This window comes from Neobacillus citreus (genome assembly GCF_018343545.2).
GTDB classification, from domain to species: Bacteria; Bacillota; Bacilli; order Bacillales; family Cytobacillaceae; genus Neobacillus; species Neobacillus citreus.
The window spans coordinates 1-57,671 of sequence record NZ_JAGYPE020000032.1 but is presented as its reverse complement, the minus strand read 5'-3'; the positions used below and the strand labels follow the sequence as shown (position 1 = coordinate 57,671).

Sequence of the window (57,671 nt, the reverse complement as noted above, 5' to 3'; positions counted from 1 at the left end):
CTTCACGCCAGTAAATGTTCAACTCCTCGGTTTAAATGATTTACACGGCCAGCTTGATACAGATACAAAACTAACAAGAAACGGCCAAAGTGTTTTAGCGGGAAGTATGGAGTACACTGCTGCAGCGCTCCGTCAGCGCGAGGCCACAAATACAAATACCTTGCTCGTAAATTCTGGAGATATGATTGGTGGCAGCCCGCTCATTTCTGCCCTTTTTCAAGATGAACCAACTGTTGAAGTATTGGAGTCATTGGGCATGGATGTTGGAGCTCTTGGAAACCATGAATTTGACGAAGGTATTGCCGAGCTGCGCCGGATGATAAATGGCGGCGAGCATCCTGGAGGTAAAGGAACTCCGGGTTATGATGGCATGAATTTTCCTGTAGTAGCAGCAAATGCTTATGACAAATCAACAGGTCAATTAATCACCTCCCCTTATACAGTTAAAGAAGTGAGCGGGATAAAAATTGGTTTTATCGGAGTCATTACACAGGAAACTCCGGATATGATCGTGACCAAAGGAAATGAAAATCTGCAAATTACCGATGAAGCTGAAGCCATAAACAAATACACAGCGGAATTAAAAGCACAAGGCATTGAAGCTATCGTGGTGCTTGCCCATAATCCTGCCATTCAAAACGGCTATACCGATGCATTCGATGCTTCAAGAATTGCCGAAAACGTTGACGATGAAGTGGATGTTATCTTTGCAGCCCATAATCATGTTTATAATGACAAAGTAGTAGATAACAAGCTAATTGTCCAAGCTTATTCATATGGCTCTGCCTTCTCAGATGTGGATCTTGTGATTAATCCTGAAACAGGTGATATTGTAAAAAAAGAGGCGGAAATTGTAACGGTTTATCAATCTGATTACACTCCTGATCCTGAAGTTTCAGCGATTATGAAAAAGTATGAAGATCAAATTGCCCCAATTAAGGCCGAAGTAGTAGGGAATTCTGCAACGACCTTAATAAAAGCTTACCCGTCTGTATCGACAGAATTTGGCGACAATGGACTGGGCAACTTAATTGCCGATGGTATGAAAGTTGCTATGAACAGTGACTTTGCTTTAATGAATGGCGGCGGAGTTCGTGCTAATTTAGATGCTGGCGAGGTTACCTTTGGTGACTTATTCTCCATTCAGCCATTTGGCAATGTGTTAAATAAAATCAACCTTAGCGGTGCCGATTTGCGAGAAGTATTGAACAAGCAAATTACTACAAAAGGTCTTGACTTCCATATTGCAGGATTCAAGTATACCTACACTTATGACAGCACCGCTGGAACTGGACAGGTTGTCGACATCTTCTTGCCGGATGGCAGCAAAATAGATCCAGCGAAAGAGTATTCCGTTGTTGTCAATAACTATATGTATGGCAACGCTAGCTATGGTATTGGAGCACTTTCAACAGGTTTAGAAGTAGGCCCTGAGGATTTACAAGCAACAGTCGACTTTGTCAAATCCCTGCCAAAATCATTTGAATTTAAGGGCGAGGGACGAATCCAGAGAGTGACACAATAATTGTTTTAGATATGTAAAGCAGTCTGACTTGGGGTCCCCCCTGGTTAGACTGCTTTTTTGTGCCTCACTACATAATTTTTGAATCTCACGACGAAATCCGTTATCCTCACGACATTCCTTAGAACTTTTTTGGTAACAACAAGGTTTTTTAGACAAAAAATAGCCCTTTGTCATACCTTAAAATGACAAAGGGCCTTACAAAATAGAACTAATCTGTTAAATCGATTGAATACTTCGCAAACCCGCCACTCGATGGTCCGATGTATTGAATATTTTTAAATAGCTTCGTATAATCCTGCGCTCTTGGCGAGGATTCAAATACAGGAACCACTGTGCCTTGGAATCTCGCAATTGACCAGTTCTGATCCGCAGACGGATTAATCGTTTTGTTTTCACGAATATAGTTCGTGATGATTTGACGGTTTTCATCCGGCGACTGAAGAATGACTTCACCCTGGCTAACCCCCGGGAAGGTTTTGCTAGATGCCCGGTAGTTGTTTGTCGCAACAATAAACTTCTGGTCAGCTGTAACCGGTTTGCCCTGACAAGTTAAGTTCACGATTCGACTGGAGTTCGGATTAATCAGTTTCCCGTTATAATCATATTTCGCAGGCTTGGTCACATCCACCTGGTACTGAACACCGTCTATGATATCAAAATTATAGGACCGGAAATCTGGATTAATCAGCTGCTGCTCGCCTCCCGCTGCCGGATTCAACTGGTTGAATTGCCCCGCGCTCATTTCGAGCCAATCCTTTAGCTGAGCACCATTCACTAACACAGCGTTAAGTGTATTCGGATACAAATACAAGTCAGCGACATTTTTGATAGCCAAGGTTCCTTCAGGGATATCAGTGTAATAGCTTGACCCGCCGCGTCCGCCGGCTTTAAATGGCGCTGCCGCAGAAAGGACTGGAATACCTGCAAATTTGCTGTAGGTTGGATCCTTTAATTTTTCAACCAAATACTCCGTTTGCGCATTGTTGACAATTTGCACGGACGGGTCATCCTGAACAAGGGAAAAATAACTAAAAATCGGTGCGGTAGTCTCGCCAATCGGCTGGTTGACGTAATCAATCGTACCGATATGCTCCGGTAAGATTTCTTTCATTAACGCTTCATCAGTTGCCACAAGAGAATTGCCTTTTTCATCGGCAATCGGTCTGAAGGTGCTCGTGCCGCCAGCCACCGCCCATTTTCCACGAATTTTTTGCAACTTAAGGTCAATGACACCCAAATGGCTTCCGAACGAACCCGCCATCACGACTGGTTTACCGTAGATAGTTCCTTTTTCAAGATTGGTATTTGGCAGATTCGCATAAAGCGGACCGGGGAAAAAGTTATGCGAATGCCCGGTAAATACGGCGTCGATGCCTCTGATTTGTGTTAAGTAGTAGGCTGCATTTTCCATGTCAGGTGAATAGGGTTCAGCACTGATTCCCGTGTGGGCAAGCGCCACAATCACGTCTGCTCCCTTCTTTTTCATTTCCGGGACAAATTTTTTCGCAGACTCTACAATCGACTTGGTGGTAACCTTACCCTCTAAATTAGCTTTATCCCATTCCATGATTTGGGGCGGTACAAAGCCAATCACCCCTACTTTAATGACATGATTTTGACCTTCATCATCAATCACTTTTTTATTAAAAATAACATAGGGTTCAAAATAATGTTTGCCAGTAACGGCGTCGTACACATTGGCGTTGACTATCGGCATTTTCGCCCCTTCAAAGGCACGGGTTAGAAAGTCCAGCCCATAATTAAACTCATGATTACCGACAGTAACCGCATCGTACCCGAGCATATTAAAGGCTCTTGTAACCGGGTGGACATCACCGTCTTTTAGCCCTCTTACCTTTGCGACATAATCACCCAAGGGATTCCCTTGAATATTATCTCCGTTGTCAAAAAGCAATGAGTTTTTTACCTCGCTACGGGCTTGTTTTATCAAGGTGGACGTTTTTACCAGCCCCACCTTGTTATCTTCTTTTGTCTGGTAATAATCATAGTTTGCTAAAAACACATGCAAATCGGTGGTTTCAAGCAGGCGTAATTGAACCGCAGGATCCTCCCTTACTGCGTTGGCTAATTTCGGAAAAATATGACCTGTGAGCTGCCCGGCTATCAAGAGCAACAAGACAGCCACAAACGTTATCCTCTTCATTAAAGAAAAATCCTCCCCTTACCTGTCAAAAAATCATACAAACAAAAATAGTATTTGTAGAATGATTTAGAATATGAATTAAAATGGAGAAATTTAAGGGAAACCAGGGCCATCAGCAAGTCTAAGCGAGTATAAAATAAATTCCTGAAGACCAAAATGGGGGCTAGAGGAGGCACTTTTATGAGGGTTTTACTAATCCTACTTTGTGCGGGAGCCATTTTTGTTTCTACGTGTACATATAGCTTTGATCAATTCATACGGTTTGGGGAGATTCGGTTTGAGTGGGACCTTCATCCAGACCTATCCGTGTTCCTAGAGCCATTGCCATCCCACCTTAGCGGTGATTTTCTGCTTCAAAAAGCGGGGCATTTCACTGCATTCTTCATCCTGGCACTGCTGCTCCAATCACGGTTTCAAGCGAAAGGGGTGGCGCTGATTCTGGCCATTTCCTACGGGGTATTCACGGAGATTCTACAATTATACTTTACCCGCGATGGCAGACTGTTTGATATTGGGTTTGATTCCGCCGGCGTTTTTATCGCGCTTTTTGTTAGCGGCTTTATACCTAGACAGCAATCTAGAGATATTCATTTTAAATAAAAAGTTGGCCATCCCACTAGGGTTTGACCAGCTTTTTTATTCTTGTTTAAATTGACTCAGCCTATTTCTATTTGACTAATTCATAGAGATTTAATCCTAGCTCTTCTAGATCGTCCTTTACAAGCAATACATCACAGTACCCTCGTGGCAGCTCTTTATAGCCATAAGCTAAACCCGCTAATCCGCCTGCGATGGCGGCGACTGTGTCCGTGTCATACCCTTCGTTGGCCGCACCAATCACAACGTCCAAGAAGGATTCGCAGTTGAGAAGCCAGTATAAAACCCAATACATGGTGTTTACAACGAAACCATCCGGCGGGGGTGTGGGCCTTTGTCCATTTAAGGCAGGTTCATAGATGGTTCCCTTGATTTCGGCTTGAATAGCCTCCTTCAGCCCTGCTCCATGAAGGACGTGATAGGCGACTCGGTTATAGATGACACAAGCTTCATCGGCTAAGGAGTCGTAATGTGTCATTTTAGATTGTTCCCTTGTCACCTCTTCAACTTTTTCGAGGTCCCGGTAGGCTAATGCGACAGGCAGGCAGCGCATTAACGTGCCATTGCCTGCAGATTTACCGCCAAGATAATGGTAGTGTGCTTTTTCGGCAGCGGTTGCCCAGCTGCCCCCGCTGTATGTACTTAAAACCGCACGAATGATGTTGCCAATATCTTTAGGATTTGTAGCATACCATTTTAAAAATTCTTCCCCTATTGATTCGATTGGGGTTTCTGGGTCTTTTAGGATTCCTTTTGCAACAGCCACTGTCATGGCCGTATCATCAGTCGTTTCTCCCTTTTCAAGGTTCCAGACCCCGCCGCCGATAATCTCCGTCACCTTTCCATATTTTCTGCGAATTTCTTCGCTTGTTAAAAATTCGGTCGTGCCGCCCAGAGCGTCGCCAATGGCCAGACCGAAAAGGGCGCCTTTAATTTTATCTAACATAACTTCACCTCTTCGTTCATTAAAAGATATGGTGCATGAGTGGGGCGCTTACGCCACGGAAATGATGCATAAGAACCGTCCCCATGCATCATCCAAACTTGTTAATAATGCTAGCAACTAACGGGCTTGTATTTTCTGGGAGATTTCCGATGTCAAAAAATCCAGCATCTAGTGTTTCATGGCCGTCAATTTTGATATTTGCGTTTTTAATATCTTTTGATTTGTATGCAATCGTGACGGGATAGAATTGGTCGCCATTTGGTAGCTCGACAAAATACTGCTTTCCCGAGAAGACCCCGGCCAGCTCGAGTTCGCCAATCTCGACTCCCGTTTCTTCGAATACTTCGCGTCTTGCCGCTTCTTCCGCTGACTCACCTAGTTCCAGCAAACCACCAGGCAGCCCCCACATTCGGTTGGATCTTTTTTGGAGAAGAAGCCTTCCCTGGTTATCGAGTGCCCCCACACAGGCACCGACCAATATCAGCGGCCGTGTTCCAACAATTTGCCGTAAATCTTCTATATACCCCATTCAAACCTCCAGTTTATTGATTATATTTATTGTTCTTAATTCGGGAAACATCTATTACATTCCTCCATACTAAAGGACAAACTAAAAAGCAATACAGGCACAGCCGGGAAAACTGTCCGCCTGAGGCGGACAATGTCTACTAGCGGTGCCTGAAACTAGAAACTACTGCCCGTTGTAATCCCATAGTATCTTCCACTCTTCTTTTTCTTTAACAATGAATACCTCTTGTTTGAGATCAAAGTTTCCGTATTTTCCTTTATAGGTTTGTGTGACGAGGATTTTGTATATATTTTTGAAGGTTGGGCCCGTTTTGGACATTTTCCATTTATCAAGTTTCTCAGAGCTATCTAGAGTGTAGGTAAATGTTTCAACCCCGAAATGATTCATAAATACATGGGCCCGATCCTGAATATAGGCGCCTTTGCCAAATCTTTTCTTCATCTCGGAATGGAACAGCGCCCAGGAACTGGCGAAATCACCCTGCTGCTCATATTGATAAAACTCATTCACCACAGCTACTGCCTGGTCCGATGAAACAAAAACACATCTCACCAGCATCAAAACCGCAGCTATCAACAAAATCCCCATAAACAGTCCTTTTACTGGTACATTTCTTCTCCTCATGATGCACTCCTTTACGATGGAAAAGCCTTTATACCAAAGAATATGTCTTAACACGTCCAAATAGTAGCACTTTAGACCAGGCGCCGCCGGGACAAGTGTCCACCCTGAGCGTACATTTGTCCACGGACGGTTACTGACACCTTTGTTGACAGCCTTATAATAATCATTTAAATGTATGGGAAATATAAAATTACCTATTGCAAGTTTATTTAAATGCGAATAATATTATAAAGTATTTATTATATTGTTCGTGTTTTGGAGGAACTAAGATGTTTAGACTTACAGAAAATGGTACAAACATAAGAACAGAAGTGCTTGCAGGGATCACTACATTCTTCACGATGGTGTATATCGTCGTGGTAAACCCGGTTATTCTTGCTGATGCAGGCGTGCCGTTTGATCAGGTTTTCACTGCCACTATTTTAGCTACTGTTGTGGGCTGTCTTTGGATGGCGCTGTTCGCCAATTATCCAATCGCCATCGCGCCAGGAATGGGGCTGAACGCCTACTTTGCCTATTCCGTTGTCGGCGGTCAGCACATCAGTTACACTACCGCCTTTGCGGCTGTTTTTGTGGCCGGTATTATTTTTGTTATCTTGTCATTAACTCCCCTTAGGGAAAAATTAATTGAAGCCATTCCGGAGAATCTGAAGCATGGAATTACCGCCGGGATTGGTCTGTTTATCGCTTTTATCGGCCTGCGGCTAACCAAAATCATCGTAGCAGATCCAGTCAATCTAGTCCGTCTCGGCAATCTTCATTCTGCATCTGCTCTGTTAACGACTTTAGGACTTGCCGTTACTCTGATACTTATGGTTTTAAGAGTGAACGGGGCTTTATTTTTCGGGATGATTATCACCGGAATTCTTGCCTTTTTCACCGGACAGCTTTCTTTTGATAAAGGTTTCCTATCCTTCCCTTCACTTCCAGAAGGGTTGATGGTCGCCAATCCCATTACAGCGCTTGGCGATGTCGTTCATCACAGCCTTTATGCGGTCGTTTTTTCTTTCATTTTAGTAACGATTTTTGACACAACCGGAACGATGGTCGGGGTTGCAAACCAGGCGGGATTAATGAAGGGTGACAAGCTGCCGCGGGCACGTCACGCTTTGCTGTCTGACTCCGTGGCTACTGCAATTGGGGCAATGTTTGGGACGAGCCCAACCACGGCCTATATTGAGTCAACATCCGGGGTTGCCGCCGGCGGCCGGACTGGCTTGACCACTCTTACGGTTGCCGTACTGTTTATCTTGTCCGCTTTCTTTGGGCCGCTAGTCGGGGCTGTATCCGGGATTTCGGCGATTACATCTCCGGCGTTGATTATTGTCGGAAGCCTGATGATGGGGAACATTGCAAAAATCCGCTGGGGCGAGCTTGAGGAAGCGTTCCCTGCTTTCTTGACGATTTTGGCCATGCCGCTCACTTCGAGCATTTCAACTGGTATCGCCCTTGGTTTTATCAGCTATCCGCTGTTAAAATTGGTCAAAGGAAAAGGGCGTGACGTACACCCGCTTGTCTATGTTTTTGCGGTGCTGTTCTTCATCCAGCTTGCCTTTTTACAGCATTAAAAAACGCCAATATGCAAAAAAGTCCAATCCGCTGATGAATCGATGCGAATTGGACTTTTTTAATTTGATGCGTTCTATTCAAAATGAGGCAAAAGAACCGTCCCCATGCATCAGTATCGCTGCTCCTGGTGCCAGTTCCAGGCGTCGGCGATGATGCGTTCTAGGTTGCGTTCTGCTTTCCAGCCGAGTTCGTTGAATATCTTATCGGAAGATGCAACTAGTCTTGCTGGGTCGCCGGCGCGGCGGTCAGCCATTTCGACGTTGGCCTTCACGCCTGTTACTCGTTCGCACGTTTCAATTACTTCTTTAACTGAGTATCCGAGCCCGTTGCCGAGATTGTAAATCTCCGCAGTTTTCTCTTCAGATAACAGCGCTTCAAGTGCAAGAATATGAGCAGAAGCCAAATCGGTAACATGAATATAATCACGGATACATGTGCCGTCCTCGGTATCGTAATCGGAACCGAAAACAGAAATCTTTTCCCGCTGACCCAGCAGCTGCTGCAGAATAATCGGAATCAAGTGTGTTTCCGGATCATGGCTTTCCCCAATTACAGCTGATTCATGTGCTCCTGCAGCATTAAAATAGCGCAGCACAACATAATGTAAATCATAGGCTTTTGAAAAATCAGCCAAAATCTGCTCAATCATCAACTTTGAATGGCCATACGGATTGATTGGTGCCGTCGGCGTTGATTCATCGATGATGTCCACATTCGGAATCCCGTATGTAGCCGCTGTGGATGAAAAAATAAAGTTTGTTACATTGTGTTTCATCATAACCTTTAATAAAGTTAAAGTAGAAGCAAAGTTGTTCTGATAATATTTCATTGGGTCGACGACTGACTCGCCAACGAGGCTGTTTGCCGCAAAATGCATCACGGCCTGTATCGGATAACTATGAAAAATCATGTCCAAATCTTCTTCATTGCCAAGGTCGCCTTTTACAAAAATCGCCTGGCTGTCAACGGCATCGCGATGGCCGGTAGACAGGTTGTCCAATACGACTACCTCGTCTTTTTCAACTAGTTCTTTCACAAGATGGCTGCCAATATAACCTGCGCCGCCTACAACAAGGATCATCATTCATTTCCCCTTATATAAGATTCACGTGACTTATGTATTATACCATTATTAAAAAAATGATGCCCCATTTTCGGTTTCTTAGCCTTTTTCCAAAAAACTTTACAAAAAGTACTCCTTGCCCAGAAAATCGGGAACACAGGCACAATGTACTAGGCCCGAACCAATTCAAACTCTTGCCATAGGATATATATGATAATAAGTGAAATGGAGGAGATGAAATGAAGATTTATTTAGACCCGGGGCATGGCGGAAACGACCCTGGCGCTCAAGGAAACGGTCTAAATGAGAAGGATGTCACCTTGGATATTGCATTGAAGCTGCGCTCCATTTTAGTCAATCAGTTTGAAAATGTATCGGTCAAAATGAGTCGTGAAAGTGATATTACCAAAAGCCTGGGTGCCCGGACAAGCGAGGCGAATGCTTGGGGCGCAGACTTTTACCTGTCAATTCATATCAATTCAGCGGGCGCTTCCGCCCAAGGTTATGAGGACTATATTTATAACGGCCTTTCTAGGTCCTCACGAACAGCCCAGATCCAAGGTATCATTCATGCAGAGGTAATGAAGGTAAACGAGTTAATTGACCGCGGCACGAGGCAGGCCAATTACCATGTGCTGCGTGAGTCCAATATGGAAGCCGTCTTAACGGAAAATGGCTTTATCTCTAACGCTCATGATTCAGCCCTAATGAAGCAAGATGCGTGGCGGCAGAAGGTCGCTCAAGGTCATGCGAACGGTCTTGCAGCAGCCTTTAATCTTGTTCGAAAAAACAAACCTGCACCAGCGCCGCAGCCCGCCCCAACACCTGCTCCTGCCGCTCAGCCAGCGCCGGCGCCGTCAACTCCCGTGTCCGGAACCCTCTTCAAGGTCTATTCCGGTTCCTTCAAATCAAGAGAAAATGCAGACGATCGCGTCGCCAAACTTCGGTCCATGGGATTTGATGCCTTTGTGGATATTACAAACATTTCAGGTGGGACCTGGTACCGCGTCCAAATAGGTGCTTTCGCGAACCGGGAAAACGCCGAACAGCGCTTGAAAGTTGTGCAAATTGCCGGATTTAATGATTCCTTCATTATCATCGAAGGAGGCGGCGTAACTGCCACAAGCCCGACAGGAGGAACAAGCAGGACACCGGATAATTCCGGGGCGTCTGACAGCAATTCTTCGGGTAATGCTCCTAGTCCAGAAGTCGGTTCTAGTACTGGCAGTGTCACAAATGAAGGGAGTGAAGCGGCCCCATCCGGCACCGCTGACCCGAATAACGGTACTGCATTAGGCGGCGATTCTGAAACAAGCAGCGGCTCTGAAACAGTCATTGAAGCCCCGAGCGCCCCTGTCCAAGATTCAACTATTAACTCTATTTTCGGACCAACCTTCCTTTCTCCAGAGCATATGAACCGATTTGTAAAAACAGTCAATCCAAGCGCCCCCGATTTGGGAAGTCTTTATCTAAAATATGGCGAATATTACGGAATTCGCGGAGACGTCGCATTTGCACAGGCCGTTCACGAGACAAACTTCTTCCGATTCACTGGCGTCGTCAAGCCGGGGCAGGACAACTTCGCCGGCATCGGAGCAACCGGTCCTGACAATCCAGGTGCCAGCTTCCAAACACCTGAAGAAGGGGTAATCGCTCACCTGCAGCACTTGTTCGCCTATGCGACCACGAATCCACTGCCAAACCAATACCCATTAGTGGACCCTCGATTCCACCTTGTCAATAGGGGTTCAGGTCCGACATGGACGTCCTTAAATGGCAAGTGGGCCGTACCGGGAACCACGTATGGTCAGTCGGTTTTAAACCTGTATAAACGGATGGTGAATTTCTCGATTCAAAATTTGGATAGTATCCAAAAGGATATTCCATATTAAGGAATTTACCGCTAATTAAACGTTTGGGGAAAAAGAGCAGTAGTTTCCCCTATTTTCATAGTCTGCATTATCTAATTGGAAGCCATAAGAGTTGATTGATTTACTGATTTTTTCAAAGCTGAAAGCATATTTCCTCTTCAAACGTTTGATTAGATTGTTTTGAGCCCTTTTTATAAAAGGGTTTTTCTTTTTTACAATGGATGCTTATAAAATAATTTTTTCCACAGCCTGCCCTTTTGGGGGCTTTTTTTATAAATAAAAGATGGAGAGGGTAAACAGCTGGCAGACACCGGCCCGAACCTTGTCCAACTTTTTTTCATAAGATATAGGTGAAGTTCAGAATGGAGGTAAAGAAGTGAAAATTTATCTTGATCCAGGCCACGGAGGCACCGACCCTGGCGCCCAGGGCAATGGCTTGAATGAGAAGGATGTGACGCTCGATATCTCGCTTAGACTGCGCAGCATTTTAATCAATCAATTTGAAAATGTTGAAGTAAAAATGAGCCGGGAAAGCGATATCTCGAAAGGCTTGAAGGCAAGGACGAACGAGGCAAATGCCTGGGGAGCCGATTATTATTTGTCGATTCACATTAATTCCGCTTCAAGCGCTGCCCAAGGATACGAGGATTATATTTATAACGGCCTGTCAGATTCCTCGCAAACGGCAAAGTCCCGCGAAATTATCCATGGGGAAGTCGTTAAAATGAACCAACTGATTGACCGCGGAATGAAAAAGGCAAACTTCCATGTCCTCCGCGAATCGGCCATGCCGGCAATGCTGTCGGAAAACGGCTTTATTACGAATGCGCATGATGCTGCGCTAATGAAACAGTCATCGTGGCGCCAAGATGTCGCTCAAGGCCATGCAAACGGGCTTGCCAAGGCTTTTAATTTACAGGCAAAATCAGCCTCTGCCCCACCGCCCAACACCAGCACACTTTACAAAGTAATCGCCGGCTCGTTCCAGTCCCAAGAAAATGCGGACAAGCAGGTGGCATTGCTGCACTCGAAGGGTTTTGAGGCGTTCGTTGTTACCGTTGTGATCAGCGGAACAACTTGGTACCGGGCTCAGGCCGGGGCCTTCTCCAGCCGTGAAAATGCTGAAGAGCGGATGAACGCCATTAAAAATGCCGGATTTCCGGATGTGTTCATTTCAGTGGAATAAGCAAGTAATTTAATAAGAACAGGCAGCCCCCCTTATGGAGCGGGCTTTTTTTGTGCTAGCACAATATATTTGTTGTATAACAGTATTTGGGAGTGACTTTCATGCAGAGAAGGATTAAAATCATAGGTAGGATTTTTTAAGTTTAGCTAGTTTAGGAGGTACCCCCTTATGAAGCTTAATAGTGAAGAAATTGAAATTCTAAAAATCATTGAAGAGAACCACAAAATTTCAACGGCGACCATCGCGTCCATGGTCATGAGCAGCGAGGAGAAAGTCCGCGAAACGATCAAAAAGCTGGAAGAGCAAAAAGTCATCATGAGTTACCCAACTTTGATCAACTGGAGCAAGGTTGAGGGGCAGGAACATACTATTGCCATGATTGACGTAAAGGTCACACCAAAGCGCGGGGTAGGATTTGACGAAGTGGCTCAAAGAATCGCCCGTTTTCCTGAGGTATCTTCCTTGTATCTGATGTCAGGTGCCTACGATTTATCCATTACTGTCGAAGGAAGAACAATGCACGAAGTCGCTTCCTTTGTTTCGGCAAAATTATCGCCAATTGAAAGTGTTGTTTCTACGACCACTCATTTCATGTTGAAAAAATACAAGCATGATGGCGTTCGTTTTGACAGCGGCGACGAAAAAGACCGCAGAATGGTGGTTACACCATGAGCAATGACATTTCGAACTATCTTTCACATACAGCTAGAGAACTTAAGCCATCAGCAATACGGAAATTTTTCGATTTGGCCGCCGGTATGGAGGGCGTTATTTCGCTAGGTGTCGGGGAACCGGACTTCATTACACCTTGGAACGTGCGTGAAGCAACGATATTATCCATCGAACAAGGCTTCACCTCCTATACGGCAAACGCCGGCTTGCTGGAGCTGCGTGAGGAAATTGCAGCCTATCTACAGAGAGGCTTTAACGTGGAATACAATCCCGTTAACCAAATCATCGTCACTGTTGGGGCAAGCGAGGCAATCGACATTGCCTTTCGGGCGATTGTAAACCCTGGCGATGAAGTCCTTATCGTAGAACCGTCGTTCGTTTCTTACGCACCATTGGTGGCATTGGCGGGCGGGATACCAATCCCTGTATCCACCTCACCTGAAAACGGCTTTAAAATCACGGCCCAGCAAATTGAAGCGGCGATCACGGAAAAAACAAAAGCTATTTTAATCTGTTCGCCAAACAATCCAACTGGTACGGCTTTAACGCGTGAAGATCTGAAAGAAATCGCCGCGACGATCATAAAACATGACCTGATTGTCGTTTCCGACGAAATTTACGCCGAACTAACCTATGACGAGGAATTTACAAGCTTCGCTGCGATAGAAGGCATGTATGAGCGGACAATTTTAATTAACGGTTTTTCCAAAGGCTTTGCGATGACAGGCTGGAGGCTGGGATTCTTGGCAGCTCCTGCTGAGTTTGTCGGGCATATGCTAAAAATTCACCAATACACGACCATGTGTGCGCCGCATATGCTTCAGCACGGGGCCATTGAGGCACTGCGCAACACATACCATGAGGTTGAAGCGATGCGAAACAGCTATCGCCGCCGCCGTAATTATGTAGTGGACACGTTGAACAATATCGGGCTGGACTGCCATATTCCAGGCGGGGCCTTTTACGTGTTCCCATCAATTAAGGCGACCGGCCTAAGTTCCGAGCAGTTTGCTGAGGAGCTCCTGATAGAGGAAAAAGTCGCCGTTGTACCAGGCAATGCCTTCGGGGAAAGCGGTGAAGGGTATATCCGCTGCTCCTATGCAACTTCGATGGAACAGCTGCAAGAAGCTTTAAAGCGAATGCAGCGGTTTGTGGAGCGTAGAGTTGGGGCTATGGTGAAATAATTATAAAGGTTCGGGCAGGTTCATTGGGAACCTGCCCTTTCTAATTGTTGTCGAACTTTATTTGCCGGAATTAACCTGATATTCGCTGGGTTTCGGAGTTTATTCGCCAAATTGGTCAGGATATTCGCCGATTTTTAAAAGTTATTCGCCAAACGCCTTTAGAAGTGCCCAAAACAGGTATTATTTTTTCCAAAAAAAATGCCTGCTACCGCACAAAAAGCAGGTACCAGGCACTTTACTAAAATATTATCCAATATAAAACCCAATTTTGCCTAACTGCTCCGCCTTTTCCATCCGCTCGAAGGCCGAGCCAAACTCCTCTAATGAGTACATCCGGTCAACCACTGGCTTAATTTCATGCTTCGTTACAAACTCAAGCATTTCCTTGTATTCCTCGCCGCTGCCCAAAGTGGAGCCAAACAACTTGTACTGGCCATAGAAAAAGTCGCGCAGGTTGAATTCGACGACATCACCCGCCGAAGCTCCAAAAGTCACAATCGTTCCGCCCGGTCGGAGCTGCTTCAATGACTTATTAAAGGTTGCTGCACCGACGCATTCGATGACAAGATCCATTTTTTCGCCGCCAAGCGCCTGCTCCCATTCTTCATTGCTGTCAAACGCCTGATCCGCACCAAGCTCTAAAGCCTTCTGACATTTTTCTAACGAACGGGAAGTCACATACACAACCGCTCCTGCCGCTTTGGCAAACTGCAGTAATAGAGTCGCAACTCCGCTGCCGATGCCGGGGATCAATACCTTCATCCCTTCGCGCACCTGGCCCTGTGTAAATAAAGCTCGGTAGGCTGTCAGCGCCGCTAATGATAGCACACCTGCCTCCTCCCAGCTTAAATAGCCAGGTTTCAAAGCAACGTTATCGGCTGGAACGACTACCTGCTCAGCAAAGGTTCCATGGAACGGGAGGCCAAGAATTTCAAACCCTGCCGGGGGTGCATCGCTCTTTTCCTTCCAGCCAAGGCTAGGATTGACCAGCACCTCATCGCCGACCTTGACATCAACAACTCCCTCACCGACCGCATCAACCACACCGGCGCCGTCCGATCCGATGATGAGCGGCGGGTCCGTCGGTTTATGGCGCACAAGCACGAACAAATCGCGATGATTGAGGCCTGCCGTTTTTAACTTAACCCGTACCTCACCAAATCCCGGCTTCAACTCTTCCATTTCACGAACAGCCAGTCCCTCAAAACCAGCCCTATCCGCATGCACAACTGCCTTCATTTTCCTCACTCCATTCCAAATTTTTTTATAAAAATATGTACTAAATCCATAATACTCTGAAAATGATTTTTTTAAAATATTAAGAAAAGGAGGATCTTTAAAACAGCGACCCTCCTTTTTTAAAATTAATTCCCGACAACGTTCGCTTTTCCCACATTCCCATTTAACACATGAATTAAATTGTCAGCCGCCATATGTGCCATTCCCAGGCGTGTCTTGACGCTGGCGCTGCCGATGTGCGGGAGCGCTACTACGTTTGGCAGGGTTAACAAAGGGTTATCCAGCGAAACCGGCTCCTGCTCAAAAACATCAATGCCGGCGCCCCATATGACGCCATTTTTCAAGGCATCGGACAAGGCATCCTCGTCGACAATCCCACCACGAGCAGTGTTAATGAGAATCGCGTTCTTTTTCATCAAGGCTAATTCTTCCTTGCCAATGAGATGATGCACTTCGGCGCTGTATGGTAGCATGAGACAGACAAAATCAGATTGCTGAAGCAAACTCTTGAGATCAGCATACTCGATACCCAGCTCTTCCTCTTTTTCCGGCTTTCGCGACCGACTGTTGTAAAGAACCTTCATATCAAAGCCCTTTGCCCGTTTCACAAGGGCTTCGCCAATCCGTCCCAAACCAATAATGCCCATGGTCGCGCCGTATATGTCCTGGCCGGTCATCTGCATGAGTGACCAGGACCCCCACTTGCCGTTATGTAATATGTCCGAAGCCTCCACAACCCTTCGCGCAGTGGCCATCAATAAGGCAAACGTCAAATCGGCAGTCGTTTCCGTAAGAACGCCGGGTGTATAACCCACCTTGACACCTTTTTCAGCTGCAGCCTGGACATCAATGTGGTTATAGCCAACCGAGCAGGTGCTGACCATCTTAAGCTTTTTTGCCCGCTCGAAAACCTCTCTGTCTATTGTGTCAGTGATAAAACAATAAAGGCCATCAACTTCTGCTACTTCCTTCAATAAGATTTCCCTTGGGACAGGGGTTTCTTCTTCTCCCCACATTCTTACCTCAAACTGAATTGAAAGCCTCCTATAGAGTTCTTCCGGCAGTTTCTTCGTCACATAAACCGTTTGCTTCAACCTTCCACGCCACCTTTCAATAGAATCGTATTTACTCCATTCTACTTCAAAATAAAATAATAGAACAAATTGAATCCTAAACCCTACCCTTTATTTTTATCCTTATCCTTACTAGTTGCTAACTAATTAGAAATCCCTTCGCAGTCGTGGGCCTTCAACCTAGGAATAAACAAGTTTTTCCTGAAAGGGTATTACAATGGAAAATAAAGGTCTACGAATTTCTAACAATATCTGCGATAATAGTAATAGATTTATGAGAGTTCATTCAAAACACCATCAAGGAAGGAAGCAGCAATGAAACAATCTATAAGTTCAAAATCCATCAGCCTGGCGCTCACTATATCCATTATTGCCATATCGTTTTCGGCTATCTTTGTGAAATGGTCCGACGCGCCGGCTTCTATTTTAAGTATGTACCGAATGTTGTTTGCCAGTTTGTTATTGGCACCGATGGTCTGGGTGAAACGCAAGGAGTTTAAAAAAGTGAGTCCAAAGAATGGCGCTATGCTCTTTTTCTCCGGAGTTTTTCTGGCCCTGCATTTTGTTCTTTGGTTCGGCTCGTTAAAGTTAACCACGGTTGCAAGCTCGACCATCATTCTCGCCCTGCAGCCGATTATTTCGCTGGTAGGCGGATTTTTTCTTTTTAAAGAAAGAACGACTGCTTCCGCACTGGCTACAATGGGGATTGCAATCATCGGAGCGATGATGATTGGCTGGGGAGACTTCGGTTTAAGCGCTGATGCCATCCGTGGCGATCTTCTCTCCTTTTTCAGCGTCATCGCGGTGGTCGGTTATTTATTTATCGGGCAAACCGTCGTGAAAAATGTATCCCACTGGATATACAGCTTTAGCGTGTTTCTTTGTGCGGGGATTGTGCTTGTTGTTTATAATCTTTGGGCCGGAGTGCCGTTTCTCGATTATCCGCCCAAGGAATGGGGGATTTTCCTGCTCTTGGCCATCGTTCCGAGCCTTAGCCATGTAATTAATAACTGGTTGCTAAACTATGTGAACGCCACGACCATTTCAATGAGTATTCTCGGCGAACCGGTCGGCAGCACAATTTTAGCTGTCATTTTACTCGGAGAGCGATTATCAGGCTGGCAAATCGCTGGCGGACTCCTCGTCCTGCTCGGCGTCTTCTTTTTCATGAGCAAAAAACAAAAAGCTGCCCCGCCAATGCAGAAAGCAGCTGTTTGATGCATGGGGACGGTTCCTGTGCCTCACAATAGTGAGGCATGAGAACCGTCCCCATGCTTTTTTTAAGAAAAATACATCCGAACCCCAATAAATATCAATAATACTGACAGCATTTGGATGATGACTTTGCCGGGGATTTTTTGAGAGAGCAGGACCCCGATTTGTGAACCGACGATCACACCGATGCCGCCAAAGATGACAGCTGGCCAATCAACATGGCCATAGAATAGCTGCGCCATCACACCGATCGTTGAATAAAGACATAGCGAAAAAATGGACGTGGCCGCCGCATTGTGTGTCGGTACTTTAAATACATAGATTAAGATGGGAACGAGAAGCCAACCGCCGCCAATTCCGAGATAACTGGATAAAATGCCGATCACTAACCCGAGCGGAATCAGCCATTTATTTAGCAAATGGCCATCTTGCTTGCCCCTCCTAACCACCGAAACCTCACTTTCACCGGAAGCACCGGCCGCTATGTATGCATACCCTTCAGAAGGCTGACGTCTTTTTAGTTTATTAGGAAGATTTTTTGTAAATAAAAAGATTCCCAATCCAACCAACAAGGTAGCAAATATCACATAAAAATAACTAGATGAATAGAGTTGGAGCAGCCAAACCCCAAGAAAGGAACCAGGTAGGGCACCAATCGCGAGCGTAAGCCCCGTTCGATATTGAATCTTCTCTTGCTTGGCGTAACCAACCACACCAGACAAAGAATTAATTAATACGATAATAAGTCCTGATCCTGCAGCAATCGCAGGTTCCATTTTAAATAGAAGCAGCAGTGCCGGTACGAAAATAAAACCGCCGCCGGCACCAACAATCGTTCCATAACCTCCAGCCAGGATCCCAATCAGTAAAAGCAAGAAGCCAGTTGTTAGATCCATTTTCATTCCCCCAATTAGGAAAGTTACACCATTTGAACATACTTTTCACAGCATTTTTTGAACTTCTTCCCGCTGCCGCATAAACAAAAATCATTTCGTTCAGGCTTTGGACGGCCTGCCTGAAGATGATTTCGAAGCCACTGTAGTTTGATATTTTCCGCTAATCTTTCCATTCGTTCATGTCCATACTTATAGACTTTCATATAGCTTCCACAGAAATAATCTGGATTCACCGTCTCATCTGCTTGGTTCCAGGCTCGATTTCTTGGACAGCCGCCGTGGCATAGCTTTAAGAACTCACAGCTTTTGCACTTATCAGGCAAAGTAGGCTTTAATCCAAGAAAATCATCATATTTTGGACTATTTAGGATATCTTCTAGTGAATCCAGGCCAACATTCCCAAGCTTATAATCTTCATTAATATAAAAATCGCACGGATAGGCATCGCCATTTTGCTCAAGAATCAAGGTTTTCGGGCACGTCTGACGGTGGATACATAATTCCGCCTCCTGATGCAAATAGGCACTCAATATGTTATCAAAGAAGCGGACGGACCTGTAGGGGTTGCCGTCGTTATACCAGATGTCGAATGCCTCACATAAAAACTGACCATATTGTTCTGGAGTAATCAAATATTGCCCCGGCTTATTCGGCTCCTGCGCGCGAAAATCCATGCATGGGATAAACTGCACATGGGAAAAGCCCTCTTGCTGATAGAACTCCATCAATTCTTTTGCCCGGCCCACATTGTCTTGATGAATCACCGTCAGGATATTAAAATCGACATGATTTTTCCGTAAGTAATCAATTCCACGCATCACCCGCTCAAAGCTTCCCTTCCCATGACCGGTTACCCTTCTTGCATCATTGATTTCTTTTGGGCCATCAAGACTGACACCGATGAGGAAATTATATTGTTTAAAAAAACGAGCCCAATCCTCGGTAATCAGCGTAGCATTCGTTTGCAGCGAGTTGCTGATGATTGTATTTTTCGGTGCATACTTGGCCTGCAAATAAACAACCTGTTTAAAAAAATCCAATCCGGCTAGAAGAGGCTCCCCTCCCTGCCAGGCAAAGGATGCCACCCCGTTAGTAAGTGCCATATATTCCTTGATAAATTTTTCTATAATGGCCTGATCGATTTTGTCAATTTTCCCTGGCTGGCCGCCGCAGCCGCTGTAATAGCAATAATCACAAGCGAGATTGCACGCTTCAGAAACGGTTTTCCACATGACACCGATATGCGAATGTTTTTGGGAAGTTAAACAGGCCTGTGCCATTTTGATTATCTCCTTCTCGTTGTAAAATTTAGTTCGTCTTTATGCATGTGAAATTCTAGGCATTGGCATCTGCTCTTTATGTAGCTCTGCCCATGCATATTTTAATAGAAGGTCTTTTTTCAATTCTTGATAGTCAGGATGGTCCCATAAATTGTTTAATTCCTTTGGGTCTTCTTGCAGGTCAAAAATTTCTCCATGGGTTTGCCGATAGTAAATAGTTATTTTATATCTCTCATCCACGTATGTTTTTTGATGGATAGTCGTTGGTTCATGACGGAATTCACACAGAATATGATCTCTCGCGTTTTCCTGGCAGCCCAGCCAGACATCCTTTTGGTTTTCGCCAGACATGATCGGCGGTATTGGAATGCCTGCAAACGATAAAAAGGTTGGAGCTAAATCCACTAGTGACTGTAGGGCGTCCGATTGTGCTTGTGCCGGAACCTTGCCCGGATAGCGGACAATAAATGGCAGCCGAATCAAATCCTCGTAATGGAAGCCGCCTTTATACTGCAAGCCATGCTGCCCGAAGAAATGGCCATGATCCGTTGTAAAAACAACAATCGTTTCATCGGCGATGCCCAATTCATCCAGCTTATCTAGAATCTTACCAATATACTTATCCATGAAACTAATCATACCATAGTAGTTGGCCACTAATTTTTTCCGGTCGTCTTCCGGCAGCAGATGGGAGTGATATCCGTGAATGCCAAAACCTGTTTCCGCCAGGTAGGAAAAATCAGGATTCTCCTCCTGCGTCTTTTGTAAGTGCGGCGGATTCTTCTCATGTTCGCCCGGGGACAGTTCCGGAATTGTCAGCTGATTAGGGTCATACATCGAGGCCCACGGTTCTGGCACTAAATATGGCGGATGCGGGTCGGGAAAGCTCGCCCATAGGAAGAAATTTTCGTCCTGCTGCTGATAGGTTTCGAGAAGCTCATTTGTTTGTTCCGCAATGAATGTATTATAGTGATATTCTTCCGGAATACCCCACTGATAAGTGATGGACGGATCCATGGTTCCAGTTGGCGGCATATAATACTGCTTCCAGTCATGATAGCCGTTCTCCTCCAGCCAAGCCACATAATGTTGGCCTACTAAATATTCGTTTGTGTGGTTGCGGAGGAGTTCAATTTTTTCAAAGCCATAGAATGGTTGATTGTAAGATTTCCAGAATTCAATATCCTGAAGAAGCGGCAGCGATTCCAACGACGGGTATTCATCCGTTGTGCGTGTCGGCTGGAAATGGGCTTTTCCAACGAGTGCGGTCCGATAGCCATTTTCAACAAAGACGTCACCTACGGTCAGGTGATCCTCGCTTAATTTCGTCCCCAACGTCCAGGCACCGTGCTGGCTTGGATAGGTACCGGTAATGATGGAAGACCTTGCCGGAGTACAGGTAGGATTCGGACAATAGGCGCGCTGAAAGGTCGTTCCTTCCCTAGCAAGCCGGTCGAGGTTGGGAGTTGAAATCTCCGGGTTAAAGGCACCGATGGTATCGTAGTGCTGCTGGTCGCTGGTGATCAGTAAAATGTTTGGCTTTTTCATGACGTGTGCTCCTCTATTGTTTTGAAAAACTACTATTCTATTAAGTGACAATATGGGCTACGGACAATTTCGGTGTTTTGAGGCGCTAGACTGTACTTAAGATGACGGGCTACGGACAATTTGAGATCTTTTTAAGGGCGTTTTGTCCGTAGTTCCACCATCTTCGGACAGATCTTCCTTTTTTTGCGGCTGTTCTGTCCGAACAACCACTAACTTCGGACAATTCCTCCTCTTTTCGCGGCTGTTTTGTCCGAAGCACCACGAACTTCGGACAGTTCCTCCTAATTTCCCGGCTGTTCTGTCCGAACAACCACTAACTTCGGACAATTTCTCCTCTTTTCGCGGCTGTTTTGTCCGAACAACCACTAACTTCGAACAGTTCGCCTAATTTCCCCGCCGTTTTGTCCGAACAACAAACATTACTCTTTAATCTTGAACTTAATTTCAAAGCTCTTCCCATTAGAATTCTTGGAGTCAATATGAATCAAAGCTTTTTTACTCGATACAGAGGCTTTCACACCCTTGCTGGCCTCTACAACTACCGGCCTCGATAGGTCAACTTCCAGCTTCATTTTTTCCAAGCTGAGCGTCGGGTCTGAAACGGCGACGGTTATAGTATCGCCATCCTTCTTTACAAGAATCGATGCTGGATTATAGGATGTTACATTACTAACCGTTCTCTTTTTATCACCAAAAAAGTTAAATCCTTTTAGCCCAAGCTTCGTCTGCTCAACAGCATGGACATACTCGGTGTTAGCTAAAATTTTCACACCAGGACTATTTGCATACTGTTCAGTTTTATTTTCATCAAAGTTCGGTAAAATCACATAAGCATATTTAGCATTTTGCGGATTTTCTCCGTGATCCATTCCTAATGTAAAGAAGTTTTTAGTAATCTTGGTGTCTGGATTGCCAGTACGGATTTTTCTTAGGCTTTCCGTTACCGTATTTGTTGAAACCTGGATATTTGAAGACTCAGGGAAATAATACCCTACCTTTGTTCCTTCTCCATTCGTATTGAAATGAATCCATTTTAGGTCGTATTGACCATTAGCTGGGTTCTCTAATTTTTGATTTTCATAGGTTCCCCCAGCAACCGAACTCGTTTCGCTTTTGTCGAACATACGGTTATCGATGGTAGAAATAACCTCTCTCCCCAGCTGATCCTGAATGCCAGAACCTAACAAGACGATTTCATCATCAAACATAAAAGCTGATTTATTGGCATTGGCATTTTTATAAACTACAAAGTCTTCCGGAAGCAGCCCTGCCTGTTTATCACGATAGCCAATCTCATCCCCAAGCTGGATACCAGAAACTCCATATTTCCCAAGCTTGACTCCTCCTGAATAATGATTTGTTCCTACAGGAAAATACACATAATCATTTTGCGACACTGAGGATGCATAGAAATTTAATGGATGATTTGTATTTTCATAGAAAAGCTTTCCATCATACAGCTCAGGAATGGTTTTTCTCTCCTCTACAGGCACAGTGGTCCCTGGGAGTTTATAAGGATCGATGGCTGCCAAATAATCGGCCCCAAATGACTTCGTCTGATCTCTTCCTGATAAATATAAGTAATACGCGCCATCACCTTGGAACCATGGCTTTAAGTTTTCGCCGCTCATATATTCATACTTGCTGATTCGGTCGGAGCTTCTTGAAAAAGCAAACGCATAGGAATCCCGCAAATGGACCGTTTTATCCATTAAATTAAACGCATAATGATTTTCTTCCGCAATCGCGTCTTTAGCCTCAATTTGGCTATCTGCCATGATGTTGTTAAAGATAATAATGACATTATAGGAGGTGAAGGAGTTTGGATTAATCCCTCCTTTGGACGTTTGCGCAATATATTTGATGTAGGATTTTAAACGCTTACTGTCTTCCTTATTTAATTTGTTCGATAAATCTAGCATTGCCTCCACGATGCTTGTTACATCCTGATACCCTGTCCCCGTTCTTGAAACTGCTCGACCTTTGACGATTTCCATCATATACCCTTCAAAGATAACGGGGGAGAACCCTTTATATAACCAATTCTGAACGGTTGGAACCAATATTTCTTCCGGATTGTAAGAACTGCCGTTTAAAATATTCATGGTTTGCATAATCCGATTTAAGAGAATTTTTCCATAAGAACCGGTATAAGCAACTCTGTGGTGCTGGATAAATGAGCCGTCCTCATAAAATCCATCCGTATTTCCATTCACAATATGATTAGGGTCGATCGTTTGAAAGACAGTCAGAATATTGGCTACTGCCTTTGAAACCCGCTGCCCATCTCCTGTAAGTGCCCCTTGGATGATTCGGTTGGTGGCGATATCAGCAAGGTTGGCGCCTGTGTGTTGACGGGCGGTTAAATCAATATCCCCGTCTTTTCCATTTCTTAAATAAAGGTCCATGGACTTAACATAGTTATCGATTAATTCCGGTTTAGAAGCTCTAATCTCATCCTCTAACAAAAGCAGGATTTTCGTAACATTGATCGGGGCGCCTATTTCCCATTCATACCAGTTCCCGTAGTAACCCTTTTCCTGGTCGGCAAAGTGATTGGCATACAGCCAATCCAACCCATCAATGACCTTATTGATCAATTCCTTATTTTCGTAAAAATTATACCCGGCTTGGCTAGGGTCTTTATAGGTCTTGGCAGCCAGCGCCATTTGGTATAAATATAAATAAGAGTTGCTTAAATTCTTAGGATCTTCGCCAAGAATGACGCCTTTGAACAGACCTTGTGCCCTTTCCTCTATTGGAAGGAAGTCCCCAAGTCTAGAATTGGCCGTATTGTGGACAGAATTGATTTTACTGGCTAGCGATGGGTTGGTATTCAAACTCTCATTGCCAACCAGATACTCTTTAAAGTTTACCTTTAATTGATTAAGGTCGTTTACAGTCTCTGATGGGTTTGTCTCGGTGACAGCAGTTGCCGACGGTTCAGAAGCTTGAACGGAGTTGTTGGAATCTATCGCCGGAACTGTTAAAAAGGTCGTTAATGTCACGGATGTCGCTAAAATTTTCTTTAGATTTTTTCCCATAAATACACCATCCTAAAAAGAAATTTTTTGAGACACGATTTTAATTACCCAAACGGACAAATTGAGTTTTATCTGGCCAGCCAGCCGCCGTCGACCGCCAAAACATGTCCATTCATATAATCTGAAGCTTTGCTGGCCAAAAAGACAACCGTGCCCATCAGGTCTGACGGATCGGCCCAGCGCGCTGCCGGAATGCGTGACAGGATTTCAGCATTTCGCTTTTCATCTGCACGAATTGGGGCAGTGTTGTCGGTCGCAATATAGCCTGGTGCAATCGCATTGATTTGAATATTATGTTCAGCCAATTCATTGGCAAATGCCTTAGTCAAACCGGCAACGGCATGTTTGCTGGCTGTATAAGGAGGGACAAACTTGCCGCCCTGGAACGAAAGCATGGAGGCAATATTGATGATTTTTCCGCTCTTCTGCTCCACCATTACCTTGGCTGCCTCCTGGCTTAACAAGTACAACGAATTCAAATTGACCTCGATGACCGTATCCCAATCTTCTTCTTTGTACTCGACTAACGGTGAACGAAGGATGGTTCCGGCATTGTTGACCAAAATATCTACCTTCCCATATGTCTTCAGACACTCAGGAACAACTTGCTTGACCGCTGCCCGGTCACTTAAATCTGCTTGAAAAAATTCAGCTCTGCGGCCCGTTTCTTCAATTAAGGCCCGAGTTTCTTCACAATCTCCGCTTCTTGCGACAACAAAAAGATCGGCACCGGCCTTGGCCAGCGCAACAGCATATGCCTGCCCTAATCCTTTATTGGCCCCTGTAACAATCGCTACTTTCCCAGCAAGACTAAAGTAATCCAATGAAAATGATGTAAGGGTCATTCTACTTACCTCCAAAATGATATTTTTCTAGAATTTAAAGCCTAAGCCCCGCAAAGCAATCGTGCTTGTCGGGGCTCATGATGCATCTTCTGAGTTTTAATTAGCGCAAATCTGCCATTTTTACATGGTCCATGTCGCTATATGTGATGTTTTCGCCGCACATGCCCCAAATAAAGGTATAATTGCTTGTTGCAGTACCGGTATGGATGGACCAGCTTGGTGAAATCGTTGCCTGTTCGTTTTTCATGACTATATGTCTTGTTTCATCTGGTTTCCCCATGAAATGGAAGACGCGGGTATCTGGTTCCATGTCAAAGTATAAATACACTTCCATCCGGCGCTCATGGGTATGGCATGGCATCGTGTTCCACACGCTTCCCGGTGCAAGCATCGTCAGGCCCATTTGCAGCTGGCAGCTCTGGCAAACGTTAGGGTGCACATATTGATAGATTTTTCGCTCATTTAATGTTTCTGGAGCCCCCATTTGAAGCGGATCAATTTTGTTGATATCGATTTTTACAGTCGGATACGTATGGTGAGCCGGTGCAGAATTGATATAAAACTTCGCCGGATTAGCGGCATCCTTGGATCGGAATAACACTTCCTTTGTTCCTTTGCCGACATAAAGACCGTCACGCTGCTGCATGTCATATTCTGTGCCATCAAGGACAACGGAGCCTTCGCCGCCGATATTAATGATTCCAAGCTCACGGCGTTCTAAGAAATACTCTACTCCCAATTCTTTGTCGAGCTTAATCGTTAATTCCTGATCAGCAGGCGTCACCCCGCCAAAAATCATCCGGTCCACATGGGTATAGGTTAAATGGACCTGACCTGGTTCAAATAATGTTTCCACAAGGAATTCTCTTCTTAATTCTTCGGTTGTGTACTTTTTCATATCCTCCGGATGGTGGGCATAACGTGTTTCCATAATTCATATCTCCTTTTTTTGTGATTTTTTAAGATGGTTACTTCGATTCGCTGATAGAATCTTGAAATTCGCCGATAGAATGCGAAATATCGCCGATAGAACACTGAAAATCGCCGATAGGACCTCAAAATTCGCCGATAGGGTGTAAAATTATATCTTCCAGATAAAAAATCTTACCGCTTAATTGCTCCTGATTCCGTAGCGGCAAACTGAAGCACTTCTTCCCAAGAAAACGGATTACAGTCCCCCTCAACAGTGTGCTTTAATGCAGAGGCAGCTGTTCCGAAAGAAATGATTTGCTGTGCAGGCAGTCCTTCCAAAATGCCCGCCAAAATTCCTGCTGCAAACGAATCACCCCCTCCAACACGGTCAATAATCGGCTCAATCCGATGCACTTTCGATTGAAACAGCTCCCCATTAACAAAGAGGTTTCCTTGCAATCGATTGCTCGATGCCGAAAGCACTGTGCGGGATGTAGAACTCAAATATTCAAGATTCGGATAAAGTTGTTTTATCCTCTGATAATAGACTTTCAGCCGTTCCTCCGGAGGTACCTCCGTATCAACTTGGGGAAGACCAAGCAAATGCACAGCGTCCAATTCGCCACAGAAACAAATGTCGATATACGGCATCAGCTGTTTAAATGCTTCAGCTGCCTCCTGCTGCGACCACAGCTTAGAACGATAATTAAAATCAAAACTGACTTTAATCCCCATTTCCTTTGCTTTTTGAATAATACTCAGGACAAGCTGGCGTAAAGAGGCGGACAGGGCGAGGGTAATTCCCGTAACATGGAGTAAGGAGGCTCCAGCCAGGATCCTCTCAATCTCTACCTCTTCGGTTTCAAGCCCCGAAAAACTCGAGTACTTACGGTCATAGGTCACCTGTGCACTTCGCTCGCCTGCCCCGGCTTCGATATAGTAGGTTCCCAGCCGTTCTCCGCCTTTGATGAGGTAATCGGTTTGGACTCCATGGGATTTCAGATGCCGTTCAACTGCTACGCCTAACGGGTTGGAAGGAATCTTGCTTACAAAATAGGCGTGATAACCAAAATGGGCCAAGGAAACAGCCACATTTGCCTCTGCTCCACCGTAATGGACGTTTAGTTGGTCTGCCTGCTTTAAAAGAACTCCCTCCCGTGTCGATAAACGAAGCATGATTTCTCCCAATGTAACAACCTTTTTCATCCTAATCCCCCGCGTGCTCGTTGGACTCTCTCTACATATTGACTGGCAATCTCCGTAATTTTTTCATAATCTCCCGTTTTTGCCGGTGCAATCAGATTCCCTCCTACACCAACAGCGGCACAGCCATTTTGAATCCATTGTTCTACATTATTGAGATTGACCCCGCCGGTCGGCATGATATTCACCTGTGGCAGCGGAGCTTTGACAGCTTTCACAAAGCCCGGTCCCAACGTATCACCCGGGAATAATTTAATCAGATCCACTCCATGCTCCAGCGCGTTCTTTATTTCTGTAATCGTCATGCAGCCCGGCATATAGGGAACTTGATATAAATGACAAAGCCTGGCTGTCCGTTCATCAAAGCAGGGACTGACGACAAATTGGGCGCCCGCCATAATCGCGATTCTCGCGGTAACCTCATCCAATACCGTCCCTGCTCCGATGATAACTTCCGGGCGCTCCGCAAAATGAGAAGTCAATTCCTTGATGACCGCCTCGGCATCTTGGATGGTAAATGTAATTTCAATAGCGTTTATTCTGCCTGCCACACAAGCCTCAGAAATGGCAATCGCCGCTTCTTTGCTATCCGCTCTAACAACAGCAACAACACCAGACTCGATCACGCTGCTTAAAACCTTATATTTTTTCATGGTCGCCCCTCCTTAAAAAAACGTTACTTTCCTGTCGTTATGCGAAACGGTCAGTTTATGATAAAGATGCACATCATTGTGCTTGTAAACCCGTTCCCCTTTTACCGTATCATTAGCCGCAAAATAAACATCATAGACTGCGGAATTTGACTCAAGACGGAGCCCTAGGAACTGTTCATCAGCCGGCGGCTCTTCACTCCCGCATTGCTCAATGCGATGCTTTGTCACCACTAGCGGATTAGCAGAAAAAATCGCTGTGCTGATACCGCGATGCTCAAAATTCTTTTCCTCAATTAATGTCGTTCGATTGCTAAGCCGGTTATAAATGTCAGAAAAAATGCTGTCCTGGCAGTACGTATTGGCATTTTCCAAAAAATATGTATAGGCTTTATTCCGTTTACCGGTTAATTCCCAGCAGCCTTCCTGCTTGCTTACCTTCATCTTCGGATTCACTTGGAAGAATCGTTTCATCGTGTGAGAGCCTTCGCTGTCAACATGGTCGATGACAATCGCAATCCCTTCCTTCTTGATAAAAACAACCGTCCGCTGCACCATGTAGGTTGTATAGGAAAAGGTACTTTCCATCACGATCAAATCAGCTGTTTCTTTGACACGGTTCCCCAGAGCTTTCCCGACATAGTGATAGGACCAAGAGTCTTTGACGGACATGAAGGGAACTTCGTCGACAAGGACGGTACTGTGGCTTTGGGCTGATTTTAAGAAGTTTCGGACTGGCCCTTCCTGATAAGTGAATCTTCCCGAATCACATAAAACTCTCTCCCCGTTCAAGAACAGATTCAGATGGCCTAAACTTGCATGCGCGTGCCCGCTGCCATGGCGTCCATTCCAAACGCTGACAAAATCCTTTTCAGTCTTGTAGATGAAATTACCGCTATCCTCACCGATAAACAGCTCTGGCAAATTCGGCTGCTGAAACTCTTTTAATCTATCAAACACATCCTGAACAAATACATAATCACTGTCATGCTGCGGAACGACATAGCCATTTGGATAAATCATGTAATAGGCACCATGAACAGCATGCTCGATGAGACCCTTTAAATCTAAGGAAATCGGGATACCTAACGCTTGAGCAGTTCTGTAAATAGCGACCAATGCAAACAAAACCTCAAAGTGATACAGCGGCGACTGTTCCCAATGGACGCCGTCCCCATGAAACTGAATGTCACATTGGCGCTCAAGCTCTGCCCATGCCCACTTCACGATTTCCTCAGGGACCAAGTCTTCACAAAGCATAACCGCTTGCAAAATGCCGGCAATTTGCAGAGTGCCCCAGTTGCTCAACGTATAGCGGTCAAGATATTGATTTTTCAAAAACAGCACTTGCTGCTTGAGAGAGTCAAAAATGGTCTGGAGCTCATCATCACGTAATTCCTCATAGATATGCTGGAGGCTCTTCACCCAGCTTGAGCAGCGGATCCCTGTGTCAATTGTCCGCCATGAGGTCCGGAGCTTCTCCTCGGAAAATGGATTCCGCTCGATCCAGTCAAAAACAAGCCGCTTCCAGCATGCCAGGTATTTCTCGTCCTTTGAATGGGAATAAACCTTCGATAAGTCAATTAGATATTCATGCCGATTTAACATGAAAATCCATTCTTCATCCGCATTCATCGCCCGGTTCCAATCAATCTCTTGAAAGGAGTAGGGAATATAGCAAGCCTCCATATCCAATGGCTTTTTAAAAACAAAAATGTTGGAACACAAAAGATTGCTATTTAAATAGGTAGCTTTTCGTTCACGCTCGTTCAGAAAGGGCATTTGCTGTTTAGATGAGTATTTTGCAAGGTTTGCTTTTAGTCGAGTAAGATCCAATTCAAACGCCTCCCGCCAATGAGAGATAATGAATCATGTCTTTGCACTCTGCTAAGGTCTGTTGAATGACAGCCGGAGCCTCACCTTTTGGGACTTCTTGAAATTGAAACTTCATCGTTAACTCGGTCACCACACTTATCGGCATACCTGAAATAAGGAATTGTTCGGGTGAAAAGTGATTTTCAAGCAAGATCCTTGCGGCAATCTGGTGCGGGGCGCCGCCTGTTAAATCGGCAAAGACAAGCAGCCGGGGGTGATTTTTCAAAAACTCGGTTAACTCTGCTTCATACTGTTCGTGAGTCATCCCCTCGGATAGCGCTAGGATGGATAGATTCGGATTGTCCCCCATTAAATAGCGGAGAGCAGATTGGACACCGGACGGGAAACCGCCATGTCCCGTCACTAAAATCTGATACATGATTGCCCCTTCTTTCATGATGAAATCGAAAAATTAAACAGCTGCTGTTTGACCATTGGTTTGAACCCTTTTCTCCTGATGAAACCCCTTTGATACCAAGGCATAAATCAGGTAGGCAGCGACACTAAAGACTACCATAGATGCCGCTGGAAAATAAAAAACAATCCCCACTGCCCCGGCGATGATCACAAGGGAAAGCAGCGTAAAATGAAGCTTGCCAATCGAAAGCAGCATGGCATTCTTGATCGCGTCTTTCCAAGATACCCGGTAATGAACGATGACAGGAAAAATCGTAATCGACGCAAACAGATAAACGATACTTAATAGGAAAAAAAACGCAAATAGTGCGTATTTTAGGCTCGAATTCATCTGATTGGTGATGATAAAATCACCGATCAGAAAACAGGTAAAGACGAGCCATAAAATGCCAAGAACAAAGCTTTGCTTAAAGTTTCCTTTAAAGTGTCGGAAATAAGCGGAAATGACGCGAATATCCTTTTGCTTTTGCCATTCCCGGACCACCCCAAACATGGCTGTAGTGGCGGGGAAAATGGTCAGGATGGGCAGGCACATCACCAGCCAAAGTGCATTCAACAAAAAAGTGTTCATGATAAACTCCATTGTTTTATAAAGCTTGCCATCCATCCTAACATTTCCCCTTTCAAATCATTAAGATTTACCAGTACATCTTCCAATCCTTCACAAGTCTGATTAACGCTTCGAAATAGTAATAGTCGCCCCAGATGCAGCTTTCGTCTACGCCGCGGCCGCCGGCTTTGTAGTAGACCGCATGCTTGAGGATTCCATTTGCTTCACTGTCGATCTCGGTCCGATAGTTTTCATATAGTGACTGCACCATTTTTAAGGCAGCATTTTCATAGATTTGTTTTTCCGGGTCGGTTAACGGCATGTGCTTTGCCATCTCGAGCAGGCCGCAGATCGTAATCGCTGCCGCTGAGCTGTCCCGTTCCTCGTTGCCTTCTGTAAAAATTAAATCCCAGTAGCAAATCTCATCTTCCGGCAAGCGATTTAAATAATAGTTTGTCAGTTTCTTCGCTAACTCTACTAAGCTCCAATCACTTGTGTAATGATAGCTGAGCGGAAATCCATAGATGCCCCAGGCTTGCCCGCGCGCCCAGCAGGAGTCATCTGCAAAGCCTTGGTGGGTATTGCCGTACAATGGGTCGCCTGTTTCCGGATCCATGTAATACGTATGGAAAGTGGAGGCGTCTTCACGGACAATATATTTAGCTGCCTGCTTGACATGCGACTGGGCCATTTCCCGGTAATGTGGTTTTCCAGTTACCTCCGATGCCCAATAAAGCAACGGCAGGTTCAGGTTGCAGTCAATAATCATCCGGCCGCGCTGCTTCGGATCGTTAAGGTCGCCCCAGGCCTGGATAATCCCTGCTTTATCGTAATAGCGGGTAATTAGCAAATCTGCCGCTTTTAAGGCGATTTCCTTTGCTTCTTCATTGCCAGTCAACCTATAGGCACTGACACAGCTTAATGTGTAAAGGAAGCCCAGGTCATGATGGTCAACTTCAATTCGTTTTTCGAGCCGTTCTTTAAAACTCTGAATTTGCTTTTCGGCCACTTTTCGGTATTTCTCTTCCCCGGTATACTCATAAGCGAGCCACAGCATCCCGGTCCAGAAGCTCGTTGTCCATTCCACGTTTTGAATTGGTTTGTAGACAAGGTTCTCACTGTTGGAATCAGGAAACTTGTCTGTAAATACATCTAGGCTCTGGTCAATTTTGGTCAACACATGCTGAATGGCTTTTTCCACGAAAGCGCGGTCGACTGCCGGAACTTTCGTAAAACGTTCGATATTTTTAATTTCTTCCTTGCGTACTTCCGCTGCATATACGGTCATTTCATAACACCTCTAAGTTTGTTGTAAAAAGGATCATTTAAGTCTTTCAGCCAGCGGCACAGCTTTCCTTCAAGCTCCAAGGCGGCCGGATGGGCGGATGGGTCTTCAATCTGCTCCGGGTGAAGCTGGTATTGATCGTTTTTCAAATCGTAAAGCAAACGGACCAATTCATCATCAGGGGCATAACCATGGTGAATCACATAGGTAAAATTATGGGTTCGAACCGCTCTCCAGCCAAATTCCCGATTATCCAGTCCTGCTTCACGAAACGCTTCAATCGCTTCCTTCCGGCCCGGATAGGCGCTGATATACGCTTCCCCCGGTCCGCCGCTCTGGCGGTTCAGGATATACCCGGATAAATCCGCCCCCTCTACCGAACTAGGAATCTCTAAATCCAGCAAGCTCAAAAGGGTCGGCATAATATCGACGGTGTTCAGCAGGAGCTCTGTTCTTGTTTGCGGAATCACCCCTGGCCAGCGAACGCAAAACGGAACCCCGATTGATTCCTCATACCACACATGCTTCGCCATCAAGCCATGGGACCCCATCATTTCACCATGGTCCGATGTCAACACAACAATCGTGTTTTCTTCCAAATTTTCTTCCTTTAAAAATTGCAAAATTCTTCCGAACTGGTCATCGATACCTGAGATGGCAGCGAAATAGTTTAATTGCTTATCTTTTAATTCCTCGATTCCTCCATCCACTGGTTCTCCGGTATGCACCAAAAATGTGGACTGGTTCACGTTTTCCCTTAAGGTTATTTGCTCCCTGTCGTACAGGTTCCGGTATTTTTCCGGCACCTGATCGAATGGACTGTGCGGCGGATTCCATGATAAGAATAAGGCAAACGGCCGATCGCTATTCCTGTTTGCAAGATACCTAAGAGTCTGGTCCGTTTCATGCTCGACCGACCATTGATTGACTTTGATTTTTTCCGGACTATCCTGCCAGTAATGCGGGGCGAGATGCTCATCCCATGCCCCGTAGGAATACCAGTATTGGAAGCCGTGGCGTTTCGGTCCCGGCGGGGTATACGCATCCCAGTCGGATGCACCTGATTCCGGCTGATCAGTGACGTTTAATTCCGGCAAATCGAGATGCCACTTGCCAATATAGGCGGTCTGGTAGCCGTTCTCCGCGAGCACATCACTGATACAAGTTTCATCCGGGTTCAACATGACATCGGCCCCGACCTTACAATTGGTATAAACCCCTGTGCTATTCGGGTACCTGCCGGTCATTAGTGAGGCCCGATGAGGAGAGCATAATGGAGAGCAAGTGACAGCATGGGAAAAAATCGTCCCTTCCTGCGCAAAAGCATCGATATTTGGCGTAATCACCTGGTCCTCCGCTTCATAGCCGACAGCCTGACGGCGCCATTGATCGGCAAAAATATAGATGAGATTCGGTCTTTGTTGACTCTCCATTTGTCTCGCTCCTTTTTTCTTACATTTATCTAATCGAATGTGGACTGTTTCCTTTTACACTTGGAATCATTTTTAATTTGACAGTGAAGGACTTTCCATGTGCCTGATTGACGTTCACTTTCAATTTAATGGAAGGCTTCGTTTCCACAACCTGCACCTGTTCGTCGGCTTCAAGAACCTCGAAGGCTTTTCCGTCAAAATCAATGTCAATCGTGCCGGTATTTTGCATCGTCGGGTCGGAAATGGCCAGTGTCAGTACGCCATCCTTCTCCTGCATCGTAACAGACGCCTTTTGATAAACGGTTAATGGCCCAACTGTTTGTTTTTCATCCAGCCAGAAGTTTGCCCCAATGATATTTTCCTTTAGCTCCTGCACCGCTTGAACGGCCGTGTCATTTCGTAAAATTGAAATCTCCGGCTGGGCGGCATATTGGCCTGTTTGTTCCGGTGTTAAGCCCGGCAATAGCACGTAGGAATATGTGTCATTCGCAGGATTCACACCATGATCAAACCACATCGTAGCGTAGGAACGCGTAATTGGCTTCGTTGGTTCAGTATAATTGATGTCCTTCCAGGCGCCAGTCCGCTGTTCTTTTTTCAAGGTAAGAGTTTTTCCATCCGGGAAGTAATAGCCAATATCAGACCCCGGCACATTTCCTTCCAGGTACGCCCACTTGGCATCAGCCGTATGGTTTTGCCCATCGGTTAAGTCTGGTTTTTCCCCATTAATGATCAGTTCGTTTGATCCGTTATCGCGGATTTTCCGATTTTCCACAATCGTCTCAATTGTTCTGTTATCCCCGCTTGTGATTCCTGATCCAAGAGCAACAATTTCGTTATCGAACATAAACCATGATTTTTTGGCTGTTAACGAACTATTCCAAGCTTTGTAAGACATGCCTGCTGTACCAAATCGGTCCAGCGTCGATCCCCCAACCCAAGACTCTGGTGAATTATGCTCCCCGCTGCCGTCTGCCCGCTTCATCGTATCAACAGTCGTTCCAGGCATCCGGTACGGGTCAACGGTTGGCCAGAAATCATCGCTGTACTGGGCGAGATCTGCATTGTACAAATAGGTCATCCCTTCGCCTGTATACCAGCCTTTTCGGTTTTCATCATTCATATCTTCATAGTTTTGAATCCGGTTAGAATACATGCTGATGCCAAAAGCGTACCCAGGTTTTCTGTTCACCACACGGTCCATCGACGCGAAGGTCTTATGGTAATCAAGCTCGCCCCTTGGCTTAACGTCTTGATTGTCCAACAGCTGCTTAGCCAGGACCATGTCCTTGAAATTACTGGAGCTTGAAAGATAATCTAGGTACGTATCTTCTTGAAGCCACGATTTGGCCATACTCTTATATTTCGCTGCATACGGTTCTGGTGCAAATTGCGCCAGCCGGATCACTACTTTGGTAATCGTTTGCCCGGCCTGATGATCCTGAAGGAAACTGCGGGAAATCGCTCTTCCTCTGATCATATCCATCAACGCACCTTTATACATGAATGGTTCAAAAGCATTTTCAATCCAGTCATAAACATTGGACACTTTAGGGTCCGTAACAGCCCAGGTCGAACCGCTTAATAAATCAAGCAGATCGGTCAACCCTTCGATTAACACATTTCCATAAGAACCGGTGTAGGCAACGTCCTCATGCTGAACAAACGAACCATCTTCATAAAAACCATCGCCTGATGTCACGTTTTCAAAGGTTTGGCTCAGTGCATCGCGAGCTGCTGCGATTTTCGCACCATCCTTCACAAGAACGCCGCGCACGCCAACTACCTTACTGACATCTATACGGTTGGCGCCGACTGCTTCGCGGTAATTACTAGGAGTCGTCGCACCTGATTTAGTCGGATCGGGCTGAAAATGATCAATCACATTCAGATAGCGGTGAATCGTTTCCTGATCTAAATAATCATATAAAAGCACCATAATGCTGTTTAGTTCATTCGGCACTCCGATTTCCCAGTGCCACCAGTTGCTATACTGCTGAATATTCTCGTTATAGCGGTTTTGATAAAGCCACTCTAAGGCATCTTCAATATCCTTTAACAATTGCGGGTTGCGATAAAGGGCCGAATTTTCATTAGCAAATGCCTTGGCCATGGTCGTCAGATTCCGGTAGTTGTCGCGAATATCGGCTGAATTATCAGTGCTTCTGTACTCATACCAGAGGAAAGAACGATCTTTATTTTTGACCATCGTCCTCCATAAGGACTGCTCCGATTTCGTTTGGCTGGCCAACAGTTTATTCATTCGTTCATTCGAAGCATCGTAGTAGTCGAGACTGGTCATTTGGTTTTCCCACTTATGACGAAGCTGATCGTACTCGTCCTGGACAGCGGCTGTAACAGTGACCTGACTTTCACTTTTAATCTGCCCATCAGTTGTCGCAACAGAAATGACCGCTGTTCCCGGAGATTTCGCTTCGATAAGACCGTTCTCTACTAAAGCGACCTCTTCATTGGAAGACGTCCAGACAAGCTGGCCGGCGTCTGCATTTCCCGGAGTAACCTGCGTTTGCAGCAGGCGTAGCTGCCCCGCCGATAATGATAGTTGTTTTGGAGACAGTTCCAATTGTTCAATCGCTGGCCGTTCAAGGGCGTCATTTCTTAAAACCTTAACCGTACTAGTGGCAGTCAGGCCATTATCCGTTACTGCCATAATCACGGTTTCACCGGCTTTTACTCCGGTTACCGTGCCGTTGTTATCCACTGTGGCAACAGAATTGTCACTTGAAAACCAAGAAATCTTTGAGCTGGCGTCAGCGGGTTCCATTTTGGCATTCAAAACCGCTGTCTCCTGCTCATTAATCGTCACATCCTTATTTTCAATCGCAATCGATGTAGCAGGGTCAATCAACTGTAGGGAAACATCATCAAACATGACGGTTCCTGTTCCTGTTTCAAAGAAAAGCTGGACTCGGATGCTATCGCAATTTTGCGGAGGCTTTACCTCCATCTTGATTTGTGACCAATCATGAGTCCCTGTTAGCCGAGTTGAGTAAAGGAGGTCAAGCTGCTGCCCTTTCTCAAAGGTGGTCACCCTTATCCGTGCCCCCTGGCCGCTAACGATATTATCCGTCTTCAGCCACGTGCTTAATAAATAGGTTTTTCCACCTTTTACAGGGACATCCTGATTTACAGATGCTCGTGCGGTTTCGGCGGCTGTAATTTTCAACCCGTATTTTCCTGAGTGGGCGGCATCCTCGGAAATCGATACAATTGGTTTTCCTGTCGGCTTCCACACGCTCCAGTTGGCTGCGCCTAATTGGTCCCAACCGGACGCAGCCTTCTGCGTTTCTTCAAATCCTGTGTTTACTAAACGAACAGCGCTATCATCAGCAAAAATCAATGGTACATTGACGGACATGGTAATCAGTAAAGACAGTATGATCAGAACAGACAATCCTTTTGCAGGCTTTTTGTTCATCAGTTCGCTCCTTTATCATTTGATTCCTGTGTTGGCAACTCCCTTGATGAAATGATCCTGTGCTAAGAAATAAACAATGATGGTTGGCACAACTGCCGATACCGCTGCCGCCATTAGCAGGGAATACTCGGTGTTATACTCAGTGATAAAATGCTGGATGCCCAGCTGCAATGTGTATAAATGATCCGATGTCAGATAGATTAACGGTCCCAAGAAATCATTCCAGGAATGCATGAATGAGAAAATGACGAGTGTCGCGATGGCCGGTTTGGATAATGGCAGGATAATCCGCCAGTAGATGCCAAACTCACTCAAGCCGTCGATTCTTGCTGCTTCCAGCAATTCATCCGGGATCGATAGGAAGAACTGACGGAACAGGAACACCCCAAATGGATTAAAGGCGCCAAGAATAATCAGTGCCCAGTGCGTATTCACGAGTCCAAGCTGTTTCATCAGCATAAATTGCGGAATCATCATGACCTGGTATGGAATCATCATTGTGGCCACATAGATGAAAAACAGGCGGTTGCTTTCCGGAAATTTAATTTTCGCAAACGCATAGCCGGCCAGTGAACTGTTGATAATCACCAAAATGGTTGTGATGACGGCAATTTTTAACGTATTTAAGTAATAAATATGGAAGGGAACAGCCGTCCAAACTTCCTTGTAATTTTCCCAGCGGAATGTTTCCGGGATCCACTTGATGGGAAATCCGAAAATCTCCGTTTCCAGTTTCAAAGAAGCAGACAGCATCCAAACAAACGGAAGGACCATCGTCAAGGAAACTAAAATAACCACGATGTACTTAATGGCTTGGCCAACCGCGAATTTTTTCTTCTTTTTTACTTCTGGTGTATAGACTTGAGCTTCAGTAGCAATATTCATACAATACTTCCGCTCCTTTCTGTCGGTTTAGTCATAGGTTAATAGTTCACCCATTTTTTCTGCCCACTAAATTGGATGATCGAGATGATTAGAATCACTAAGAACAATACATAAGCCATCGCTGAGGCGTACCCGTACTCAAATTGTTTAAAGGCTGTATTGTAAATGTCGTAGACGAGCACATGGGTCGACCGGCCCGGTCCTCCCCCTGTCAGCACATAGATTAAATCAAATACTTTAAACGAGTTAATCACACCAATGATCGTGGTAAAGAACAATACAGGAGATAATGATGGCAGCGTGATATGGAAAAACTTCGTAATCGGTCCCGCGCCGTCCAATTCGGCTGCTTCGTAAAGATAATCTGGGATGTTTTGCAGTCCCGCTAAAAATAGAATCATATAATAGCCAACTGAATGCCAAATATAGACGATTGATACGGAGATTAACGCCCAGGATGGCGATGATAGCCAGCCGGGAGGTGAGTCAATCCCCAGCTTCATTAACGTTCCGTTAATCGGACCCATTGACGGGTTAAAGATAAGCTGCCAGACAGCTGCAACAGCAATTGTCGCTGTGACATACGGCAGGAAAACGGCCGTCCGGAACACTTTGACAAAGCGGATACCCCGGTTTAAGGCAATCGCGATCAACACCGAAATAAATAGCGTAATCGGGACAGAGATTAACATGAACAGGATGCTATTAATAAATGAAATTTTGAAATTAGCATCCTTCAACAGCTGTTTATAGTTATCTAGTCCAATAAATTCGATATTCCCAAAGCCATTCCAAGAGGTGAAACTCATAAAGAAGGAGGCAATCACGGGAACGAAGATAAATACAAGGAAGCCAATAATATTTGGCAGAAGAAAGGTATAAGCGGTGATTCGATTTCGCCTAATCGCTTTCGATTTTACAGCTTTACCAGGCTTCATACTGTTTCATCCTTTCTTTTAAAAAAATTGGCACTGCTGTATGAAGACCTTAGAGCAGTGCCAAGTTCAATGCTAATTACTTTTCTCCATACTTACTTGCCCATTCGTCTTTTACGCGTTTCGTGATGTCTTTGATGGTGTCATCAACTGATTTTTGGCCAAGCAAGGCAAGCTCTCCCTCTTGCTTGAAGATTTGTTCAACGACAACGTTTTTCACACCTGGTAACATTGGGTATTCTGGATATTCTTTTGTTTCCAAGAAATAATGAAGGTTCTTTGGCTTTTGTGAACCGTCGCCAAGATAAGCCGCTTCCACATCCTTGTCCATATATCCAGTTAAATAGCCTGCTCCGGCAAGAAGCTCTGCCCCTTCTTTACCTGTCATGTACTTCAGGAATTCAAATGCTTCTTTTGGATGCTTCGTATTTTTGTTCATCATGATCGAAACTGGCAATGCCAATGAAGTATTCTTGGCAACGCCTTCTGGATGCGGAATTGGCACAACATCCCAGTCAAACTTTAAGGTTCCTTCTTTTTCCCCCTGACGAAGCTGAGCAACATGCCAATCGCCAATGATGTTCATCGCAATATTCCCTTTTTGGAAGGCGGCATTATAATGTGCTCCTGTTGATACCTGTTCAGACCATTTCATGATCGAACCGTCCTTTTCAAGGTCAACCCTTGTTTGCAGTGCATCCTTAAATGGTTTCAGGTCTTTATCAATAATCGATGCACCCTTTTGAACAGCGCCCATGTACCAAGTTTGCGGCCATTGCTGCAGGTAAGCGCCGTATACTTTGTTTTCTCCGCTTCCGCTGGTCATTTTCTTGGCTAATTCACGGAACTCATCCCATGTCATATCATCGCTTGGATATGGAACGCCTTTTTGATCAAATAAAGTCTTGTTATAGTAGAGCATCCAATTGGACTTACGGTATGGAAGGCTGAGTACTTTGCCTTCATATTTATAAGTGTCATACATGGAGCCGTATCCGGAAACATCCACACCGCTGTCTTTAATGTACTTATCAAGCGGTGCCAGAATTCCTGTGTCTACCATGTTATCCATTTGACCAGTAAATAGGTCATAGCCTTCTCCGCCAGAAAGCTGCATGCGGATTTTTTCATAATATTGCTGCTGCGGGAAGGTTTCGAATGTAATGTCGACATTCGGGTGATCCTTTTTGAAATTTTCATAGCCTTGTTTAAAAATAGCTTCATCTGCAGGGAAAACAGCCATTTTCAAACTTACTTTTTCATTGGAACTCTTCTCTTCTTTTGGCTTTGCGCTGCTCTTTTCTGTTTCCCCATTGGAACAGCCAACAATCAAACTAAAACATAAAAGCAATAATGCCACTAAACTAAAACGTTTTTTCATACATTGTCCCCCTTAAAATTTTTAATAGTTTGTTATATACTCAGTGTAAGGGTTTCCACTTTTCGAAATAAGTCGAAAATTTTCTTCCCCCTTTTTTGCAGCCGGGAGTGACGATCGTGATTTTTCTATGCTTGATTTTTATGGTTTTTTTAATCTTTTTTATCTATAAATACCTTAGCAGCAGATCCATATTCTTTTTATGTACGTTGACTATCGGGTGGATTTTGGCCTATATTTCATTCACCCTTTATCTATCAAAATTTAATTACTATAATATTGTGAACCAGTTTATTGATTTTGGCCCGGGAACCTGGAATCGTCTTGTCCTGGGAAACTTTAATGTTCATACGTTAATTCGGCTGTTTAACCTGGGGATTATCTTATTTTATTTTTCCTTCCTCAGTTTTTCTATTTCGTTTATCAGCAGTCTTAGGAGTCATCCTAGATTGCGTTTCATTTACCTGGGTCTAGGGATTGTCGGGATCGTTCAGTTTCTTTTTTACGATCCAAGTCTTAATCTAATGCTTCAGGATTGGGCCTTTAAGGCAGGTAAAATGGATTTTTATGAGCAATGGAGCCATACGGGAGATATTGTCTTTCAAGTGATGAATGATACGTATCTGGTTCTTAGCCTTTCCTTATTTTTGTACCATTACATCCGTTATTACCAATTAAGGTCGATTCGGGACCATACATTCTATATCACTATTAGTTTGCTCCCATTAACCTTTGTACACCTGTTCATTTTTTACTGGGCACCTGCCAACTTTGTCAGAATTACCTTCAGTAAAAGCTTTATCAATTATGTCCAGCCTTCGATTAACTTGTTTTTAATGGAATATCGCTTTTTCCCTCTGCTGGCAATTGGAGCAATCGGTATCATGCTCTATAATATTTACAAATTCAAAGCAAACGAAGCGCGCTATTCCAACATCAATATCATTACCAAAAAGAAAATTGACACCGCCTCACTCGGGATTCGAGCCTTCACCCATGCGATCAAAAATCATCTGCTGGCGATCCGCTCCGAGGCTGAATATTTACAGGAGAAATTCGCCGATGATGAAGATGCGCTGTACAGCCTGAAACTCATTACAGAATCGTGCGAGCAGTCGTTCCAAAGCATTAATCAAGCAAATGATAAGCTGAAGCAAATCACTTTAAACATTAAGGCAGTTCCACTGGATGTCCCCATCGAAAGGGCCATTCAACGGTTTCGTTCCAATTTGACGAATGTTGAGATCCAATTTGAACAAACAAATTCCAACATCCTTGTCTACATGGATGAAGATTACATCAATGAAGTGCTCAATAATATCCTTAAAAATTCAGTGGAGGCACTGTCTAATGCCGGCGGGTTCATTTGGGTCAGCGTAAACTATGTGGATCAGTGGGGCACCATTTCGATTCGGGACAACGGCCCGGGAATCGAAGCCGAACACGTAGAAGAAATTTTCACTCCTTTCTTCTCTACAAAACCGAGCATCACCAATTGGGGAATCGGCCTATCATTCTGCCACAAGGTAATCACTGCACACGGCGGCAAGATAGAGGTTAAAAGTGAAATAGGTAAATATACACAGTTTGATATTCTATTGCCACTGGTAAAAAGGGTATAAAATATACCCCGTATCTGGGGGGAGGTATTTTCGTGGAAAATATTCATATTTTAATAGCAGACGACATGGAAGCCCATCGCAGAAGGCTGGAAAGAATCATCAACAGCGTGGACAACCTTTCAATCGCAGCTTCTGCCAAAAGCGGCTATGAGGCTGTGGCCTATGCGGCGATTAAGAAGCCGGATATTGTCTTAATGGACATTGAGATGGAAAGTCAAATGGCGGGGGTTAAGGCAGCTTCAGAGATTCATAAGATTTTGCCTGAAACAAAGATCATTATGCTGACGGTTCACCAGGATAATAATATTGTCTTTGCCGCCTTTCAAACCGGCATTGTCGACTATTTAATGAAAGCGGCTCCAAAGGAAGAAATCATAGAAGCGATTTATTCGGCTTACAACAACCAATCGCCCATCCGGCCGATCATCGCTGAAAAAATTCGTACGGAGTTTGCCCGCATCAAAAAATCAGAAGATCAATTAACGTACTTTTTTAAAATCATTGCCAACCTAACTCAATCCGAACTCGAGATATTAAAGCTGCTTTGCAGCGGTTTAAAGCGTAAGGAAATTGCTGACATCCGCGCCGTCGAAGTCGAAACCATCAAAAAGCAAATCAGCAGCCTGTTGAAAAAATTCGACAAAAACAGCACCAAAGAAATCATCACCGAAGTCAACGAACTGCGACTGTTTGATTTGATTAAGGATATATCATGATGCATGGGGACGGTTCTTCTGCTTCAAAAGCAGAAGAACCGTCCCCTCGTCTTATTTTGGCTGCAGGACAACCTCTAATGGTTCTGCATCTTTGCAATCAAATTCTATTACGGTGCGGCCATTCTCTGATGAGAGAATTCTGATGCGGGAATCTGTTGAAGCAAGTGTCCATTCCCCCACAATAGTCAGCTTCATCGGACGCATGATACTTTCAGCATGGCGCCATGTACGGGAATAGATGCTGACTTCCTTTTGCACCCCATTTTCATCATATTGGTCCGCTTCGGTACCCTCGTATAAGCGTAAATCAGGGTCAACCGCGCTCAAGACTAACTTTTCTCCATCCATCTTCGTCATCACCATCGATGGGGTATCGACACCTCGCACGATTCCTTGGTTGATAGAGTCGTTTGCTTCAAACAAGGCATAGCCTGTAATCCCAGTTAGACGGTCTTGAACGATATGGGCCAACCGATTCTGCTGGAGGACCGTGTAAGGGGTCTTCCCAGGGTCTTCCATGGAGGCAGCAAATTCGGCCATTTGATTTTCATTCGTATTCACCAAAACAGCATACTGGTACTTTCCATCCTTTGGTGCTTTCCCATGATCAATCCAAGCCGTTGAAAAATTCCCAGACGTGTCTGACCCGTCCTTCTGGTTCTTGGATTGTTGCAGTGACCTCGTAATGGAAATGGTTTGTCCAGACGGTACATAAAAACCATTATGCTTGTTGTCAACCAGCCAGGCATCCTGTGTGAGGGAGAGCTGATTTTTATAAGGGAATTCTGAAATGGCCCCTGTTTTCGACATCCACACCGGTTCTGCTTTTGTTTCCATGTAGTTTTGGAACAGTGTCGTTTCCGTAGGATATTCACTGTTATTATTTTCAATATCGGAACCAAGCGCGACAATCCGATTGTCGAAGAAGAAATAGGATTTCCGGGCCCGATGGGAGCCGTCATATTTTGGATGCTCATGAAGTTTCATCGCGAACATGCCGTTTTGTCCTTGAAAGCTTAGGCTTCCAGAATAGGTTTCATCAGAAATCAGCATTTCCTCAAAGCCGCTGAAACGGTCGACGTTCCGAACATCCGAACGCAATTTTTCAAATGGCAGATGAATCGTCGTGGTCCCTGGCCAGTTGTTCCAATCCCAGCCTTCCTGCACATAGCCGCTGTCTTGATGATTTGAGGCACCCATGATTTGCATTTGCCCGTAGGACATATAACGGCCATATAAATTGGCATCCTGATAGGTTTCATTCCCCCATAAATATCGGCTATAGCCCTTCACACCGACAAGCCAGTTGTCCCGTCTTTGAATGCCAAGATTGGCGTAATTCATCGACCAAAATCCGGTTGGGGCTGCCTCTGCCGTAATACCCTGCTGCTTAAACTGCTTAGACCATGTATCATCCTTGTCGATAAGCCTTAAATAAGCGGCCGCCACTTCATGGTCAATCGGCTCTTTTCCGTCTGGAGATCCCGCCAACGCCATATACCGGAATGGAGGCAGGGTCAACGCACCCTTTCCATCCGGATGTCGCCCGGCGACACTGATCAGCCACTGGGTTTTGTTTGAATACAGGCGCATTGACATCAATGCCTTTTTCAATGTTTCATGGGCAGCCTCGGTAACTCTAAAAGAACCTCCTGATAATACATACATAATTGGTGTAACCCCGGTGAAGGCATCCTTTGCATAGGCTGGGTAATGATTGTCATGGTGATAGGCTGAGCCGTCCTTCTTAAAGGCAGGGTCTAATCCATTTGCCGGAACAAGTCCTTGCGAGAGCCAAGAGGTGAAGCTTTCCATATCTCTTATTTTTTCCTTCGAATCCTCCTGGACAAGGATACTGGCCAGCATTCCATTTAAGGTGGTGTTTAAGATGTCGATATTGCTGACAACCTCTTCTTTAGGTGTATAAATTTTTCCTGCACCACTTAACCAAAACAGAGCTTTTTGAGTCCGCTCCAGAAGACCGGCTTCTTTTAAAACATCCCGCATCAGGAATGCAGACGAATAAAACCCTCGGATATTGTAGCCGAGATGGTGCATTGTTCCTTGCCCGCTCCCGTCTGCCCAGCCCTGGTCCGCCAAATGGTCGACCAAGTCGATATACATCTGTTTCAGTTCGTTTTTGGTCGCCTCGTCCTCAGCAGAAAGAAAAGTGTTTGCGACTAAATCCATGAAGTCGGTGAAAGCTCTAAGATCGGCTGTATTGCTAAGCTCTTTAAAGGCTGGCTTTATGGCCGCCGGTGCCTGATCAAAATGCGGCATAAACAGGGAAGTGCCGTGTATTCCATATTCATCACGGGATATTCCGAATGACTTGTTGCGGCTGCGAATGTCAGCTAGCAGCGTATCTGTTACCTTTTGCTTTTTAAAAAGTAACTCTGTGAATTTTGTTTCGATTCGGCGGATACCGGCCAAGTTCTCTTCGGTTACTTCGGTTTGAGGTTCTGGAGGTGTAAGCTTGGAATAATTCAGGAGACCAAGCCAATGGGCATTTGCCGCTTCCATTATACCCGGATTCACAAATGGTACTTGAGCATCCGGGGTATGGTGCCGCGGGTCAATTGGAGTTGATAGCATCATGGAGTCAAAATACAATGTCCCGGATTCGGATTTAGGTGCAACAACTGTCATGCGGTTCATGTGCGGGTGCGGTGTTCCTTGCATGTCACGTTCAAATGATACCCAGACGGTCCGCCATCCTGTAAAGTTCAGGTTCAGGTCAAACCAGCTGTCAACGTTATTGCCTCGGCCAAATTGAAAGGTGGCAGTGTCGTTGACGGGCTTTTCATTGTAGACCCAGACGACAAATGACTTGATTGATTGATCTTGATTGTTAGGGACAAAGGGTGTAAATCCAATTTTCTCATTGACGATTAATGTTGAGCCGCTCGTGTAGTTCCATTTTAGCGAGTGTTGGCCGTCCTTTGAGTGGTGGCCATCCAGTTCGAGCGCTGCCCCGTTGTCTGTTTTAAACGTCTTCGGGATGCCGTTTTCAAACAAGAAAAGCGGGATTCCTAGAGCTTTTGCATCACTTTCTAGCTGCGTGGCACGAGTTGATAGGTCCTCCTCACCTACAGAAGTGGCTGTGCTTGAGGCGGCCAATACCGTTTTCGGGCTGATTGTTTCGGGCGGTAGAATGGTTAGTGGCACCGTTAAGGCTGCTGTTAACGTTAAGGCGGTGAGCCGTTTTCCATAACCCTTGTCCCCTTTTTTAGGATACTGTTTCCCTTGCTGAAAATCTTGCTGCTTGTGTTTTGAATCTCTCATCTACTTCCATCTCCTTCCCCTTCTATAAGCTAAAACGCTTACAATTACCATTCTAGGGAGATTCTGAGAGATGGCGATAGTCTAAAACTTTTTACCCCTGCCGCTTCACCGCATTACCGGAAATAGGCCAAAAAGCCCAGCTTGTTAACGTTTAAAGCTGGGCTTTTTGGCCTTTCGATCCGGAGGTTGTCTAGTAATGAATATTTCGGCATGGCACCAGTGAAAGCGCCATGCACCTTACTATTGTCCGGTCGGTGCCTAGCACTTTTTTTCTTGTACAATCAATTACTATCAGCACTAGTTTCATGCCTAATCTTCAAATTGAGGAATGACCTCATGGATAATAGGCGGAGTAAGACTCTCATTCCAAAGAATACGAAATTGGTTCGTTGTTTTATCTACTTTAACCATCGTATAGCCGTCTGCAAGACTTCCGACCGTGATCCAATTTCCATCCTCGTTTTGAACCTCAATTTTCCCTTTACCTGTTGACTCTGTATCCTGTAATATGACAATGTTTGTTACCTTTGCTGGACGTGAGAGAGTAAAGACAAGCGAATCTCCCTGCTTCGGGATCGTGCTGGCCGCAAAGGCTGTTAATACATCGCCATCTGCCATGTAATCTAATGAAGAGTGGTCAGCAGCCGTTGGGGTCCCGCTTACTTGAATCGTGCCTTTATCACTTGTAACTTGAAACTCACGTACCTGTACCCATTGAGTTTGATCTGCAGTTGCCCGATATCGTATATACCTTGCTTTAACATTTAAATCGCTGACCTGGATTTCCAGCTTATTGTCACCAGTCACGATTGTGGACCAATTCTTGCCGTCCGTTGAATATTCTAAAACACCCTGGCGGATATAATCCTTTGATGTTGGTTTAGCGCCCATTAATAATTGCACATTATTTACGGTAAAGACGCCTCCCAAATCAATTCCTACATAATCACCAACCTTAACAGCTCGGTTACTCCAATAGTATGTGTTAGGGTTATGGTCAATCATCTTTTCCTTGCTGTAATCCCTGTAGGTGCCCATCGTGGTTGTCGAGCGTGTTTTAATAATACCTAACCACTTGTCATTCATTTCGAGCGCCTTTATCAGAAACGGCGCCATTACTTCCTTTGCCACAACTTGAGGAATAGCCTCTGTTTCTTCAAATGCTTTTTCAAGCGCTTGCCTTTGCTGCCATGCTAGACTCCCATTGTTTTCCTTCTGTGCCATTAGCATATTAACGGCGATTTGGCCCGCTTGACCGTATAATTCTAACTTATGGAGCCAAGGTTCGGTTTGCTCAAGAAATTTTTTATTATTAAAATTGCTTCGAAGTTCCTTTGGTGCTTGGGCAACATTTTCAAATTCTGCAAGAAGGTCACCTGCAGCCCCTTCGGCACTTCCGTTCTCGTAATCTTCCCAAAACTGGTTAATTAAAGGGGTCAGGGTTAGTGATTCCTCTTGGATAAACCGGGAGGAATAAGTATTTTCTAAAAAGGTCTTTAACGTTTTAAAGTGGTCGCCGCTAAAGTCTTTTATACTGTTTAGCCATGAATTCTCAGGTTGATAGGCATCAGGGTTCCACATATAATCGGCAACCGTGAACAGCGTTATTTTCGAAGCTTCCGGCTGGCCACTCATCGGATTCGCATGAAACCCAATGACATAATCGGATAGATCAGCACTTCTGCCTGTAAGCGGGCCTGTGATTAAATCATTGATATTATAATCATGGGCCGTATAGTTATCCCAAATTAATATATCGTGCTTAAAGATAGCTGAGATTTTCTTTGTCTGTTCACCTGTAATTTGAGGAGACGCAACGTCAGTTCCTGTCCAATAGAAAATCACATCGGAATCCACTAGATCTGCGAAACGCTCTTTGTAGGTGTTGGTTCCAGTTCCCGTGTAATCTGTAGGAACTGTAATTAAACGAGCGGTTCCCTCATGTGTTTTGATAAATTCCTTATTAAATCTGTTAAGTAAATAGGCTTGCGCCGCTGCAAATGGACTTGGATCATTAGCAAACTTTTCTTTATCTTGTCCGCAATGTAAATCTTTATTAATATCGTCATAGAACAAGGCAAACGATCTTACCCCAATATCATAGACGGCCTGCATTTTATCAATCAGAGCCTGAAAATCGCTATCCCCCGAGTGACAGACACTTGCTCCCGGCGAAACAGCAAATACAAACTCGACGTGATTTTGATTGGCTCTATCTACTAATTCTTTCAGCCTCTTAATCTCTTCTTCTGGATAAGGTTCCCGCCATTGATTTCGGTGATAGAGATCATCTTTCGGGGCATAAACATATTGATTCATTTTTTTGCGCCCATAGAAATCCAATTGATCGAGACGCTCTTCGTGGGTCCATTGCACTCCATAGAACCCTTCAACGGAGCCGCGGAGAGCCATTTTTGGCCAATCACGAATCTCAATACCCGGAATCCAATCCTGCCCTGAACGTTTCTGAATCATTTGTTGGAAGCTCATGGCTGCATAAAAGGTACCTGCCACATCCTTGCCTGCAAGGACAATGGTCTTATGGCCGGCTGCATGACCAGTGGCCAGTACATAGCCTTCTTTCGTTAATTCTTCTGGCCCTTTGACACCAAGAGCTTTCAAGGCAGCGACTGATGCTGTGTTTTCAGATGGGCCGCCAATTACAATGGTGACAGGTGTATTTGGTGATTTTTCACCTTCATGTCTTTGGACAATCTGTTTCACACCATGAGCTTGTAAGGTTTTGACCACCTCTTGAATAGCATATGGATCGGTTTTGTCGCCAACTACTAACCCAACAACTGGATTCAGCGGAAATCCTGTCCCGTTAACCTTCCATTGCTGCGGAGTTGGAAAAATATTGATTGTATCATTCGCCGGGGCAGTTGCGTGAGCAGTTGATTGATTTGATACAAATAGAGGCGGCAGGAACAGTATAAACACGAGGCAGAACAACAGCATCCTCTTCATCATAAGAACTGGACGTTTCTTTTTCACAAGTTTCCCCTCCCATTAGGAATTTTTATTATCGTTTGTGGAATACAACAATATGTCGGAACTACATGTTGACCACCCCCTAATAAAGAACCTGCCCCCAGCAACAGTTCATCCGATGGACAGGTCCAATTTCGTTTAAATCTTCACATCCCTTTATGGCTTTGCGGGCATCCTGACAGGGCAGAAGGATTAATATTGTACCGGAGCTTTCATATACTTCCTTCTATACTCCTCTGCTTCTTTGTGCCAGCCCGCATTTTCTAAGCGCAAAACCCAGTCTTGCGGCTCTAAGTAACGAAACGGTCCGCCGCTGGCAAGGATGTCCCGCATCGGGTCTTTTCCTACCCCATTCTTTGCAAGGTTTTCTTCTATCCATTTCGATAAGCGCAGATACATTTTCGCTACCACTTCCGGATAGTCCTGAGCCACGTTGACCTGCTGATGGGGGTCATTTTCAAGATCATATAAAATGACATCATCAATCTGATAGAATCCTGGATGATACGTATATAGGAAGTACCATTTCCGATCCATGACGGCTCGTTGGCAGGCATATAGTCCATGCTCAAGAACAAGATAATCTCGTCCCTCCACTTCTTCATCTTTCAGAACAGGCAGAAACGAAGTGCCATCCCAGCCTGTTGGAACAGGTAATCCCAGCATTTCAGCAACGGTTGCCATAATATCGACATTATAAGTAAAGTGATCATTCACCTTGCCTTTGGCCATTCCGGGTGCCCGGACGATAAGAGGAATATGATGGACCGCTTTTGTAGCCATGCCGTGCTCCAAATAAGAGCCTTGCTCCCCAAACGATTCTGCATGATCCGCCGTAATGATGAAGCAAATCTCATCTTCAATCCCCAGTTCACGATAGGCGTTGATAATTTGGCCCAGGTGTTGATCCATATAGGAAATACCCCCATCATAGCCATCGATCAACTTTCTGAAGTCCTCGCGGTTTTCAATTTCATATGGCATTGTATCCTGTGGAAGTGTGTTGTAATTTTCTGTCCAGTGCAGGAACTTGGCTGACCGCGGATGGGCGTCTTTCCGATGTTTTTGAATCGCTGCCTCATCCGGATAATCCGGAATGGGCTTACCCGCAAATTGCTCTGCATACTCCTTCGGATAGGTATAGGCCGAATGAGGGTCCCAATACTGAATATGCAGGAAGTAATTCTCATCTTTTCCATGCTCTTTAATCCAAGGAAGAACCGCATTATTCACTTCATGCGCATCTTCATTTCCACCTTTTAACGTATGGGTATGAACTTCATCCCAGCCGGCAAAGAACCACCAAGCATGATGCCTGTCAGCAAAAGACGAAAAAGTAATCGTCCGATGATCCGCTTCGCGTAAATATCTCGTAAAGAAAGGCATCTCCTTACTATGGAAATCCCCTTGCGGATAATAAAATTGACATCCCGGCCCCCAATGCGTTAAAGCACCATGATTGATGCCGAATCGTCCTGAAATGAAGCTGGCCCGCGCCGGCACACACGGAGAAGAGGCGCAATACATTTGTGAAAAACGAACCCCGTCCTTCGCCAATTGATCAATATTCGGGCTTGTATTTCTTTGGTACCCGTAGCATCCTAAATGATCCGGGCGTAATGAATCAATATCAAAATAAACAATTCTCATAATCTAACAACCTCCGATATTGTCTTATAAAAATAAATGCGATAAGTTTAAATCCTTTATCGTTTTGACAATCTCTTTCGTTCGCGAAACACCGAATTTTTTTAACAATGTACCCATCTGTGATTTGACCGTGACAACCTCCACACTTCTTTCACGAGCAATTTCCTTTATTTTCAGACCCTTTAATAGATAGGCAATCAAGGCCCTTTCTGTATTGGTAAGGTTAGAAATATTGCTAATAAAAAATAGCAGACTTTTTTCCGATTGCCGCAGCCTCATATACTCTTGTAAAACCATCTCTTGAATCTTTCCATCCATAAGGGGCTTTCCAATATGAGCCTGCCGGATATGGTGCAAAATGTCCTCCTCTTTTGTCCCCTTGACGATATAGTCGATGGCTCCTGTACCCACAGCCGTTAAAATCATTTCCTTTGTTTCATGGGCGGTAAGATAGATGATTTTTTCCTCCCGGCACCAGTCCCTAATTCTTTCTGCTGCCTTGATCCCCGCGGTTGTCGTTTCCATTTCGATATCCATTAAGATCAAATCATGATCTACTTTTCTAGCTAACTCTTCAATGTCCTTACCACATTCAGCAGTTCCAACCACTACCATGTCGGGTTGACTATTAATCAATTCTGTCAAATCTTCAAGTAACAATTGAATATCATCAGCGATCATAATTTTAATAGAAGGATTCAAAAGTCATCACTCCTTCTATCCTTTAAAGTTTGGTAATAAAACATAGAAAGTGCTACCCTTCCCTTCTTCACTTTCAAAACGCAAGTTGCCAAAATGCTCCTTTACAATCGTTCTTACATAGTGCAGGCCCATTCCCCAATTTTGGTTCGTGTTCTTATTGGAATAAAAGGGTTCAAATATTTTTTTCGCTTCTTTTTTCCCAATTCCTATTCCTGAATCCTTCACCTCAATTACGGTATATTCGCTCGTGTTATAACAATGGACGGATACCCTCTCCTCTTTCCCATCATCCAGTCCATTCACCGCCTCCTGAGCATTGGTTAGTAAATTATAGATGGCCTCGCTCAGGTGCACTTTATCTGCTAAGATCATCGTGCTTGGAGGGACTTGAACCTCCACCTGTTTATCAGGATACTTTTGCTGGAATCGTTCTAGTGAACTATCAATCACTTCCGGTAATGCTACAGGAATCAGGTGAACAACATTTGTTTTAACCGAGCGATATAGCTCCTCAATTCTCTGAAGAATATTTTCATTTTGTTGAGAGAGTGTATCGATATGGCCTTTTAATTTCTCTACATCCATCCCATCCTGCATGGCACCATGAATTCGTTTAAATACCACCCGATTGGCAAGCAGCTGATTCTTAATACTGTGGACGAATACAGCCGTTCCCGTACTAATCGCCTCAAATTTACGCTGGATTGTAATTTCTTCTCTGTTTGCCTCAAATTGGTCATGTGTATACTTAATTAAACTGGCAGACCCGATAATGGCGAGAAACAAATTGACAATCACGATTAAAATGTAGGCCGGCACCGATAAAACAGAGTTAAGATAATAGATCCCATTTTTATAAGAGTACAGCTGATAGACCTGAGACGGGTCTTGGCCAAAATAAAGGAGATACAACAAACTTAACGATAAGATAAAGGAAATAATCCAGATAAACTTCCGCCTAAAATAGTTCATCTGAATAGAATGCGCTTCAATCACCAGTAGAATGATCGAAACAAGAAGATACATACTAAACAAACCATTGATCCCCAGCATGATTACCTGTTTCCATGCCTCGTTATCGTGTGTTAACAACCGAAACACAACAGGATGGTATAGAATAATGAGAAAAACAGGCAGACAGCTGGCCATTCGCCGCAGCCAATAGTTTCGAGCCAGCCATGGAGGCATGGAATAATGAAAAGCTAATAATAGTAGAAAAAGAGGGAATAACGATCTTCCAATCGCAATCATAAGACCAAGATGGTCTAAGGTTATTTGAAAGTATTGAATCCACATCTTTATTCCGTTATTAAAAAAAAAGAAAGTCTGTAACTCCCTGCTTATTCCGCCTTTTTTCGCTATGTATAAAAGAATGCCAGTAAGCATGATCGCTAAACTAATACACATCCCAAATAGATAGAAGGATTCCTTGTTCCTTTTCACAATGACAACCAGAATGGATGCAATAATAAGAAACATCATTAAAATCAAGAGCATTCACAATCACCTATAATAGTAAAAAAATTAGGCTGACTTACATCTAGATGGACATGAGTCACTTCGCTAATGTGTCAGCCTTTTTATCTATTATTTTCCCTTAGTCATCCTTATTTTGCGGCATTCTTCATATTATCGAATAATACATACTTGCTAACCGGGCGCATTTCTTCTTTCTTTAAGCGACCTGCCTCAACAAAGTTTTCCTGCTGTTTTTGATAATAAGCTTCAAGCGTTCCGTCCTCAATACGTTTAACAAGCTCATCAGTTGTAATCCACTCGCCGTCACCTGTTTGATCTAATACGGATTTAGGGTCAACAGCGATTTCTTCAGCAACCCATTTCGCTACCTCATCTAAATGATCTGTGCGGTAATCCATACCTTTAAATAACCCGCGTGTGAATTTTTCCAGCTGTTCCTTATTCTTTTCGGCATATCCCGGTTTGACTACCCAAGATGCAATCGATGGGGACTTATCGGCATAACGCTTATTATTCGATAACATAACAACATCATCACCCATTTCCTTCTTGATTGCATTTGTATTTGGAGACCAGGTTGCCACCGCATCCACACTTCCGGAAATCATCGCCGTTACAATAGCGGATGCATCCATATTCATTAACTTTACATCCTTCGTAGTCAAACCTGCTTCAGCCAATGTCATTGTTAGAATCTGTTCACTTGAAGTCCCAGTAGCTACTGCAATCGTTTTGCCTTTTAAATCCTGAATGGTTTTGACGCCTTTTTTGACATTTCCAATAACCTCATCAGCATTTCCTAGTTGTGAAAAGGCAAAAATTTCTGCCTGTCCTTGAATCGGCAGGACGTGGGCACCAGGTCCAATATACCCGACATTAATGCTGCCGGATTCCAATGCAGCAATAATGGTTGGGCCATCGGCAAATTCAACTAATTTCACATCAATTCCTTGTTCTTTAAAAGCCCCTGTCTTCATTCCGGCAACAACAGAATTTAAGCTGGCATAGTTTGGCATATAGCCGACACTGATCGTTGTTAGTTTCTGATCTCCTTTTTTATCCTTGGAATAGGTCTCCCCGGTAGTAGTGCTGCTTGAGCAGGCAACTAATGAAAATATAACAAGTAAAACGGCCAATAAACTCGCAAACCTTTTCATTTCAACATATCCCCTTTATATAAATTTTTAAATCTAGCAGTGCGCAAAATCTTACTTTCTTACCTCCAAATATTCTTTATAGACCTGACTCCATATATAATTCTTAGCATCTAAGAATTCCTTGGTGATCTTCGATTCCTGATTACGCGGATAAGGGATTGAAATATCCACTATTTCTTTAATTCTTCCTGGCCGGGCACTCATAATCACGACCTTCTGGCCTAATATGATGGCCTCGTCCACATCATGAGTAATAAAGAAACAAGTCTTTTGTTCCTTCTCCCATGTATGTAATAACTCTTCCTGAAGCTGGGTTCTCGTTTGTGCATCAAGCGCGCCAAATGGTTCATCCATTAATAGAACAGAGGGATTGGCAGCGTAGGCCCTGGCAATGGCAACTCGCTGCTTCATGCCGCCTGATAATTCCTTTGGATAATGATCAACGAAATCCTCCAAATCTACCATTCTAATATATTTCATGGCTAATTGATCCGCTTCATCCCCTTTTATTCCTTGAAGATGAATACCAAATTGTACATTTCCTTTTACCGTTAGCCATGGGAACAAGGCGTATTGTTGAAACACCACTCCTCTTTCTGTTCCGGTTCCGTTAATTTCTTGGTTATCACAGAGAACTTTGCCGGAAGTAGGCCTTTCCAACCCTGCAATAATATTTAATAGGGTCGACTTGCCGCAGCCTGAGGGGCCGACAACCGTTATGAATTCGTTTTCCATTATATTGAGATTAACCCCATTCAGAGCGGTTACCTCCCCATTTCGGGAAGGATAGGTTTTATGGAGGTTTTCAATTTTCACCTTTACATTTCTTTCTTTTCCTGCCATCCGGTTAACCTCCTTTCAAGAAGTTTCACAAGCCGTTCAAAAATCAAACCTATGATTCCAATGATAATAATGTACAAAAGCATGGAGGAGGATTCGAATGTGTTATTTAACGCGCGAATTCTCATCCCAAGACCTGCGGAGGCGCCTGTTGATTCAGCGGCAATCAATGAAGTCAGCCCGACTGCCGTCCCAAGGCGAATAGCCGTCATAATGAAAGGCAGGGAAGCAGGGGCAATTACTTTTAGAAATATATCCCGGTCTTTTGCCCCTAGTACTCTTGCTGCTTTAATTAAGGTAGGGTCAATATTTCTTACCCCTTGATAAATGGTGATAGACATTGTTAAAAATGTTGCAATTGTAATAACAATAATTTGCGGTGTACGTCCAACTCCTGCTGAAATAACGACTAGCGGTACATAAGCAAGAGGAGGGATATTTCGAATAAATTGAATCCAAGGTTCTATTATTAACCGAATGGGCCGGTACCATGCCATCAGCACTGCAACAGGAAGCGAAATAATAAAGCCAAGGGAAAAACCAGATACAACAGAAATTAAACTGCTGGCAATGTCCCTCCAAAAGACCCCCCGCTGAATCATAGTTCCAATGGACTCAGTGACCTTAATAATATTTGGAAAGCTTCTTGCTGTGGAGGGAATAAAAGACAAAATAGTCCAAAGGATTATTGCAACACCTAATGATAAAACTAACCAGCCCTTACCAGTGATGCCTTCTGCCCGACTTACATTAGATTTAACTAATACCTTTTGATTGGATTTGTTTGTTATTGATGTATCCGCTTCCATAGTAATTAAACACCTGCCTTAATAAGATTGAATATTAATTTAAGACAATAGTAGCATCGGATGATTTGTGCGAATAGTATTAATTTTCTTACTACCCTTTTTGAAACCGCTGAAATAATTGGACCGGTTCGCTGTAGTTGGGGCTGGCTCCTGCACGAATTATATTCATACGAAAAATGAGGTCAGCTCCCCGCTCCGTTAAAGTATTAACGCAGTGGGGGTCTGACCCTGTTTCACAAAACAGCCCAGTTTGTTACCGTTTAAAGCTGGGCTGTTTGGCCTTTTTTAGTTGCGTTCGATTCGAAGGTTGTCTAGCATGAATGTTCCGGCTCCAGTATCTCCGTTAAGGCTTGCTCCGTCACTGAAAATCCCAATATAGGTTTGCCCGTTTTCAGAGCCTGTGATAGTAAACTCAACCCTTTTAGTATCTGTTGACGCTGAAAGGGCTTGATTTAAATGTAATCCCTTGGCTTCTCCAATATTACGCACATCGACTTCTTGATCACCGGAGATAAATCGATAAGCACCGGCTGTCGTCTGGTAGTCAAAAGAAACGGTATAGGTCACACCTGGTTCAAAACGGAAATGCTGTGGAATCGTTCGATACAATAACCCTTTGTTTCCTGTATTGACCTTCACAGACCAATTTCCAGAAAGAACATCATCCACTAATTTTTTGCCTGCCCAGCCTTTTTGAGTATACGGGGCGTGTAATTCCGCCAAATGAATTCGATTGTCCTCAACACCTTCCGTATTGCCAATGACAAACGGGTAAATTCCTTGAACAACGGATTCAAAGTCCTGCTCAAACACATTTGGAGATACTTTATTATTCAAGGTTTTTTGAACAATTCTGATATCATCAAACTTAGTTACACCTTCACCTGCTTCTCGGCTGAGAATCAATTCTGCCTTTTTAGATGTAGCGGTAAAGCTTACTTGCATTCTCTGCATTTTGCTGTTGTAGCCATCATTCGCAGCATGGGAATCAGCCTTTACATAATTCTTTTGCTGGCTGCGCAGCGTATAATTGCTGACATCCTTTACTCCGCCATTTATAGCAATACCGGCTTTCACATCACTGTTGTTCTCTACATAAACCTCTGCCACATAATCCTTGCCCGGTTCCAGGTCAGTAAGCACTCTTGATACCGCGGTAAGCTCCAATGGACTATCAAAATTCAAATAATAGTCGCCGCTGCTAAGATTGCGGGCATCACCGGTTTGGCTCGTACGGATCACGCTTACCGCCGTTTTATCTCCGGCAATCTTTGTGTGTTCATCCTTCACGGTTCCTGAATTAAAGCCTGAATCATAGATATGTGCACCCTTGCTCCAGTCACCAACCTGCAATCCCTTTTCCTTTTTATCAGGTACGACCAAATAAGGTGTGGCGGCTTCTGCCGTTAATGTAATCTGGTTATTAACAACCTTGACTTTTTCCACATCCGTGCGGCCTTGGTCAGTCAATTTATAGACATACACTTTTGATGACCCTTTATACTCGTCTGGAAGGGTCCAAGTAGTGGTACCGCCTGCCAAATTCCAGTGATATAGTTTTTCAGAATCAGGAGTTGGGTTCTTGAAATCTTGTTCAACCCATGGAATCAAATACGTATTTTCATCAAGGACAACATTTCCGTTAAGCGTAATCACACGTTCTCGTGAATTATCCTTTCTAGTGACAACAACGACATCCCCGTTGCTTGGATCCTGTAATTTAATTTCCTTTTCCAAGTTGATTTTGCTTCTGTCGCCTTCAGCTATGGTCCAATCCATTACATAATATTTTTGTAAAAATTTAGTTGGCAGATTGGTATTAAAGGTCATTCGGATAAACTGGTCAAAGTTTTTATCCGATTGCCAGCCCTCAAATCCAGCTAATTCAAAGCCGCCTAATAGCGGGTGGTCAGCTGTACCGCCTGCTTCCGGCCAATTCAGTACCCAGGAATCCCTTTGGTGATTGCTGATGAAGCGGAGAACTTCAGAATTGATTCCCTTGCTGGCCGGACCGCCATAGTTCTTATCCGTTGCCCAGTGCTGCCAGGTGGAATAATTAGCCACGGACGTTCCAAACTCTGTTGTGAGCCTCCAGCCACGGTTATGGAATTGCTCGGAAATCCGGTTTGATTCCCACTGATCTTGATACCATACGTCTAAGTAAATAAAGTCCAATCCTGGGGCAGCGGCCTTTAATTCATCAAGCCTAGTAGCCCTTGTACCCGAGTATAAATCCTTCAATTTATTAATCGTGTAAGACTGATCCAACCAGCCCCATCCTTTAGAATTAGGACCGTCAATAAAATCTTCACTAAATGCTTTAGCTTCAGGATAGGTTTCTTGTGCATTGATATGGACACCTAGTTCCGCATTGTACTTATGGCC

At 44.5% G+C, this 57,671-nt stretch carries 43 protein-coding genes (1 of these 43 running past the window's edge); 10 read left to right on the top strand and 33 right to left on the bottom strand.

Translation table 11 applies throughout. From position 1 onward, the window contains the following. Window positions 1-1,525: the end of a bifunctional 2',3'-cyclic-nucleotide 2'-phosphodiesterase/3'-nucleotidase gene (locus KHB02_RS17140; protein WP_213144047.1), read on the top strand. Its footprint begins 2,018 nt before the window's first position; only the last 1,525 of its 3,543 coding nucleotides appear in the window; its start codon lies off the left edge, out of view; its stop codon occupies window positions 1,523-1,525. A gap of 208 nt (window positions 1,526-1,733) precedes the next feature. Here KHB02_RS17140 and KHB02_RS17135 read toward each other — a convergent pair whose 3' ends face one another. Further along, entirely contained in the window at window positions 1,734-3,689 is a 1,956-nt protein-coding gene (locus tag KHB02_RS17135; RefSeq protein WP_213144046.1) for a bifunctional 2',3'-cyclic-nucleotide 2'-phosphodiesterase/3'-nucleotidase, read from the bottom strand. Between the two features lie 180 nt (window positions 3,690-3,869). Here KHB02_RS17135 and KHB02_RS17130 point away from each other — a divergent pair, with 180 nt between their 5' ends. Further along, window positions 3,870-4,289, top strand: coding sequence for a VanZ family protein (locus tag KHB02_RS17130; protein ID WP_213144045.1), 420 nt, complete (start codon window positions 3,870-3,872; stop codon window positions 4,287-4,289). 67 nt (window positions 4,290-4,356) lie between these two features. On the opposite strand, the gene KHB02_RS17125 is transcribed toward KHB02_RS17130, so the two are convergent. From KHB02_RS17125 to KHB02_RS17115, 3 genes are all read right to left on the bottom strand, one after another. Beyond that, window positions 4,357-5,232 carry an ADP-ribosylglycohydrolase family protein gene (locus KHB02_RS17125; protein ID WP_213144044.1) on the bottom strand — a complete coding sequence of 292 codons (876 nt, stop codon included), beginning with the start codon at window positions 5,230-5,232 and terminating at the stop codon, window positions 4,357-4,359. A gap of 88 nt (window positions 5,233-5,320) precedes the next feature. Next, on the bottom strand, window positions 5,321-5,761 hold the full coding sequence (locus KHB02_RS17120) for an NUDIX hydrolase (RefSeq protein ID WP_213144043.1): 441 nt from the start codon (window positions 5,759-5,761) through the stop codon (window positions 5,321-5,323). A 162-nt stretch (window positions 5,762-5,923) separates the two neighbouring features. Continuing rightward, complete coding sequence (locus KHB02_RS17115) at window positions 5,924-6,385, bottom strand: hypothetical protein (RefSeq protein WP_213144042.1); 462 nt, start codon at window positions 6,383-6,385, stop codon at window positions 5,924-5,926. A 269-nt stretch (window positions 6,386-6,654) separates the two neighbouring features. Here KHB02_RS17115 and KHB02_RS17110 point away from each other — a divergent pair, with 269 nt between their 5' ends. Then, window positions 6,655-7,953 (top strand): NCS2 family permease, encoded by a 1,299-nt coding sequence (locus KHB02_RS17110; RefSeq protein WP_213144041.1) that lies wholly within the window; start codon window positions 6,655-6,657, stop codon window positions 7,951-7,953. A 110-nt stretch (window positions 7,954-8,063) separates the two neighbouring features. On the opposite strand, the gene galE is transcribed toward KHB02_RS17110, so the two are convergent. Next, window positions 8,064-9,035, bottom strand: coding sequence for a UDP-glucose 4-epimerase GalE (gene galE / locus KHB02_RS17105; RefSeq protein ID WP_213144482.1), 972 nt, complete (start codon window positions 9,033-9,035; stop codon window positions 8,064-8,066). A gap of 221 nt (window positions 9,036-9,256) precedes the next feature. Between galE and KHB02_RS17100 the strand changes: the two genes are divergently transcribed. From KHB02_RS17100 to KHB02_RS17085, 4 genes are all read left to right on the top strand, one after another. Then, window positions 9,257-10,909 (top strand): N-acetylmuramoyl-L-alanine amidase, encoded by a 1,653-nt coding sequence (locus KHB02_RS17100; RefSeq protein ID WP_241113916.1) that lies wholly within the window; start codon window positions 9,257-9,259, stop codon window positions 10,907-10,909. Window positions 10,910-11,264: 355 nt separating this feature from the next. Continuing rightward, complete coding sequence (locus tag KHB02_RS17095) at window positions 11,265-12,074, top strand: N-acetylmuramoyl-L-alanine amidase (protein WP_213144040.1); 810 nt, start codon at window positions 11,265-11,267, stop codon at window positions 12,072-12,074. 168 nt (window positions 12,075-12,242) lie between these two features. After that, window positions 12,243-12,746, top strand: coding sequence for an Lrp/AsnC family transcriptional regulator (locus KHB02_RS17090; RefSeq protein WP_213144039.1), 504 nt, complete (start codon window positions 12,243-12,245; stop codon window positions 12,744-12,746). Next, on the top strand, window positions 12,743-13,930 hold the full coding sequence (locus tag KHB02_RS17085) for an aminotransferase (RefSeq protein WP_213144038.1): 1,188 nt from the start codon (window positions 12,743-12,745) through the stop codon (window positions 13,928-13,930). Before KHB02_RS17090 ends, KHB02_RS17085 begins: the two co-directional genes overlap by 4 nt. A gap of 246 nt (window positions 13,931-14,176) precedes the next feature. On the opposite strand, the gene KHB02_RS17080 is transcribed toward KHB02_RS17085, so the two are convergent. Next, window positions 14,177-15,169 (bottom strand): zinc-binding dehydrogenase, encoded by a 993-nt coding sequence (locus KHB02_RS17080; protein WP_213144037.1) that lies wholly within the window; start codon window positions 15,167-15,169, stop codon window positions 14,177-14,179. A 125-nt stretch (window positions 15,170-15,294) separates the two neighbouring features. Beyond that, a complete protein-coding gene (locus tag KHB02_RS17075; RefSeq protein WP_213144036.1) occupies window positions 15,295-16,263 on the bottom strand; it encodes a 2-hydroxyacid dehydrogenase in 969 nt (322 codons plus the stop codon). Between the two features lie 294 nt (window positions 16,264-16,557). Here KHB02_RS17075 and KHB02_RS17070 point away from each other — a divergent pair, with 294 nt between their 5' ends. Continuing rightward, complete coding sequence (locus KHB02_RS17070; protein WP_213144035.1) at window positions 16,558-17,460, top strand: DMT family transporter; 903 nt, start codon at window positions 16,558-16,560, stop codon at window positions 17,458-17,460. A gap of 62 nt (window positions 17,461-17,522) precedes the next feature. On the opposite strand, the gene KHB02_RS17065 is transcribed toward KHB02_RS17070, so the two are convergent. The 17 genes from KHB02_RS17065 to KHB02_RS16985 all read right to left on the bottom strand — a co-directional run bounded on the left by KHB02_RS17065 (window position 17,523) and on the right by KHB02_RS16985 (window position 40,035). Continuing rightward, window positions 17,523-18,353 (bottom strand): sulfite exporter TauE/SafE family protein, encoded by an 831-nt coding sequence (locus tag KHB02_RS17065; RefSeq protein ID WP_213144034.1) that lies wholly within the window; start codon window positions 18,351-18,353, stop codon window positions 17,523-17,525. Between the two features lie 23 nt (window positions 18,354-18,376). Continuing rightward, window positions 18,377-19,633, bottom strand: a complete 1,257-nt coding sequence (locus KHB02_RS17060; RefSeq protein ID WP_213144033.1) for an anaerobic sulfatase maturase — start codon at window positions 19,631-19,633, stop codon at window positions 18,377-18,379. A gap of 39 nt (window positions 19,634-19,672) precedes the next feature. Continuing rightward, window positions 19,673-21,181, bottom strand: coding sequence for a sulfatase family protein (locus tag KHB02_RS17055; protein ID WP_213144032.1), 1,509 nt, complete (start codon window positions 21,179-21,181; stop codon window positions 19,673-19,675). 419 nt (window positions 21,182-21,600) lie between these two features. Next, window positions 21,601-24,225 carry a polysaccharide lyase 8 family protein gene (locus KHB02_RS17050; RefSeq protein ID WP_213144031.1) on the bottom strand — a complete coding sequence of 875 codons (2,625 nt, stop codon included), beginning with the start codon at window positions 24,223-24,225 and terminating at the stop codon, window positions 21,601-21,603. Window positions 24,226-24,293: 68 nt separating this feature from the next. Continuing rightward, window positions 24,294-25,070: a 2-dehydro-3-deoxy-D-gluconate 5-dehydrogenase KduD gene (gene kduD / locus KHB02_RS17045; RefSeq protein WP_213144030.1), complete on the bottom strand. Its 777-nt coding sequence runs from the start codon at window positions 25,068-25,070 to the stop codon at window positions 24,294-24,296. 100 nt (window positions 25,071-25,170) lie between these two features. Continuing rightward, complete coding sequence (gene kduI / locus KHB02_RS17040; RefSeq protein ID WP_213144029.1) at window positions 25,171-26,001, bottom strand: 5-dehydro-4-deoxy-D-glucuronate isomerase; 831 nt, start codon at window positions 25,999-26,001, stop codon at window positions 25,171-25,173. Between the two features lie 173 nt (window positions 26,002-26,174). Then, a complete protein-coding gene (locus tag KHB02_RS17035) occupies window positions 26,175-27,188 on the bottom strand; it encodes a sugar kinase (protein ID WP_213144028.1) in 1,014 nt (337 codons plus the stop codon). Continuing rightward, entirely contained in the window at window positions 27,185-27,838 is a 654-nt protein-coding gene (locus KHB02_RS17030; RefSeq protein WP_213144027.1) for a bifunctional 4-hydroxy-2-oxoglutarate aldolase/2-dehydro-3-deoxy-phosphogluconate aldolase, read from the bottom strand. Before KHB02_RS17030 ends, KHB02_RS17035 begins: the two co-directional genes overlap by 4 nt. Before the next feature lie 12 nt (window positions 27,839-27,850). Further along, complete coding sequence (locus tag KHB02_RS17025) at window positions 27,851-29,671, bottom strand: alginate lyase family protein (RefSeq protein ID WP_213144026.1); 1,821 nt, start codon at window positions 29,669-29,671, stop codon at window positions 27,851-27,853. Window position 29,672: 1 nt separating this feature from the next. Beyond that, entirely contained in the window at window positions 29,673-30,089 is a 417-nt protein-coding gene (locus KHB02_RS17020; protein ID WP_213144025.1) for a PTS sugar transporter subunit IIA, read from the bottom strand. A gap of 33 nt (window positions 30,090-30,122) precedes the next feature. Further along, the gene (locus tag KHB02_RS17015) at window positions 30,123-30,734 is read right to left on the bottom strand and encodes a YesL family protein (protein WP_213144024.1); all 612 of its coding nucleotides are present in this window, start codon (window positions 30,732-30,734) and stop codon (window positions 30,123-30,125) included. Between the two features lie 31 nt (window positions 30,735-30,765). Then, window positions 30,766-31,965 (bottom strand): glycoside hydrolase family 88 protein, encoded by a 1,200-nt coding sequence (locus KHB02_RS17010; protein WP_213144023.1) that lies wholly within the window; start codon window positions 31,963-31,965, stop codon window positions 30,766-30,768. Beyond that, window positions 31,962-33,395 carry a sulfatase family protein gene (locus KHB02_RS17005; RefSeq protein WP_213144022.1) on the bottom strand — a complete coding sequence of 478 codons (1,434 nt, stop codon included), beginning with the start codon at window positions 33,393-33,395 and terminating at the stop codon, window positions 31,962-31,964. Before KHB02_RS17005 ends, KHB02_RS17010 begins: the two co-directional genes overlap by 4 nt. Window positions 33,396-33,420: 25 nt before the next feature. Further along, the gene (locus tag KHB02_RS17000; protein ID WP_213144021.1) at window positions 33,421-36,834 is read right to left on the bottom strand and encodes a polysaccharide lyase family 8 super-sandwich domain-containing protein; all 3,414 of its coding nucleotides are present in this window, start codon (window positions 36,832-36,834) and stop codon (window positions 33,421-33,423) included. Between the two features lie 15 nt (window positions 36,835-36,849). Continuing rightward, window positions 36,850-37,719, bottom strand: a complete 870-nt coding sequence (locus KHB02_RS16995; RefSeq protein ID WP_213144020.1) for a carbohydrate ABC transporter permease — start codon at window positions 37,717-37,719, stop codon at window positions 36,850-36,852. Between the two features lie 38 nt (window positions 37,720-37,757). Continuing rightward, window positions 37,758-38,657 carry a carbohydrate ABC transporter permease gene (locus KHB02_RS16990; RefSeq protein WP_213144019.1) on the bottom strand — a complete coding sequence of 300 codons (900 nt, stop codon included), beginning with the start codon at window positions 38,655-38,657 and terminating at the stop codon, window positions 37,758-37,760. A 76-nt stretch (window positions 38,658-38,733) separates the two neighbouring features. Further along, window positions 38,734-40,035 carry an ABC transporter substrate-binding protein gene (locus KHB02_RS16985; protein ID WP_213144018.1) on the bottom strand — a complete coding sequence of 434 codons (1,302 nt, stop codon included), beginning with the start codon at window positions 40,033-40,035 and terminating at the stop codon, window positions 38,734-38,736. 446 nt (window positions 40,036-40,481) lie between these two features. On the opposite strand from KHB02_RS16985, the gene KHB02_RS16980 reads away from it, so the two are divergent. Beyond that, complete coding sequence (locus KHB02_RS16980; RefSeq protein WP_213144017.1) at window positions 40,482-41,654, top strand: sensor histidine kinase; 1,173 nt, start codon at window positions 40,482-40,484, stop codon at window positions 41,652-41,654. A 32-nt stretch (window positions 41,655-41,686) separates the two neighbouring features. After that, a complete protein-coding gene (locus KHB02_RS16975; RefSeq protein ID WP_213144016.1) occupies window positions 41,687-42,370 on the top strand; it encodes a response regulator in 684 nt (227 codons plus the stop codon). Between the two features lie 51 nt (window positions 42,371-42,421). On the opposite strand, the gene KHB02_RS16970 is transcribed toward KHB02_RS16975, so the two are convergent. The 9 genes from KHB02_RS16970 to KHB02_RS16930 form a co-directional block, all read right to left on the bottom strand. After that, window positions 42,422-45,655 carry a chondroitinase family polysaccharide lyase gene (locus KHB02_RS16970; protein ID WP_213144015.1) on the bottom strand — a complete coding sequence of 1,078 codons (3,234 nt, stop codon included), beginning with the start codon at window positions 45,653-45,655 and terminating at the stop codon, window positions 42,422-42,424. 309 nt (window positions 45,656-45,964) lie between these two features. Next, entirely contained in the window at window positions 45,965-48,652 is a 2,688-nt protein-coding gene (locus KHB02_RS16965; protein WP_213144014.1) for a glycoside hydrolase family 84 protein, read from the bottom strand. 189 nt (window positions 48,653-48,841) lie between these two features. Beyond that, a complete protein-coding gene (locus KHB02_RS16960) occupies window positions 48,842-50,299 on the bottom strand; it encodes a sulfatase family protein (RefSeq protein WP_213144013.1) in 1,458 nt (485 codons plus the stop codon). A gap of 24 nt (window positions 50,300-50,323) precedes the next feature. Beyond that, on the bottom strand, window positions 50,324-51,001 hold the full coding sequence (locus KHB02_RS16955) for a response regulator (protein WP_213144012.1): 678 nt from the start codon (window positions 50,999-51,001) through the stop codon (window positions 50,324-50,326). Between the two features lie 15 nt (window positions 51,002-51,016). Then, on the bottom strand, window positions 51,017-52,498 hold the full coding sequence (locus KHB02_RS16950; protein WP_213144011.1) for a sensor histidine kinase: 1,482 nt from the start codon (window positions 52,496-52,498) through the stop codon (window positions 51,017-51,019). A gap of 110 nt (window positions 52,499-52,608) precedes the next feature. Beyond that, a complete protein-coding gene (locus KHB02_RS16945; protein WP_213144010.1) occupies window positions 52,609-53,637 on the bottom strand; it encodes an ABC transporter substrate-binding protein in 1,029 nt (342 codons plus the stop codon). 51 nt (window positions 53,638-53,688) lie between these two features. Beyond that, window positions 53,689-54,480, bottom strand: a complete 792-nt coding sequence (locus tag KHB02_RS16940) for an ABC transporter ATP-binding protein (RefSeq protein ID WP_213144009.1) — start codon at window positions 54,478-54,480, stop codon at window positions 53,689-53,691. Continuing rightward, a complete protein-coding gene (locus KHB02_RS16935) occupies window positions 54,456-55,286 on the bottom strand; it encodes an ABC transporter permease (protein WP_213144008.1) in 831 nt (276 codons plus the stop codon). Before KHB02_RS16935 ends, KHB02_RS16940 begins: the two co-directional genes overlap by 25 nt. A 285-nt stretch (window positions 55,287-55,571) precedes the next feature. Continuing rightward, window positions 55,572-57,671, bottom strand: a 2,100-nt coding sequence (locus KHB02_RS16930; protein WP_241113915.1) for an endo-alpha-N-acetylgalactosaminidase family protein, incomplete at its 5' end; no start/stop codon positions are given.

Bases quoted from the DNA above. Each gene is read 5' to 3' on its own strand.
- KHB02_RS17080 (WP_213144037.1), bottom strand. From the start codon at position 15,169: ATGAAGGCAGTTGTGCATGCGGATAGGGCTGGTTTTGAGGGACTGGCT.
- galE (WP_213144482.1), bottom strand. From the start codon at position 9,035: ATGATCCTTGTTGTAGGCGGCGCAGGTTATATTGGCAGCCATCTTGTG.
- KHB02_RS17120 (WP_213144043.1), bottom strand. From the start codon at position 5,761: ATGGGGTATATAGAAGATTTACGGCAAATTGTTGGAACACGGCCGCTG.
- KHB02_RS17065 (WP_213144034.1), bottom strand. From the start codon at position 18,353: ATGGATCTAACAACTGGCTTCTTGCTTTTACTGATTGGGATCCTGGCT.
- KHB02_RS16950 (WP_213144011.1), bottom strand. From the start codon at position 52,498: ATGCTCTTGATTTTAATGATGTTTCTTATTATTGCATCCATTCTGGTT.
- KHB02_RS16945 (WP_213144010.1), bottom strand. From the start codon at position 53,637: ATGAAAAGGTTTGCGAGTTTATTGGCCGTTTTACTTGTTATATTTTCA.
- KHB02_RS17000 (WP_213144021.1), bottom strand. From the start codon at position 36,834: ATGAACAAAAAGCCTGCAAAAGGATTGTCTGTTCTGATCATACTGTCT.
- KHB02_RS17135 (WP_213144046.1), bottom strand. From the start codon at position 3,689: ATGAAGAGGATAACGTTTGTGGCTGTCTTGTTGCTCTTGATAGCCGGG.
- KHB02_RS16960 (WP_213144013.1), bottom strand. From the start codon at position 50,299: ATGAGAATTGTTTATTTTGATATTGATTCATTACGCCCGGATCATTTA.
- KHB02_RS17055 (WP_213144032.1), bottom strand. From the start codon at position 21,181: ATGAAAAAGCCAAACATTTTACTGATCACCAGCGACCAGCAGCACTAC.
- KHB02_RS16985 (WP_213144018.1), bottom strand. From the start codon at position 40,035: ATGAAAAAACGTTTTAGTTTAGTGGCATTATTGCTTTTATGTTTTAGT.
- KHB02_RS17015 (WP_213144024.1), bottom strand. From the start codon at position 30,734: ATGGATGGCAAGCTTTATAAAACAATGGAGTTTATCATGAACACTTTT.
- KHB02_RS17115 (WP_213144042.1), bottom strand. From the start codon at position 6,385: ATGAGGAGAAGAAATGTACCAGTAAAAGGACTGTTTATGGGGATTTTG.
- KHB02_RS16995 (WP_213144020.1), bottom strand. From the start codon at position 37,719: ATGAATATTGCTACTGAAGCTCAAGTCTATACACCAGAAGTAAAAAAG.
- KHB02_RS17050 (WP_213144031.1), bottom strand. From the start codon at position 24,225: ATGGGAAAAAATCTAAAGAAAATTTTAGCGACATCCGTGACATTAACG.
- KHB02_RS17090 (WP_213144039.1), top strand. From the start codon at position 12,243: ATGAAGCTTAATAGTGAAGAAATTGAAATTCTAAAAATCATTGAAGAG.
- KHB02_RS17070 (WP_213144035.1), top strand. From the start codon at position 16,558: ATGAAACAATCTATAAGTTCAAAATCCATCAGCCTGGCGCTCACTATA.
- KHB02_RS17035 (WP_213144028.1), bottom strand. From the start codon at position 27,188: ATGAAAAAGGTTGTTACATTGGGAGAAATCATGCTTCGTTTATCGACA.
- KHB02_RS17125 (WP_213144044.1), bottom strand. From the start codon at position 5,232: ATGTTAGATAAAATTAAAGGCGCCCTTTTCGGTCTGGCCATTGGCGAC.
- KHB02_RS17005 (WP_213144022.1), bottom strand. From the start codon at position 33,395: ATGGAGAGTCAACAAAGACCGAATCTCATCTATATTTTTGCCGATCAA.
- KHB02_RS17020 (WP_213144025.1), bottom strand. From the start codon at position 30,089: ATGTATCAGATTTTAGTGACGGGACATGGCGGTTTCCCGTCCGGTGTC.
- KHB02_RS17130 (WP_213144045.1), top strand. From the start codon at position 3,870: ATGAGGGTTTTACTAATCCTACTTTGTGCGGGAGCCATTTTTGTTTCT.
- KHB02_RS17010 (WP_213144023.1), bottom strand. From the start codon at position 31,965: ATGACCGTATATGCAGCGGAAGTACGCAAGGAAGAAATTAAAAATATC.
- kduI (WP_213144029.1), bottom strand. From the start codon at position 26,001: ATGGAAACACGTTATGCCCACCATCCGGAGGATATGAAAAAGTACACA.
- KHB02_RS17060 (WP_213144033.1), bottom strand. From the start codon at position 19,633: ATGGCACAGGCCTGTTTAACTTCCCAAAAACATTCGCATATCGGTGTC.
- kduD (WP_213144030.1), bottom strand. From the start codon at position 25,070: ATGACCCTTACATCATTTTCATTGGATTACTTTAGTCTTGCTGGGAAA.
- KHB02_RS16940 (WP_213144009.1), bottom strand. From the start codon at position 54,480: ATGGCAGGAAAAGAAAGAAATGTAAAGGTGAAAATTGAAAACCTCCAT.
- KHB02_RS17030 (WP_213144027.1), bottom strand. From the start codon at position 27,838: ATGAAAAAATATAAGGTTTTAAGCAGCGTGATCGAGTCTGGTGTTGTT.
- KHB02_RS17100 (WP_241113916.1), top strand. From the start codon at position 9,257: ATGAAGATTTATTTAGACCCGGGGCATGGCGGAAACGACCCTGGCGCT.
- KHB02_RS17110 (WP_213144041.1), top strand. From the start codon at position 6,655: ATGTTTAGACTTACAGAAAATGGTACAAACATAAGAACAGAAGTGCTT.
- KHB02_RS16935 (WP_213144008.1), bottom strand. From the start codon at position 55,286: ATGGAAGCGGATACATCAATAACAAACAAATCCAATCAAAAGGTATTA.
- KHB02_RS16970 (WP_213144015.1), bottom strand. From the start codon at position 45,655: ATGAGAGATTCAAAACACAAGCAGCAAGATTTTCAGCAAGGGAAACAG.
- KHB02_RS16990 (WP_213144019.1), bottom strand. From the start codon at position 38,657: ATGAAGCCTGGTAAAGCTGTAAAATCGAAAGCGATTAGGCGAAATCGA.
- KHB02_RS17085 (WP_213144038.1), top strand. From the start codon at position 12,743: ATGAGCAATGACATTTCGAACTATCTTTCACATACAGCTAGAGAACTT.